The sequence below is a fragment of the Mesorhizobium sp. WSM4848 genome, assembly GCF_055811375.1.
Genome location: NZ_JBVVPX010000011.1, coordinates 1 through 57,671, shown reverse-complemented (window position 1 = coordinate 57,671; position 57,671 = coordinate 1). Strand labels below are relative to the sequence as shown.

Annotated in this window: 47 protein-coding genes and 2 pseudogenes (1 of these 49 running past the window's edge); 20 read left to right on the top strand and 29 right to left on the bottom strand. The window is 63.6% G+C overall.

The window, feature by feature from the left end:
- The 7 genes from kduD to uxaC all read right to left on the bottom strand — a co-directional run.
- Positions 1-635: the 5' portion of a 2-dehydro-3-deoxy-D-gluconate 5-dehydrogenase KduD gene (gene kduD, locus AC0L16_RS12865; protein ID WP_473621149.1), read on the bottom strand. 133 nt of this gene lie to the left of the window's left edge; 635 of the gene's 768 nt are visible here — the first part of the coding sequence; its start codon is at positions 633-635; its stop codon lies off the left edge, out of view.
- Positions 632-1,489, bottom strand: a complete 858-nt coding sequence (gene kduI / locus AC0L16_RS12860; RefSeq protein ID WP_473621148.1) for a 5-dehydro-4-deoxy-D-glucuronate isomerase — start codon at positions 1,487-1,489, stop codon at positions 632-634. Before kduI ends, kduD begins: the two co-directional genes overlap by 4 nt.
- 27 nt (positions 1,490-1,516) lie before the next feature.
- Positions 1,517-2,293 (bottom strand): FadR/GntR family transcriptional regulator, encoded by a 777-nt coding sequence (locus AC0L16_RS12855; protein ID WP_473621146.1) that lies wholly within the window; start codon positions 2,291-2,293, stop codon positions 1,517-1,519.
- Between the two features lie 9 nt (positions 2,294-2,302).
- Positions 2,303-3,583, bottom strand: a complete 1,281-nt coding sequence (locus tag AC0L16_RS12850) for a TRAP transporter large permease (RefSeq protein ID WP_473621144.1) — start codon at positions 3,581-3,583, stop codon at positions 2,303-2,305.
- A gap of 4 nt (positions 3,584-3,587) precedes the next feature.
- Positions 3,588-4,115, bottom strand: coding sequence for a TRAP transporter small permease (locus AC0L16_RS12845; RefSeq protein WP_473621286.1), 528 nt, complete (start codon positions 4,113-4,115; stop codon positions 3,588-3,590).
- Positions 4,116-4,218: 103 nt separating this feature from the next.
- The gene (locus AC0L16_RS12840; protein ID WP_473621143.1) at positions 4,219-5,196 is read right to left on the bottom strand and encodes a TRAP transporter substrate-binding protein; all 978 of its coding nucleotides are present in this window, start codon (positions 5,194-5,196) and stop codon (positions 4,219-4,221) included.
- A gap of 37 nt (positions 5,197-5,233) precedes the next feature.
- Complete coding sequence (gene uxaC, locus AC0L16_RS12835) at positions 5,234-6,643, bottom strand: glucuronate isomerase (protein WP_473621142.1); 1,410 nt, start codon at positions 6,641-6,643, stop codon at positions 5,234-5,236.
- A gap of 176 nt (positions 6,644-6,819) precedes the next feature.
- On the opposite strand from uxaC, the gene AC0L16_RS12830 reads away from it, so the two are divergent.
- Positions 6,820-8,298, top strand: coding sequence for a mannitol dehydrogenase family protein (locus tag AC0L16_RS12830; RefSeq protein WP_473621141.1), 1,479 nt, complete (start codon positions 6,820-6,822; stop codon positions 8,296-8,298).
- Positions 8,299-8,619: 321 nt separating this feature from the next.
- Here the strand turns inward: AC0L16_RS12830 and AC0L16_RS12825 are convergent, their stop codons facing one another.
- The 8 genes from AC0L16_RS12825 to AC0L16_RS12790 all read right to left on the bottom strand — a co-directional run bounded on the left by AC0L16_RS12825 (position 8,620) and on the right by AC0L16_RS12790 (position 17,430).
- A complete protein-coding gene (locus AC0L16_RS12825) occupies positions 8,620-9,027 on the bottom strand; it encodes a F0F1 ATP synthase subunit epsilon (protein ID WP_473621139.1) in 408 nt (135 codons plus the stop codon).
- 98 nt (positions 9,028-9,125) lie between these two features.
- Complete coding sequence (atpD, locus tag AC0L16_RS12820; protein WP_473621138.1) at positions 9,126-10,697, bottom strand: F0F1 ATP synthase subunit beta; 1,572 nt, start codon at positions 10,695-10,697, stop codon at positions 9,126-9,128.
- Positions 10,698-10,769: 72 nt separating this feature from the next.
- The gene (locus AC0L16_RS12815) at positions 10,770-11,654 is read right to left on the bottom strand and encodes a F0F1 ATP synthase subunit gamma (protein WP_473621136.1); all 885 of its coding nucleotides are present in this window, start codon (positions 11,652-11,654) and stop codon (positions 10,770-10,772) included.
- Positions 11,655-11,687: 33 nt separating this feature from the next.
- On the bottom strand, positions 11,688-13,217 hold the full coding sequence (gene atpA, locus AC0L16_RS12810) for a F0F1 ATP synthase subunit alpha (protein ID WP_473621134.1): 1,530 nt from the start codon (positions 13,215-13,217) through the stop codon (positions 11,688-11,690).
- Positions 13,217-13,777: a F0F1 ATP synthase subunit delta gene (locus tag AC0L16_RS12805; RefSeq protein WP_077380756.1), complete on the bottom strand. Its 561-nt coding sequence runs from the start codon at positions 13,775-13,777 to the stop codon at positions 13,217-13,219. Before AC0L16_RS12805 ends, atpA begins: the two co-directional genes overlap by 1 nt.
- 246 nt (positions 13,778-14,023) lie before the next feature.
- Complete coding sequence (locus AC0L16_RS12800) at positions 14,024-14,419, bottom strand: AGROH133_08824 family phage infection protein (RefSeq protein WP_236374632.1); 396 nt, start codon at positions 14,417-14,419, stop codon at positions 14,024-14,026.
- Between the two features lie 95 nt (positions 14,420-14,514).
- Positions 14,515-15,210 carry an aspartate/glutamate racemase family protein gene (locus tag AC0L16_RS12795; RefSeq protein ID WP_473621133.1) on the bottom strand — a complete coding sequence of 232 codons (696 nt, stop codon included), beginning with the start codon at positions 15,208-15,210 and terminating at the stop codon, positions 14,515-14,517.
- A gap of 36 nt (positions 15,211-15,246) precedes the next feature.
- Entirely contained in the window at positions 15,247-17,430 is a 2,184-nt protein-coding gene (locus AC0L16_RS12790; RefSeq protein WP_473621132.1) for a primosomal protein N', read from the bottom strand.
- Positions 17,431-17,521: 91 nt separating this feature from the next.
- Here AC0L16_RS12790 and fsa point away from each other — a divergent pair, with 91 nt between their 5' ends.
- A complete protein-coding gene (fsa, locus tag AC0L16_RS12785) occupies positions 17,522-18,175 on the top strand; it encodes a fructose-6-phosphate aldolase (protein ID WP_123150477.1) in 654 nt (217 codons plus the stop codon).
- Positions 18,176-18,264: 89 nt separating this feature from the next.
- On the opposite strand, the gene lptE is transcribed toward fsa, so the two are convergent.
- Together lptE and leuS are read right to left on the bottom strand one after the other, a co-directional pair.
- The gene (lptE, locus tag AC0L16_RS12780; protein ID WP_473621131.1) at positions 18,265-18,852 is read right to left on the bottom strand and encodes an LPS assembly lipoprotein LptE; all 588 of its coding nucleotides are present in this window, start codon (positions 18,850-18,852) and stop codon (positions 18,265-18,267) included.
- Positions 18,839-21,463: a leucine--tRNA ligase gene (gene leuS, locus AC0L16_RS12775; RefSeq protein ID WP_473621130.1), complete on the bottom strand. Its 2,625-nt coding sequence runs from the start codon at positions 21,461-21,463 to the stop codon at positions 18,839-18,841. Before leuS ends, lptE begins: the two co-directional genes overlap by 14 nt.
- A 146-nt stretch (positions 21,464-21,609) precedes the next feature.
- Here leuS and AC0L16_RS12770 point away from each other — a divergent pair, with 146 nt between their 5' ends.
- The 4 genes from AC0L16_RS12770 to AC0L16_RS12755 all read left to right on the top strand — a co-directional run bounded on the left by AC0L16_RS12770 (position 21,610) and on the right by AC0L16_RS12755 (position 24,206).
- Positions 21,610-22,272 (top strand): YggS family pyridoxal phosphate-dependent enzyme, encoded by a 663-nt coding sequence (locus AC0L16_RS12770; RefSeq protein WP_473621129.1) that lies wholly within the window; start codon positions 21,610-21,612, stop codon positions 22,270-22,272.
- 92 nt (positions 22,273-22,364) lie between these two features.
- Positions 22,365-22,619, top strand: coding sequence for a type II toxin-antitoxin system Phd/YefM family antitoxin (locus AC0L16_RS12765; RefSeq protein ID WP_473621128.1), 255 nt, complete (start codon positions 22,365-22,367; stop codon positions 22,617-22,619).
- Entirely contained in the window at positions 22,619-23,020 is a 402-nt protein-coding gene (locus AC0L16_RS12760; RefSeq protein ID WP_473621127.1) for a PIN domain-containing protein, read from the top strand. Before AC0L16_RS12765 ends, AC0L16_RS12760 begins: the two co-directional genes overlap by 1 nt.
- A gap of 136 nt (positions 23,021-23,156) precedes the next feature.
- The gene (locus tag AC0L16_RS12755; protein ID WP_473621126.1) at positions 23,157-24,206 is read left to right on the top strand and encodes an aldo/keto reductase; all 1,050 of its coding nucleotides are present in this window, start codon (positions 23,157-23,159) and stop codon (positions 24,204-24,206) included.
- Positions 24,207-24,275: 69 nt separating this feature from the next.
- Here the strand turns inward: AC0L16_RS12755 and AC0L16_RS12750 are convergent, their stop codons facing one another.
- Positions 24,276-25,184, bottom strand: a complete 909-nt coding sequence (locus AC0L16_RS12750) for a LysR family transcriptional regulator (protein WP_473621125.1) — start codon at positions 25,182-25,184, stop codon at positions 24,276-24,278.
- 137 nt (positions 25,185-25,321) lie between these two features.
- Here AC0L16_RS12750 and AC0L16_RS12745 point away from each other — a divergent pair.
- Both AC0L16_RS12745 and AC0L16_RS12740 read left to right on the top strand, forming a co-directional pair.
- Positions 25,322-26,501: pseudogene (locus AC0L16_RS12745) on the top strand (MFS transporter).
- A gap of 38 nt (positions 26,502-26,539) precedes the next feature.
- Entirely contained in the window at positions 26,540-27,574 is a 1,035-nt protein-coding gene (locus tag AC0L16_RS12740) for an aldo/keto reductase (protein ID WP_473621123.1), read from the top strand.
- Positions 27,575-27,702: 128 nt separating this feature from the next.
- Here AC0L16_RS12740 and AC0L16_RS12735 read toward each other — a convergent pair whose 3' ends face one another.
- Positions 27,703-27,975, bottom strand: coding sequence for an usg protein (locus AC0L16_RS12735; protein ID WP_077380769.1), 273 nt, complete (start codon positions 27,973-27,975; stop codon positions 27,703-27,705).
- 275 nt (positions 27,976-28,250) lie between these two features.
- Between AC0L16_RS12735 and acs the strand changes: the two genes are divergently transcribed.
- Together acs and AC0L16_RS12725 are read left to right on the top strand one after the other, a co-directional pair.
- Positions 28,251-30,206 (top strand): acetate--CoA ligase, encoded by a 1,956-nt coding sequence (gene acs / locus AC0L16_RS12730; RefSeq protein WP_473621122.1) that lies wholly within the window; start codon positions 28,251-28,253, stop codon positions 30,204-30,206.
- On the top strand, positions 30,206-30,952 hold the full coding sequence (locus AC0L16_RS12725; RefSeq protein ID WP_473621121.1) for an MOSC domain-containing protein: 747 nt from the start codon (positions 30,206-30,208) through the stop codon (positions 30,950-30,952). The genes acs and AC0L16_RS12725 overlap by 1 nt, the downstream gene beginning before the upstream one ends.
- A gap of 147 nt (positions 30,953-31,099) precedes the next feature.
- Here AC0L16_RS12725 and AC0L16_RS12720 read toward each other — a convergent pair whose 3' ends face one another.
- From AC0L16_RS12720 to AC0L16_RS12710, 3 genes are all read right to left on the bottom strand, one after another.
- Positions 31,100-32,371, bottom strand: a complete 1,272-nt coding sequence (locus AC0L16_RS12720) for a class I SAM-dependent methyltransferase (protein WP_473621119.1) — start codon at positions 32,369-32,371, stop codon at positions 31,100-31,102.
- Between the two features lie 431 nt (positions 32,372-32,802).
- Entirely contained in the window at positions 32,803-34,164 is a 1,362-nt protein-coding gene (locus tag AC0L16_RS12715; protein WP_473621118.1) for a pilus assembly protein TadG-related protein, read from the bottom strand.
- 326 nt (positions 34,165-34,490) lie between these two features.
- Positions 34,491-35,360 carry a transglutaminase-like domain-containing protein gene (locus AC0L16_RS12710; protein WP_473621117.1) on the bottom strand — a complete coding sequence of 290 codons (870 nt, stop codon included), beginning with the start codon at positions 35,358-35,360 and terminating at the stop codon, positions 34,491-34,493.
- A gap of 172 nt (positions 35,361-35,532) precedes the next feature.
- On the opposite strand from AC0L16_RS12710, the gene AC0L16_RS12705 reads away from it, so the two are divergent.
- Positions 35,533-36,198, top strand: a complete 666-nt coding sequence (locus tag AC0L16_RS12705; protein WP_473621115.1) for an HAD-IA family hydrolase — start codon at positions 35,533-35,535, stop codon at positions 36,196-36,198.
- A 7-nt stretch (positions 36,199-36,205) separates the two neighbouring features.
- Here the strand turns inward: AC0L16_RS12705 and AC0L16_RS12700 are convergent, their stop codons facing one another.
- Complete coding sequence (locus tag AC0L16_RS12700; RefSeq protein ID WP_473621113.1) at positions 36,206-36,445, bottom strand: DUF1674 domain-containing protein; 240 nt, start codon at positions 36,443-36,445, stop codon at positions 36,206-36,208.
- Positions 36,446-36,553: 108 nt separating this feature from the next.
- Here AC0L16_RS12700 and htpX point away from each other — a divergent pair, with 108 nt between their 5' ends.
- From htpX to purH, 4 genes are all read left to right on the top strand, one after another.
- On the top strand, positions 36,554-37,561 hold the full coding sequence (gene htpX, locus AC0L16_RS12695; protein ID WP_473621112.1) for a zinc metalloprotease HtpX: 1,008 nt from the start codon (positions 36,554-36,556) through the stop codon (positions 37,559-37,561).
- Complete coding sequence (locus AC0L16_RS12690; RefSeq protein ID WP_473621111.1) at positions 37,552-38,952, top strand: RsmB/NOP family class I SAM-dependent RNA methyltransferase; 1,401 nt, start codon at positions 37,552-37,554, stop codon at positions 38,950-38,952. The genes htpX and AC0L16_RS12690 overlap by 10 nt, the downstream gene beginning before the upstream one ends.
- Before the next feature lie 133 nt (positions 38,953-39,085).
- Complete coding sequence (locus AC0L16_RS12685; protein WP_473621110.1) at positions 39,086-40,810, top strand: heparinase II/III family protein; 1,725 nt, start codon at positions 39,086-39,088, stop codon at positions 40,808-40,810.
- A gap of 90 nt (positions 40,811-40,900) precedes the next feature.
- On the top strand, positions 40,901-42,517 hold the full coding sequence (purH, locus tag AC0L16_RS12680; RefSeq protein WP_473621109.1) for a bifunctional phosphoribosylaminoimidazolecarboxamide formyltransferase/IMP cyclohydrolase: 1,617 nt from the start codon (positions 40,901-40,903) through the stop codon (positions 42,515-42,517).
- 205 nt (positions 42,518-42,722) lie between these two features.
- On the opposite strand, the gene AC0L16_RS12675 is transcribed toward purH, so the two are convergent.
- Positions 42,723-44,165 (bottom strand): MFS transporter, encoded by a 1,443-nt coding sequence (locus AC0L16_RS12675; RefSeq protein ID WP_473621107.1) that lies wholly within the window; start codon positions 44,163-44,165, stop codon positions 42,723-42,725.
- 89 nt (positions 44,166-44,254) lie between these two features.
- Complete coding sequence (locus AC0L16_RS12670; RefSeq protein WP_473621106.1) at positions 44,255-49,063, bottom strand: NAD-glutamate dehydrogenase; 4,809 nt, start codon at positions 49,061-49,063, stop codon at positions 44,255-44,257.
- Positions 49,064-49,198: 135 nt separating this feature from the next.
- Here AC0L16_RS12670 and AC0L16_RS12665 point away from each other — a divergent pair.
- Positions 49,199-49,321: pseudogene (locus AC0L16_RS12665) on the top strand (peroxidase-related enzyme); the annotation flags it as partial.
- Between the two features lie 135 nt (positions 49,322-49,456).
- On the top strand, positions 49,457-49,780 hold the full coding sequence (locus AC0L16_RS12660; RefSeq protein WP_473621104.1) for a YciI family protein: 324 nt from the start codon (positions 49,457-49,459) through the stop codon (positions 49,778-49,780).
- 9 nt (positions 49,781-49,789) lie between these two features.
- Here AC0L16_RS12660 and AC0L16_RS12655 read toward each other — a convergent pair whose 3' ends face one another.
- Positions 49,790-50,404 (bottom strand): LysE family translocator, encoded by a 615-nt coding sequence (locus AC0L16_RS12655; protein ID WP_473621103.1) that lies wholly within the window; start codon positions 50,402-50,404, stop codon positions 49,790-49,792.
- A 309-nt stretch (positions 50,405-50,713) separates the two neighbouring features.
- The gene (typA, locus tag AC0L16_RS12650; RefSeq protein WP_473621102.1) at positions 50,714-52,543 is read right to left on the bottom strand and encodes a translational GTPase TypA; all 1,830 of its coding nucleotides are present in this window, start codon (positions 52,541-52,543) and stop codon (positions 50,714-50,716) included.
- A 199-nt stretch (positions 52,544-52,742) separates the two neighbouring features.
- Here typA and AC0L16_RS12645 point away from each other — a divergent pair, with 199 nt between their 5' ends.
- Complete coding sequence (locus tag AC0L16_RS12645) at positions 52,743-53,024, top strand: hypothetical protein (RefSeq protein ID WP_473621100.1); 282 nt, start codon at positions 52,743-52,745, stop codon at positions 53,022-53,024.
- A 45-nt stretch (positions 53,025-53,069) separates the two neighbouring features.
- Here AC0L16_RS12645 and AC0L16_RS12640 read toward each other — a convergent pair whose 3' ends face one another.
- Both AC0L16_RS12640 and AC0L16_RS12635 read right to left on the bottom strand, forming a co-directional pair.
- Positions 53,070-54,638, bottom strand: a complete 1,569-nt coding sequence (locus AC0L16_RS12640) for an alkaline phosphatase D family protein (protein ID WP_473621099.1) — start codon at positions 54,636-54,638, stop codon at positions 53,070-53,072.
- Between the two features lie 278 nt (positions 54,639-54,916).
- Positions 54,917-56,200, bottom strand: coding sequence for an MFS transporter (locus AC0L16_RS12635; RefSeq protein ID WP_473621098.1), 1,284 nt, complete (start codon positions 56,198-56,200; stop codon positions 54,917-54,919).
- 82 nt (positions 56,201-56,282) lie between these two features.
- Here AC0L16_RS12635 and AC0L16_RS12630 point away from each other — a divergent pair, with 82 nt between their 5' ends.
- Positions 56,283-56,882 (top strand): TetR/AcrR family transcriptional regulator, encoded by a 600-nt coding sequence (locus AC0L16_RS12630; protein ID WP_473621096.1) that lies wholly within the window; start codon positions 56,283-56,285, stop codon positions 56,880-56,882.
- A 45-nt stretch (positions 56,883-56,927) separates the two neighbouring features.
- A complete protein-coding gene (locus tag AC0L16_RS12625; protein WP_473621095.1) occupies positions 56,928-57,521 on the top strand; it encodes a hypothetical protein in 594 nt (197 codons plus the stop codon).
- Positions 57,522-57,671 lie beyond the last annotated feature (150 nt).

The window sequence follows — 57,671 nt, the reverse complement described above, 5'->3', positions numbered from 1 at the left end:
AGAATGGACGTGCTGCGGTCTGGGTCGGCACGAAGCGCCTCGGTGTTGTTGGTTTCGATGTAACCGGGCGCAATGCTGTTGACGTTGATGCCTTTCGATGCCCATTCGCAGGCGAGTAACCGGGTGATGCCGAGCACACCGTGTTTCGAGGCGGTATAGGAGGCGACGCGGATGCCGCCCTGAAAACTCAGCACCGAAGCGATGTTGACGATCTTCCCGCGCCGTCGGGGATCGGCAAGCACGCGCCGGGCAAAGCTCTGGCTGAGAAAAAACACCGTCTTCAGGTTGACGTCCATGACGTCGTTCCAATCGGCTTGCCCCAAATCGACGGCGTCGGCACGCCGGATGATCCCGGCATTGTTGACCAGCCCGTCGAGCGGCCCGGTTTCGTCCCAGACGCGATCGAGCATCGCCTGGGCGGCGGCGTGGTCGGCAAGATCGCAGCGCACCGCCTCGAAGCCGCCGCCCGCAGCAGCGATCTTTTGCGCGGTCTCATCCATTGCAGAGCGGCCGACGCCGACCACCGCGCCACCGGCGCGCGCGATCGACAGGGCGATGCCTTGGCCAATGCCGGTGTTGGCGCCGGTGACGAGAATGCGCTTGCCAGCCAGGCTGAAAGCCGAGAGGTCGTTCATCGCAGCTCTTCCATCGCTACCGGGTCGACATCCGTATAGTCGACATTGTCGCCGGCCATCGCCCAGATGAAGGCGTAGTTGGAGGTGCCGGCGCCCGAATGGATCGACCATCCCGGCGACAGCACCGCTTCCTCGTTGCGCATGACGAGATGGCGTGTCTCGTCCGGCTCGCCCATGAAATGAAACACCCGCGCCGTCTCCGGCAGGTCGAAATAGAGATAGGCCTCCATGCGCCGGTCATGCACATGGCACGGCATGGTGTTCCAGACCGAACCTGGGGCGAGCTGGGTCATGCCGACGACGAGTTGGCAGGTCTTCACACCCTCGGCATGGATAAACTGGAAGATCGAGCGCTCGTTGCAGGTCGCCTGACTGCCGAGGTCGAGGCGCTTGGCATCGCCGATGCGGATCAGCTGGCTGGGATGGCTCTGATGCGCCGGCGCGCTGAGCAGATAGAACTTGGCCGGCTCGGCTGGATTGACTGAGGCGAATGACACCTCATTGGCGCCCATGCCGAGATACAACATGTCGCGGGGCTGCAGCTCGTAGGACTGGCCGCCGGCTTTCACGATCCCGGCGCCGCCGATGTTGACCGCGATCATTTCGCGGCGATCGAGAAAGTTCTTTGTTCCGGTCGGCTTGATCGCCTGCAGCGAAAGCGGTGTCCCGGCAGGCATGGCGCCGCCGACGATCATCCGGTCGTAATGCGTATAGGTCAGGCCGATGCGGCCCAACTGGAACAGGCCTTCGATCAGAAAATTGTGGCGGAGCTCGTCCGTCCCCATCGCCGCGGCGGTGACAGGGTCGATGGCGAAGCGCGAGGTGAAGTCGGTGTGATTGTCACTGTGATTCATTGCTGTCCCATTGGGCTGCCTCATTGGTCATTCGGTTGCCGCGGCCTTGACCGAACCGGCATAAAAAATCTGACGTGCATGCAGGCGCTCGCGATAGCGCTGCTGGCTGGCGCTGAGATGCGCGCGCATCGCTTCGCGCGCCGACTCGGCATCGCCTGATGTAATGGCGTTGAGGATCACCAGATGCTCGTCTTGCAGGCCGCGCTGATAGGCGTCGGATTGGGCGAGTTCGGTCGACCACGGCGATGTCACGTCGCAAGGAATGGCGCGCCGGCCAAGCACGTCGAGCATCTCGACATAAAACGGATTGTTGGTGGCGCTGGCGATCGCCCGGTGGAAGGCAAGGTCGGCCGGACCTGTCGGCTCGCTGTTCAACAGCAGCCGCTCGAACTCGAAGAACGCCTCCTGGATCGCTGCTTCCTGCGCGGCATTGCGACGGATAGCCGCCAGCCCGGCGGATTCGATCTCGATCGCCAGGCGCACCTCCAGCACGTTGAGCGCGATCGAATCCTTGCTGCCGATGTCCGCGGCCAGCGTGCCGAACATCGTCGAGATATGCTCGGTGACGAAGACCCCGGCGCCCTGGCGCGGCTCGACCAGACCGTCGGCGGCAAGCTTGGCCAGCGCTTCGCGGATGACGGTGCGGCTGACCCCGAAGGTTTCGGTCAGCCGACCCTCGGTCGGCAGCTTTTGGCCTGGCTGGATCTCGCCCGCCTGCAACTGCTTGCGGATCGCCGCGACCACGGTCTCCGACAGCTTGGGCTTGCGTTCGACCTTCAGGCTGAATGCCATATCCGATGCCATTGCCAACCCCTATTTGAAGACGCTCGGCAACCATAGCGAGATGGCCGGAATGTAAGTGACGAGCCCCAGCACCACGAGGCCGGCCCCATAGAACGGCCAGATCGAGCGCATCGCTTCCCAGACGGATATCTTGCCCACTGCGCACGCCACGAACTGCACTGCGCCCACCGGCGGCGTGTTCAGCCCGATGCCGAAATTGAGGATCATGATGACGCCGAAATGCACAGGATCGACGCCGTAGGCCTGCGCCACGGGCAGGAAGATCGGCGTGCAGATGATGATCGTCGGCCCCATATCCATGAAGGTGCCGAGGAACAGCATCAAGAGGTTGAGCAGGAGCAGCACGACCAGCGGATCCTCCGAGATCGCGTTCATCGAGGCTATCAGCGCTGCCGGCACTTTCAGAAAGGCCATCAACCACGAGAACGCCGCTGCCATGCCGATGATGAGCAGCACCATGGCCGTGGTGCGCACGGCGCCATGGGTGGCATGAACGAAACCTTCCCAGGTCATCTGCCGATAAACCAGGACAGTCACGAGCAATGCATAGATCACGGCGATGCAGGAACTCTCGGTGGCCGTGAAAACGCCCGATCGCACGCCGCCGAAGATGATCGCTATCAGCAGCAGGCCAGGCACCGCGACAGCGAAGAGGTGAGCGACGGCGGCGAAGCCCGGAAACGGCTCGGTCGGATAACCGCGAGAGCGCGCCACGAAGTAGGCGGTGATCATCAGTGCCAGCGCCAACAGCAGGCCCGGAATGACGCCGGCGGTGAACAGGTCGGCGATGGAAATCTTTCCGCCTGCCGAGATCGAGTAGATGATCATGTTGTGCGACGGCGGCAGCAGCAGCGCGATCAGCGCCGCCATCGAGGTGACGTTGACGGCGTAGTCTGCTCCATAGCCGCGCGCCTTCATCTGCGGGATCATCAAGCCGCCGACCGCCGCTGCCTCCGCCACCGCGGAGCCGGAAATGCCGCCGAACAACGTAGCGGTGGCGATGTTGACCTGCCCGAGGCCGCCGCGCATGTGGCCGACGAGCGAGCCGGCGAAGGCAACGATCTTGCTGGCGATGCCGCCGCGCACCATCAGGTCGCCGGCGTAGATGAAAAACGGAATGGCCAGCAGCGAAAAGACGCTCATGCCGGAGTTCAGGCGCTGGAACACGATGAGCGGGGGCAGGCCGATATAGAGAACAGTGGCAAAGCTTGCGACGCCGAGGCAGAAAGCGATTGGCGTGCCGATAAGCATCAGGACGGTGAAGACGCCGAAGAGTATCCAGAGTTCCATGGCGTCAGACCTTCACGTTGGCTGTGTCGAGTTCGGCTGCGACTTCCGCCGGCGGCAATTCGTCGAGCGCATCGTCGATCGGCGTACCGGAGAGACGAAGTACGATGCGCTCCAGCGTGAACAGCACGATGAGCGCGCCTCCCGCGACAAGCGGGACGTAGTCCCAGCCCCCCGATATGCCAAGCGACGGCAAGGTGGCGCCCCAGGTCAATGCGACCAGCTGGCTGCCATACCAGATCATGCCGATGCCGAAGGCGAGCGCAACGAGATCCGAGATCATCCTCAGCCAACGCTTGCCGCCTTTCGGCAGCACGTAGAGCAGGACGTCGAAGCCGAGGTGATAGTTCTCGCGCACCCCGACGGCAGCGCCGAGGAAAATGAACCAGCTCATCAGCATCACCGAGCCCTGCTCGGTCCAGCTCGGCGAGCGGTTGAGAACATAGCGGCCGAACACCTGCCAGGCGACGAAAGCGGTCATCAGCACCAGCCCGATGCCGGCGATCCACAGCGCCGCCGTGCTGACGCGCGACATCACCCGCGCGATGCCGGACAGGGAGGGTCTCTGTTCTTGGCTCGAGCTCACCGGTTCTCTCCGCAAAAGGATGGCGGCGCGGACAGTCCGCGCCGCCGCTTGATCACTGCGCGGCTTTGATCGCCTCGACCATCGCCTTCAGCTTGTCGTCCTTGACGTGCTTTTCGTAGACCGGGCCCATCGCATCGATGAAGGGCTGCTTGTCCGGCGTCGTGATCTGCGAACCGGCCGCCTCGACCTTGGCACGCGATTCCTTGACCTTGGCGGCCCACAGCTCACGCTGCTTGGCGACGCTTTCCTTGGCGGCCGCCTTGAAGATCGCCTGGTCTTCCGGCGTCAGCTTGTCCCAGCTCGACTTCGCCATGACGAAGGCTTCCGGCACCATCGTGTGCTCGTCGAGCGAATAGAACTTGGCGACTTCCGCATGCTTGGCGGTGTCGTAGCTCGGAAAATTGTTCTCCGCGCCGTCGATGACCCCGGTCTCGATCGCCGAATACACCTCGCCATACGGCATCGGCGTCGCGTTGGCGCCGAGTGCGGCCACCATGTCGACGAAGATGTCGGACTGGATGACGCGGAATTTCATACCGGCCATATCGGCTACAGAGTTGATCGGCTTCTTCGAATTGTAGAAGGAGCGCGCACCGCCGTCATAGAAGGCGAGCAGCACCAGCCCGACCTGTTCGAACGTCGCCGCGATCTGGTCGCCGACCGGTCCGTCCATGACCTTGTGCATATGGTCTTCCGAGCGGAAGATGTAGGGCAGCGAGGGCACGGTGGTTTCGGGAATGAGTCCGTTGAACGGCGCCATCGAGACGCGGTTCAGGTCGATCACGCCGGAACGCACCTGCTCGATCGTGTCCTTTTCCTCGCCGAGCTGCGCGGAATGATAGACATCGACCGAATAGCGGCTGGCTGTGCGCTCCTTCACAAGCTCGCCAAAATATTTGACCGCCGCGACCGTCGGATAGCCGTCCGGGTGCGTGTCGGACGAGCGCAGAACCGTCTGGGCGCTTGCCGTTCCGGCCATCAGTGCGGCGGCCAGTAGCGTAGCTCCCGCCAGTCTAGAAAAATGCAGCATTGGTTTCCTCCCGTTTGAACGATGGCGGCAAGCGCCGTTAGAGCCGGTACGCCTTTTTTGCGAGCGTATAGGCAAGTTCCTGCGCCAGCTCGTGCGCCTCGTCCTCGCGGAGCCGGTGCTCGGCGACGAGACGCGCAAGAAAGGCGCAATCGACCCGACGCGCCACATCGTGGCGAGCCGGGATGGATGGAAAGGCGCGGGTGTCGTCATTGAAGCCGACGGTGTTGTAGAAGCCTGCCGTCTCGGTGGTCATCTCGCGGAACCGGCGCATGCCCTCCGGGCTGTCGTGGAACCACCAGGCCGGCCCGATCTTCAGTGCCGGGTAGACGCCGGCGAGCGGTGCCAGTTCGCGCGCATAGCTGGTCTCGTCGAGCGTGAAGAGGATGATGGTAAGGTCGCGCTCCAGGCCGACGCAATCGAGCAGCGGTTTCAGCGCCGTCACATAGTCGGTTCTGGTCGGGATATCGAAACCCTTGTCTCTGCCGAATTTCTGGAAGACGGCAGGCGAATGATTGCGCCAGGAGCCGGGATGGATCTGCAGGACCAGCCCGTCGTCGCGGCTCATCTTGGCCATTTCGGTCAGCATCTGGGCGCGAAACAGTTTTCGCTCACGCTCGTCGTCCGAGCCTCGGCGGATGCGGTTGAACAGGTCCTGCGCGGCGGCATCCGACAGATTGGCGGTCTCCGCTGTCGGATGGCCGTGATCCGACGCGGTCGCGCCGAAACTTTTGAAGAAGGCCCTTCTCTGGCGATGCGCATCGAGATAGCCGGCCCAGGTGCCGGTGTCGCAGCCGGTGATGTCGCCGAGCCGATCGAGATTGGCAGAAAAGCCTTCGAAATCGGGATCGACGACGGCGTCCGGCCGATAGGCGGTGACGACGCGGCCCTCCCAGCCGCTGTCGCGGATCATCTGGTGCCATCTGAGATCGTCGAGCGCGCCTTCGGTCGTCGCGATGACCTCGATGTTGAAGCGCTCGAACAGCGCTCGCGGGCGAAAATTCTCCCACTGCAGCAAGGTCGAGATCGTGTCGTAATGGCGGTCGGCGGTTGCGGCCGTCAGCGGCTCTTCGATGCCGAACAGATGGGCAAGCACATGATCGAACCACAGCTGCGTCGGCGTGCCGCGGAACAGATAATAGTGCTCGGCGAAGCACCGCCAGATCGTCCTGCCGTCGGTCTCCACCGGTGAGCCGTCGAGCGTCGGCACACCAAGGTCCTCGAGCCGGACGCCCTGGCTGCACAGCATGCGGAAGATGTAATGGTCCGGCACAACAAGCAATTGCGCCGGATCGGGAAATGCCTCGTTGACCGCATACCAGCGCGGATCGGTGTGGCCGTGCGGACTGACGATCGGCAGATCCTTGACAGCTGCGTAGAGATCGCGGGCGAGCGACAGCGGACGCCCCTCCGACGGAAACAGCAGATCCGGATCGGTCAATGCGGCCACGTCGTTCCTCCCAACCCGGCCATCGGTAGGATCGGAAGGAAATAATGTCAACATACAAAAAATAGACTGTTGTATGATGACTTTAACGCGGCGTCAGCCCATTGTGCGGGAACGAAACGGATGTTACGCCGCATGCCGGCCACGCCCGGCACGAGCTCGATCAGACCCATCGCACGATGACAGACAGACGCCTTTCCAACAGCACGCGGCAGGCATTGCCGGCCTCGGTCGCATTCCCCGGATACCACCGCAGCCGCGTCGTGCCCGGTATCGTCCATCTCGGCGTCGGCGCATTCCACCGCGCCCATCAGGCAGCCTATGTCGACGACTGCCTGGCGGCGGGAGTGACGGATTGGGGCATTGTCGGCGTCTCGCTGCGCAGCGCCGACACACGCGATGCGCTGGTGCCGCAGGACGGGCTCTATACGCTGGCGGTCAGGAGCAGCGACAGTGAAAGCCTGCGCGTCGTCGGCTCGATCCTGTCGATGCTGGTGGCCCCGGAAGATCCGGGCGCGGTGCTGGCCGCGCTGACTGATCCGCGCACGGCCATCGTCACGCTGACGATCACCGAAAAAGCCTATCTCAGGGTGGCGGGTGGCGGACTGGACACAGCCCATCCCGACATCGTCCACGATTTGGCCAACCCGCAAATACCCCGAACGGCGCATGGTTTTCTGGCCGAATCGCTTGCGCGCCGGCGCGCCGCCGGTATCCAGCCATTCACCGTGCTGTGCTGCGACAATCTCCCTGCCAATGGCGCCACGCTGCGCCGGCTGCTGGTCGAGTTCGCCGCCTTGCGCGGCACCGATCTCGCCCGCCACATCGCCGACGAGGTGGCATTCCCGTCGAGCATGGTCGATCGCATCGTGCCGGCGACCACCGATGCCGACCGGGCACGGATATCGGGCCAGCTCGGCGTCGACGACGCCTGGCCTGTCATGACCGAGCCGTTCTGCCAATGGGTGGTCGAAGACGATTTTCCGGCGGGCAGGCCGGCCTGGGAAAGGTTCGGCGTCACCATGGTCGGTGACGTCGGGCCGTTCGAGGACATGAAGCTGCGCCTGCTCAACGGCTCGCATTCGGCGATCGCCTATCTTGGCCTGCTCAGCGGCTATGAGACGGTCGACCGCGCCTTCGCCGATCCGGCCATCCGGCAATTCGTCGACGGATTGTGGGCCGAGGCGATCACAACACTGCCGAAAGACGCCGGGCTCGACACGACCGACTACACGGCCCAGCTCGCCAAGCGTTATTCGAACACCGCGCTTGCCCATCGGACGGCGCAGATCGCCAATGATGGCAGCCAGAAACTACCGCAGCGCATCATTGCCTCGGCAATGGAGCGGATGAGTGCCGGTGCCCCGCCCGCCTATTTGATGCTGGTGGTGGCCGCCTGGATCGCCGCCTGCGAGACGCGCGGCAAATCCTTGCCGGAAAGCCACTTCACCGACCCGCTCGACTTGGCGCTGAGCGCACTCGACACTCGGCATCTATCGGCTGGCGAAGCGGTAGTGGCAGTGTTCGACCTTGCCGGCTTCGCCAAGGGCGGTGCTGAGCGCCTGACGCTGATCGACCTCGCGGCCGCCCATCTCGAACGCCTGCGCCAGGGCGGTGTGGCTGCTGCTTTCACAGCGCTGGGCATTGCGAGCGAATGACTGTTGGGCGGACCTGAACTGATCCGGATCAGGGCGTGCGATGCAGAACTTTGACGTCGGCGGGACAGCGCCCCCCTCTGTCCTGCCGGACATCTCCCCCACAAGGGGGAGATTGGCAACTTCGCCGCTGGCGCTCGTTCAGCGACGTTGGGGATTGGCGAAAGCTGTAGTGACAGCCTAATCTCCCCCACAAGGGGAAGATGTCCGGCAGGACAGAGGGGGGCGCGAAGGATCGCTGCAGAACACTCATTCTGCGCGACCAATCGCATGTATCCCAAGAGCTGCTCTCCGCCTTGGCATGGCTAAGGGATGGCCTGTCCTCTATGCCGGCAAAATCGCGCCTTCGAGTGTGGTGAGCTGGCTAAGGAACTGCTCGGCCTTGCTGCGGGTCTCGTCGTCCTTGGCGTCGGCGACGTCTTCCCTGGCTTCCTGGATGCGGCGGGCGAGGTCGGCGCGGTCGATGTCGCCGACGGCTACCGCCGATTCTGCGAGCAGCGTGCAGCCCGCCGGAACAATATCGGCAAAGCCGCCGAACACCACGTAGCGCTCTGCCTTGCCTTCCGCGGTCTTCACCGTGACGACGCCGGGCTTGATCGTGGTCATGACCGGCGCGTGATGGGCCATGACGGTCATTTCGCCTTCGGCGCCCGGAATGACGACGGATTCGACTTGCTCGGAGACCAGCAGGCGTTCCGGCGAGACCAGTTCGAATTGGAAAGCTTCAGCCATGATCAATTTAGCGAATAGCGAGTAGTGAGTAGCGAATAGAAAAAAACGCTCGGCTCACATCCCCCCTATTCGCTACTCCCTATTCGCTATTCGCTTGATTATGCCGCTTCAGCCGCCAGGCGCTGTGCCTTCTCGACCGCTTCTTCGATGCCGCCGACCATGTAGAAGGCGGCTTCCGGAAGATGGTCGTAGTCGCCGTTGCAGAGACCCTTGAAGCCCTTGATGGTGTCGGCGAGGTCGACCAGCTTGCCCGGCGAACCCGTGAACACTTCGGCGACGAAGAACGGCTGCGACAGGAAGCGCTCGATCTTGCGGGCGCGGGCCACCGTCTGCTTGTCCTCTTCCGACAGTTCGTCCATGCCCAGGATGGCGATGATGTCCTGCAGCGACTTGTAGCGCTGGAGGATCGACTGCACCTGGCGCGCGACCTGGTAGTGCTCCTCGCCGACCACGATGGGGTCGAGCATGCGCGAGGTCGAATCCAGCGGATCGACAGCCGGGTAGATGCCCTTCTCCGAGATCGCACGGTTGAGCACGGTCGTCGCGTCGAGGTGGGCGAACGAGGTCGCCGGCGCCGGGTCGGTCAGATCGTCGGCTGGCACGTAGATCGCCTGCACTGAGGTGATCGAACCCTTGGTCGTCGTGGTGATGCGCTCCTGCAGCGCACCCATGTCGGTGGCCAGCGTCGGCTGGTAGCCCACGGCCGAAGGAATACGGCCGAGCAGCGCCGACACTTCCGAACCCGCCTGCGTGAAGCGGAAAATGTTGTCGACAAAGAACAGCACGTCCTGGCCCTGGTCGCGGAAATATTCGGCAACCGTCAGCCCGGTCAGGCCGACGCGGGCGCGCGCGCCCGGCGGCTCGTTCATCTGGCCAAAGACAAGTGCAGCCTTGGAGCCTTCGCCGCCGCCCTTCTTGTTGACGCCGGACTCGATGAACTCGTGATAGAGATCGTTGCCCTCGCGCGTGCGTTCGCCGACGCCGGCAAACACCGAGAAGCCGCCATGCGCCTTGGCGACGTTGTTGATCAGTTCCTGGATCAGCACCGTCTTGCCGACGCCGGCGCCGCCGAACAGGCCGATCTTGCCGCCACGGGCGTAGGGTGCCAGCAGGTCGAGAACCTTGATGCCGGTAACCAGGATCTGCGCTTCCGTCGACTGCTCGACATAGGACGGCGCCGGTTGGTGGATCGCGCGCATCTCGATGCCGTCGACCGGACCTTCCTCGTCGACCGGCTCGCCGATGACGTTGATGATGCGGCCGAGCATGCCCGGGCCGACCGGCACGGTGATCGGCGCGCCGGTGTCATAGACATCCTGGCCGCGGACCAGACCTTCGGTCGAATCCATGGCGATGCAGCGCACGGTGTTCTCGCCAAGATGCTGGGCGACCTCGAGCACCAGGCGGTTGCCGACATTGACCGTCTCCAGCGCGTTCAGGATCGCCGGCAGATGTTCGCCGAACTGCACGTCGACAACGGCGCCGATGACCTGGCGGACCTTGCCGGCAAGGCCGGTTTTCTTGATGGAAACGCTCGGCGCCTTGGATGCGGCGGCCTTGGCGGGCGCGACCGCCTTCGTGGCCGGTGCGGCCTTCGCTGCTGCTGCCGGTGCCGCTGCCTTCGCGGCGGCCTTCGGAGCCGCCGTCTTGGGGGTCGCTGCTTTCGCCATCGTCTTTACCCTTCTCGTCCTTTGTTTCTCACGCGATCCGCTTGAAGGCCGGTGACCTTCATCGGAGCGCGCCTAGAGCGCCTCGGCGCCCGAAATGATTTCGATCAATTCCTTGGTGATCTGCGCCTGCCGCTGGCGATTGTAGGTGATCGACAGTTTGTTGATCATGTCGCCGGCATTGCGCGTCGCATTGTCCATGGCGCTCATCTTGGCGCCCATCTCGCCGGCGGCGTTTTCGAGCAGAGCGCGAAAAACTTGGACGGAAATGTTGCGCGGGATGAGGTCGGAAAGGATTTCGCCCGGCTCCGGCTCATATTCATAGACGGCGTTGCCGCCATTCGTCGTCTCGGCGCCGGCCGATGGCACGCCTGCCGGGATGATCTGCTGCGTTGTCGGGATCTGGCTGATCACCGATTTGAACTGCGAATAAAACAGCGTGCAGATGTCGAAGCCGCCCTCGTTGAAGAGCTGGATGACCTTCTTGGCAATGCCATCGGCATTGACGAAGCCCAGCGTCTTCACCTCGCGCAAGTCGACGCGCTCGAGGATCAGCGCCGCGTAGTCGCGACGCAGGATGTCGAACCCCTTCTTGCCGACGCAGATGATCTTGACCTGCTTGCCGTCGGCCAAAAGCTTGCGGATGTGATCGCGGGCAAGGCGTGCGATCTGCGAATTGAAACCGCCGCATAGACCACGCTCGGCGGTGCAGACGACGAGCAGATGCACATCGTCCTTGCCGGTGCCGGTCATCAGCGCCGGAGCCTCGCCACCACCGCCGATCGCCTGGGTGATGTTGGCCAGCACCGCGCCCATGCGCTCCGAATAAGGGCGCGCGGCTTCCGCCGCCTCCTGCGCGCGGCGCAGCTTCGCCGCGGCGACCATCTGCATCGCCTTGGTGATCTTCTGCGTCGCCTTGACCGAGGCGATACGGTTACGAAGGTCTTTTAGTGAAGGCATGCTTCAAACCTGATCCCGTCCGTCCGGCCTCGTTCAAGCAAAGGTCTTGGCGAAGGTGTCGATCTCCGCCTTCAGCTTGGCGCGCAGATCGTCCGACAGTGCCTTCTCCTTGCGGATGCCGTCGAGCACCGCCTTGCCGGCCGAGCGCATGTGGCTGAGCAAACCATGCTCGAATTTGCTGACCTGGTCGATTACCAGCTTGTCGAGATAGCCGTTGACGCCGGCGAAGATCACCGCGACCTGTTCTTCGACCTTGAGCGGCGAGAATTGCGGCTGCTTCAGGAGTTCGGTCAGGCGCGCACCGCGGTTGAGCAGGCGCTGCGTGGCGGCGTCGAGATCGGAGCCGAACTGGGCGAAGGCCGCCATTTCGCGATACTGCGCGAGCTCGCCCTTGATCGAGCCGGCGACCTGCTTCATCGCCTTGATCTGCGCGGAGGAGCCGACGCGCGACACCGACAGGCCAACGTTGACCGCCGGGCGGACGCCCTGGAAGAACAGATTGGTTTCCAGGAAGATCTGGCCGTCGGTGATAGAGATGACGTTGGTCGGGATGTAGGCCGACACGTCGTTGGCCTGGGTCTCGATGATCGGCAGCGCAGTCAGCGAACCACCGCCATTTTCGTCATTGAGCTTGGCGGCCCGCTCCAGAAGGCGCGAGTGCAGGTAGAACACGTCGCCCGGATAGGCTTCACGGCCAGGCGGGCGGCGCAGCAACAGCGACATCTGGCGATAGGCGACCGCCTGCTTCGACAGATCGTCATAGGAGATCAGCGCGTGCATGCCGTTGTCGCGGAAATATTCGCCCATGGTGCACGCGGTGAACGGCGCCAGGTACTGCATCGGCGCCGGGTCGGACGCGGTGGCGGCGACGATGATCGAGTAGTCGAGCGCGCCGCGCTCTTCGAGAACTTTCACGAACTGCGCGACGGTCGAGCGCTTCTGGCCGATGGCGACGTAGACGCAGTAGAGCTTTTCCTTCTCCGGGCCGTGCTCGTGCACCGATTTCTGGTTGAGCATCGTGTCGAGGATGATCGCGGTCTTGCCGGTCTGGCGGTCGCCGATGACCAGCTCGCGCTGGCCGCGGCCGACCGGGATCAGCGCGTCGATGGCCTTGAGGCCGGTCGACATCGGCTCGTTCACCGATTTGCGCGGAATGATGCCGGGCGCCTTGACGTCGACGCGCTTGCGCTCGGTCGCCTGGATCGGGCCCTTGCCGTCGATCGGGTTGCCGAGCGCATCGACGACGCGGCCGAGCAGGCCCATGCCGACCGGCGTGTCGACGATGGCGCCGGTGCGCTTGACGATATCGCCTTCCTTGATGTCGCGGTCGGCGCCGAAGATGACGACGCCGACATTGTCAGCTTCGAGATTGAGCGCCATGCCGCGGATGCCGCCGGGGAACTCGACCATCTCGCCGGCCTGGACATTGTCGAGGCCATAGACGCGGGCGATGCCGTCACCGACGGACAGAACCTGGCCGACTTCGGAGACCTCGGCCTCCTTGCCGAAATTCTTGATCTGATCTTTCAGAATTGCGGAAATTTCCGCGGCGCGGATGTCCATCAGCCGACCTCTTTCAGTGCAAGCTTGAGCGAATTGAGTTTGGTTTTGAGCGACGTATCGATCTGGCGCGAGCCTATCTTGACCACCAGCCCGCCGAGCAGCGACGGATCGACGGTCACGGTGATCGCGACATCCTTGCCGGCAACGCTTTTCAGCGCCGCCTTCAGCTCGGTTTGCTGGGCGTCGGTCAGCGCATGCGCCGAGGTCACTTCAGCGGCGGTCTCGCCACGATGCTCGGCGGCGATCTGGCGGAATGCCTTGATCATGCCGGGGATGGCGAAAAGCCGGCGGTTCTGGGCGACGACGCGCAGGAAATTGCCGGTGAGGCCGGTGATCCCTGCCTTGTCGGCGATCGCCGCAATGGCCTTGGCCTGGTCCTCGCTGGAGAACACCGGGCTATTGATCAGGCGGGTCAGATCCGCACTGCCTTCGAGCATCGCCGCGAAACTGTTGAGGTCGGCCTCGACCTGGGCGACCGAATTCGCCTGGAGCGCGAGCTCGAACAGCGAACCCGCATAGCGCTCTGCGACACCTGAGATTGGCGATGACGATTGGGCCACGGACCGTCTTTTCTCTTGTCTGACAGGCCGCAGATTATTGGCGCGAGCGAAAACTCTGGCTAAATCTTTGACCTTACTGCATTTTTCCAAGCACGGAGACGCGCCTTCCGCTATCCCCGGCCGAAAGTCGATTGCCGTCTAGCACAGGCATTTTAAGACCGCAATGCGTCGCCCCGCATGGTTTTCAGGCACTATTGTCGCATCCGGCGGCGCGGTTCGCCCGCCGGTCCCGAATTAGCCTTTGATTCAAGGCACAAAGCCGAAGGCGAAGGCAAGCGGCAGCGCCGCCAGCACCAGTTCCACCACGATGGAAGCCCAGTTGAAAGGCGTGTTGGCGCCATCCGACATCATCGACAGCAGGCGGCCGAAGGCGGTGAACAGCCAGGAAAAGCCAAGCGCCATGTAGAGCAGCGGTTGCGCCAGCAGAATGCAGCAGAGGCCGACGCCGAGATAAAAGCCCGACATCCTGCCGCGCCCTTCGGCGATCGCCGCCGCCTTCTCAGGCTTGGCCTGCAGCCTGAGAATCCGGAAGCCCAGCCTTGGCGCCAGGAACAGCAGCAGGCCCAGCAGCAAGGTGACGACTGCGCTCGACCACGCCAGCCATTCGCCCTGGCTCATCGGCCACGGAAACGCAAATTCCATACTGTCCCCTCGCAAATGGCTGTTTCGAAATTTCGGGCATTCTAGCGAAGCAAGAGACATGCGCCAGATGGCGTCGGTGAATTGCGCAAAGCGCATCAGCCCAGCGCGAATTCGACCGCCGACTCGGCATGGATGCGCGTCGTGTCGAAGACCGGAATGTCGAAGTTCGGCTGGCCGATCAGCATGGTGATCTCGGTACAGCCCATGATGATGCCATCGATGTTTTCGTCGCGCCGCAGGCGAGCGATTTCATCAATGTAGGCCGCCTTTGATTCGGTGCTGACGATGCCTTGACAGAGTTCGTCGTAGATCACGCGATGAACCATGTCCTGCCCGGCTTGCTCCGGCACCACCGGTTGAAGTCCGTATTTGTCGGTGAGCCGGCCTTTGTAGAAATCCTGTTCCATGGTGAAGCGCGTCGCCAGCAGCGCCGGGCGCTTGACGCCAGCGCGCTGGACTACAACGGCCGTTGAATCGGCAATGTGGATAAGCGGTATCGACACCGCTACCTCCACCTGATCGGCTAGCTTGTGCATGGTGTTGGTGCAGATCAGCAGCCCCTCCGCACCGGCTGCTTCCAGCTTACGCGCCGCCTCGACCAGCAGAACGGCCGCCCCCTGCCAGTCGCCGACGTGCTGCCGTTCGGCGATCTCGGCAAAGTCGAACGACCACAGCAGCAGTTTCGCCGAATGCAGCCCACCCAGCCGCTCGCGCACGATCTCGTTGAGCAGGCGGTAGTAGATCGCCGTTGATTCCCAACTCATGCCGCCGATGAGGCCAAGGGTTTTCATCTCTTCACAGCTCCGGTCCAAATTGCACGGTCGGCCTCACAAAAAGCTCTGCGGGTCGATGTCGACCTGCACGCGCACCGAGCCCCGTAGCTTCGGTCCGTCGGCCAGCATGGCGCGAATGAACCCCTGCATGTCGGCGCGCCGCTCGGCCTGGATCAGCAGGCGAAAGCGATGGCGGCCGCCGATCAGTGACAGCGGCGCCTCGGCCGGACCGAGCACGAACAGGTCGCTGGCCTGAGGTGCGGCGCGCCGCAAACCCCGCGCATGGCCCTCCGCTTCCGCTCGTGTCGCCGCACTGATGATGACGCCGGCGAGCCGGCCGAAAGGCGGCAGCCCCGCCCGCTCGCGCTCGGCGATCTCGCGCTCGTAAAAAGCCTCGGCGTCGCCGGAGACGATCGCCCGCATCACCGGGTGGTCAGGCTGGAAGGTCTGCAGCAGGCCAAGGCTCTTCTTGCCGGTGCGGCCGGCGCGGCCGGTCACCTGGCTGAGCAGCTGGAAGGTGCGCTCGGCGGCGCGCGGATCGCCATTGGCAAGGCCGAGGTCGGCGTCGACCACGCCGACCAGCGTCATGTCAGGGAAATTGTGACCCTTGGCGACGAGTTGCGTGCCGATGACGATGTCGGCCTCGCCCTTGGCGATGGCTTCAAGCTCCAGCCTCAGCCGCCGCACGCCGCCCATCAGGTCGGACGACAGGACGATGGTTCGGGCGTCGGGGAAATGCGCGACGACCTCTTCGGCGATGCGCTCGACGCCCGGCCCGCAGGCGACCAGATGATCGAGCGTGCCGCATTCCGGGCAGGCCTCGGGCCGCCGCTCATTGTGCCCGCAATGGTGGCAGACGAGCTGGCCGCGAAAGCGGTGCTCGACCAGCCAGGCCGAGCAGACCGGGCAGCCAAAGCGATGGCCGCAGACCCGGCACAGCGTCAGCGGAGCATAGCCGCGCCGATTGAGGAACAGCAGCGACTGTTCCTTTTTCTCCAATGTCTGGCGCATGTGGCCAAGCAGCACCGGCGACAGGAAGCCGCCGCGTGTCGGCGGGGCGCGGCGCATGTCGATCGTCTTCAAGTCGGGAAGCGCCGCCTCGGCAAAGCGCGCCGAAAGCACCGCCCTGCTGTAGCGGCCTTGGCTCGCATTGACCCGACTTTCGACCGACGGTGTCGCCGAGGCGAGCACGACCGGAAAGCCGCCGATATGGCCGCGCACCACCGCCATGTCGCGCGCATTGTAGAAGACGCGGTCCTCCTGCTTGTAAGCTGGGTCATGCTCCTCGTCGACGACGATCAGCCCGAGTTCCCTGAACGGCAGAAACAGCGCCGAACGCGCGCCGGCAACGACGCGCACGCCACCTTCCGCCACCTGTCGCCAGACACGTTCGCGCATCCTTGGCGGCAGGTCCGAGTGCCATTCCGCCGGCTTGGCGCCGAACCGCTCCTGAAAGCGCTCGAGGAAGGCGTGGGTCAGCGCGATCTCCGGCAGCAGGATCAGCACCTGCTTGCCACGGTCGAGCGCCGCCGCCACCGCTTCGAAATAAACCTCCGTCTTGCCGGATCCGGTCACGCCGTCGAGCAGCGTGACGCCGAATGCGCCGGCCGCGACATTGGTGCGCAGCATCTCGGCCGCATCGCTCTGGTCCGGCATCAGCGAGGGCTGGGCGTAATCCGGATCGGGTGCTGCGACCACCGGTCGCGGTGGGATCATGACCGTCTCGAACACGCCTTGCGCCTTCAGCCCGTCGATGACGGTCGACGACACGCCAGCCGCATGCGCCAGTCCGGACCGCGTCCAGGCGAGCCCGCCTTCGGCTGTTTCCAGGACGCGCATTCTCGCACCCGTCATCCGGTCGGGTTTGGCGAAGGTGCGTTGCAACCCTTCGATCCACGGTTCCGGGTCGAAGGCTTCCGGCGCCCGCAGCAGCATGCGCGTCACCATGCCGGGCGGCGACAGCGTGTATTGCGCGATCCAGTCGACGAAGCGGCGCATAGCGCGGTCGATGGGCGGGCAGTCGAAGACCTGCTCGATGGGGCGCAGTTTTTTGGCATCGACCTTCTCGACAACGCCGTCCCAGACGATGCCGGCAACCTGGCGCGGTCCGAGCGGCACGCGCACGATCGAGCCCGGCACCACGCGCATGCCGGCGGGCACGGCATAGGTGTAGGGCCGCTCGGCGGGCATCGGCACCAGCACCGGTGCGGCCGCGACAAAGGGCGAATCTTCGATCATGAGGCGTGACCTTGCCCCGACTTTCGTCTAGATCAAAGTCCGACCCCAGAGGTGCATGACATGCACATGAAAAAATCTTCAGGAGACCGTCATGAAATTTTTTGTCGACACCGCCGATGTCAAGGAAATCCGTGAACTGAACGATCTAGGGCTGCTCGACGGCGTTACCACCAATCCTTCGCTGATCCTCAAATCCGGCGGCAAGATCGCCGACGTCACCAGAGAGATCTGCGAGATCGTCAAGGGCCCGGTCTCGGCCGAAGTCGTCGCCACCGAATACAAGGACATGATGGCCGAGGCCAAGATCTTGGCCAGGATCGCCGATAATGTCTGCATCAAGGTGCCGCTGACGCTCGACGGCCTGAGGGCCTGCAAGGACATCCGCTCGGACGGCCGCATGGTCAATGTCACGCTGTGCTTCTCGGCCACCCAGGCGCTGCTCGCCGCCAAGGCCGGCGCCTCCTTCATCTCGCCCTTCGTCGGCCGCATCGACGACAGCGGCTGGGATGGCATGGAACTGATCTCGGACATCCGCACCATCTACGACAATTATGATTTCCAGACCGAGATCCTGACCGCCTCGGTGCGCACGGTGAACCACGTCAAGCAGGCCGCACTGATCGGCGCCGACGTCATCACCGCGCCGCCGGCGACGCTGAAGGCGCTGGTCAAGCACCCGCTGACCGACAAGGGCCTGGAGCAGTTCCTCGCCGACTGGGCCAAGACCGGCCAGAAAATCGGCTGAAATCAAGACGCCATGTTCCCGTAAAAAAGGCCGAGCAATCGGCCTTTTTTTACGCCAGCGGTCAGGCCTCGGCGGTAGGCGGAAAGGCTCTAACCCGCCACCGCCTTGCTGTGCTTGACCAGATCCTGGGCGATCGACAGGCGCAGCAGGTCCGCCAGTTCGCGCGCCGCGCGGTTCTCGGCGTCGATTTGCGCCCGGTAGGAGGCAAATTCCTGACGGGGCCGGTCGAAGGACGACGCTATCGAGCGCCTGCCGGTCGCGATCGTCGCGCCGGTCTTGGCGTCAGTCAGCACATAGTTCGCGGTGAGCGTCACCGTGCCCGCGGTTGGCTCGTCGTCATCGGTCGAGACCTGCACGGTTGCAGCGGATTCAACAAGTTCGGTAACGCCGAGATCGAGCGAATAGGCGGGCGACGCCGGCTCGCCCGCACCCTGGCCGAGCGCGAAAATCAGATTGTTGCGGACCTGCTGGGCGTAGCGCGTGTTGACCGCCTTGACCGAGATGGACCCAAGTTCGGCGGCAGCGCCAACTTGCGAACCGGCCGACAGCGGCGCGCTCGAATAGAGCGGGCGTACCGTGCAGGCCGAAACCAGCGCAACCGAAGCGACCAGGCCATAGAGCGCGGCACGGCGCAGTAAATGCGTCACTTCTGTCTTCCTCGGATCAGGCAACGACATTGACGATCCTCTGCGGGACGATGATCACCTTGCGCGGCGCTTTGCCTTCGAGCGCTTTCTGCACGAAGTCGAGAGCCAGAACCGCCTTTTCGACGGCACCTTGGTCCGCGTCGCGGGCAATTGTCAAATCGCCGCGCTTCTTGCCGTTGACCTGGACCGGCAGCACGATCTCGCTGTCGACGACAAGTGACGGCTCATAGACTGGCCAGGGCCGTTCGGCGACCAGATCGGTGCCGCCGAGCGTCTGCCAGCATTCCTCGGCCAGATGCGGCATCACTGGCGCAATCAGATGCACGAGGATATCGACGGCTTGCCGGCAGGCGGCCTTGAGCGCCGGATCGGCCTTGCCTTCGGCCGCCTCGTTGAGCGGCGTGGTAAGCGCATTGGCGAGTTCGTAGATGCGGGCGATGGCGCGGTTGAAGGCGAGCTTTTCGATATCCTCGCCGACCGATTTCAACGCCTTGTGCGCGGCCTTGGAAACAGTCCCTGCCTCGCCCTGCTTCGCCGCTGCCGGCTGGATTCCGGCGAGCGATTCGGCAGCCGTCGATACCAGGCGCCAGATGCGCTGGATGAAGCGGTGCGCGCCGGCAGCACCCTCGTCGGTCCATTCGACGTCACGCTCGGGTGGCGAGTCCGACAGCATGAACCAGCGCGCGGTATCGGCGCCGTAGCCGTCGGTGATCTCTTCCGGGCTCACCGTGTTCTTCTTCGACTTCGACATTTTTTCGAGCGGGCCGATCACCGCCTCTTCGCCGGTCGCGATTTCGAGGGCGCGGCGCTTGCCGTCGACGTCCTCCAGCCGAACCTCGCTGGGCGCAAGCCAGCGGCCGTTCGAGCCACTGCCGACCCGATAGGTCTCGTGCACTACCATGCCTTGCGTGAACAGGCCCCTGAACGGCTCGGCGAGATCGACATGGCCGGTCTCGCGCATGGCGCGGGTGAAGAAGCGCGAATAGAGCAGGTGCAAAATGGCGTGCTCGACGCCGCCAATATACTGGTCGACCGGCAGCCATTCGGTAGCCGCCTTGGGGTCGGTTGGGTCGTTCGCCCAGGGCGCGGTGAAGCGCGCGAAATACCACGACGAATCGACGAACGTGTCCATCGTATCGGTTTCGCGGCGTGCATCCTTGCCGCATTGCGGGCATTTGACATGCCGCCATGTCGGATGGCGATCGAGCGGATTGCCCGGCCGGTCGAACTCGATGTCGTCCGGCAGCCTGACCGGCAGGTCCGCCTTCGGCACCGGCACCACGCCGCAATCCTCGCAGTGGATCATCGGGATCGGACAGCCCCAGTAGCGCTGGCGCGAAATGCCCCAGTCGCGCAGGCGGAAGTTGACCTTGCGCCCGGCCATCGGCCGATTGCCGATGGTCTTTTGTTCCAGCAGCTTCGCCACCTCATCGAACGCCTGATCAGGCTTCATGCCGTCGAGGAAGCGCGAATTGATCATCACGCCATCGCCGACATAGGCCTCGTCGATGATCTGGAAGTTTCCCTGACTCTCGCCTTCCGGCATCACCACCGGAATGACCGGCAGGCCATATCTGTTAGCGAAGTCGAGGTCGCGCTGGTCACCGGACGGGCAGCCGAAGATGGCGCCGGTGCCGTACTCCATCAGCACGAAATTGGCGACATAGACAGGCAGCGTCCAGTTCGCATCGAATGGATGGACGACACGGGTGCCGGTATCGAAGCCCTTCTTCTCGGCCGTCTCCAGCGCGGCCACCGACGTGCCCATGTGATGGACTTCGTCGATGAACTTTGCCAGCGCTGGATTGTGCTCGGCGGCCTTTTTGGCCAGCGGATGGTCGGCGGCGACCGCCATGAAGGAGGCGCCGAAGATGGTGTCGGGCCGCGTCGTGTAGACCTCCAGCTCATCTTCGCCATCGACTGGAGCGGCCAGCGGCCAGCGGATCAGCAGGCCTTCCGAGCGGCCGATCCAGTTCGCCTGCATCAGCTTCACTTTTTCCGGCCACTCGTCGAGGCCTTCGAGCGAGTCCAGCAGATCCTGCGCATAGTCGGTGATCTTGAAGAACCACTGCGTCAGCTCGCGCTGTTCGACCAGCGCGCCCGAGCGCCAGCCGCGTCCGTCGATGACCTGCTCGTTGGCAAGCACCGTCATGTCCTCCGGATCCCAGTTGACTTTGGAGGATTTGCGCGTCACCAGCCCCTTCTCGACGAAATCGAGGAACAGCATCTGCTGGCGGTGGTAATAGTCGACATCGCAGGTGGCGAATTCGCGTGCCCAGTCGAGCGACAGGCCCATGACCTTGAGCTGCTCGCGCATGGCGGCGATGTTCTGATGGGTCCAGTCCTTGGGATGGACCTTGTTCTGCATCGCCGCGTTCTCGGCCGGCATGCCGAAGGCGTCCCAGCCCATCGGGTGCAGCACGTTGAAACCCTTGGCCCGCTTGTAGCGCGCCACCACGTCGCCCATCGTGTAGTTGCGGGTATGGCCGATATGGATGCGCCCCGACGGATAGGGGAACATCTCGAGCACGTAGTATTTCGGGCGCGGGTCGTCGTTGTCAGCCTCGAACAGCTTCCTGGCGTCCCAGGCCATCTGCCATTTGGGCTCTGATGCACGCGGATTGTATCGTTCGGTTGCCATCGGGTGTTTTTCACTTAAAAAGCATGCGCGACCAGCCGGACATGCCCGGCGGCTCAGGAAATGTCGTCGCGGTGTTCACCATGGATTGCCGGACCCGTCAACTGCGACGCTCCGGCCAGGACAAAAACCAGAGTCAGGATATAGACATGGCGAGCGCCGTCGAACAGTTTTTCTCGGTCGAGGCGAAGATCGCCGCCGCCGAGCGCGAGGCAGGGCGGCAAGCCGGCGCGGTGACGCTGGTCGCGGTCTCGAAGACTTTTAGCGCCAGCGATATCCGCCCGGTCATCGAGGCCGGGCAGCGCGTCTTCGGCGAGAACCGCGTCCAGGAAGCACAAGCCAAATGGCCGGCGCTGAAGCAAGCTTTCCCCGACATCGAGTTGCATCTGATCGGGCCGCTGCAATCGAACAAGGCGAAGGAAGCTGTCGCGCTGTTCGATGTCATCGAGACGGTCGATCGCGAGAAGATCGCAGCCGAACTCGCCAAGGAAATCGCCAGACAAGGCCGGTCGCCAAAACTCTACGTTGAGGTCAACACCGGCTCGGAACCGCAAAAGGCCGGCATCGAGCCGCGCGAAGCCGTACCCTTTGTTACGCGCTGCCGCGAGGTCCATGGCCTCGCAATCGAAGGCCTGATGTGCATCCCGCCGGCCGACGAGAATCCCGGTCCGCACTTCGCGCTGGTTGAGAAGCTTGCGCTTGCGGCCGGGCTCGAAAAGCTCTCGATGGGCATGTCCGGCGACTACGAAACCGCGATCGCCTTCGGCGCGACAAGTGTCAGGGTGGGATCGGCAATCTTCGGCAGCCGTTAGCGGACATTTCGTTTAGCGGTAGTTTAGCAATCAGCCTTGAGAGTCGGGCGCGTCAGGCCTATACCTAGCCAAGCTAGCTAGGAGCAACCCCCATGGACTGGCATCTTCAGGATGCGAAAAACAACTTTTCCAAAGTGGTTCAGCGCGCGCGAAGCGAGGGACCGCAGACGGTGACCCTGCGTGGCGAGCGCGCGGCAGTGGTGCTTTCTGCCGAAGACTATGACCGCTTGTCGGGAAAAAAGAAGTCACTGGCAGAATATCTCCTGACCGGTCCGGTCTGGGATGATGATTTCGCCGAGGAGGTCAACCGTCGCTCGGATACGATGATCCGCGACATCGACCTCTGATGTACCTGCTCGACACGAACATCGTTTCGGATGTGGAGCGACGCTTGCCCAAGCCTACCGCGTGGCTGGCTTCAGTGGATCCGGCATCGGTCAATCTCAGTGTCATCACGCTCGGCGAGATCGAACGCGGCATCGTCAAGCTGCGCAGGATCGATCCCGCACGGGCAACGCGCCTCGACCTGTGGCTGCGAGAGCTTCGGCGCGACAATGCCGACCGCATCCTTGCGGTTACTGAAGACGTCGCGCTGTCGTGGGGTCGCATCTCGGCTGGCCGCACACTGGGCAGCGCCGACACGCTCATCGCCGCCACAGCTTTTGTCCACGACCTCATTCTGGTTACGCGCAACGTCGCCGATTTCGACGATACCGGGGTGACGGTCCTCAATCCTTGGACAATCTGACCTGTTCCCCAGTACGCCGGATCGTCGCGTCGCGGAACTTGGTCCAGAATCACCAGGCCGTTACGCCAACTAGTAGAAACGAAACGTATCGTTCCTATATCGACCGGGTCATTCCAAAACTTTCCGGAGCCGCACCATGCGTTACAATCAACTTGGAAACACGGGGATGTTCGTCTCCGAACTCTGCCTCGGCACCATGACCTTCGGCGCCGCCGACCAAAACAACCAATGGGGCCTGATCGCCAGCCTCGACCAGGATGGCGTCGACAGGACCGTCCAGCGCTCGCTCGCCGCCGGCATCAATTTCTTCGACACGGCCGATGTCTATTCCATCGGCGCATCGGAACGGCTTCTCGGCCAGTCGCTGCGGAATCTCGGCATCAAGCGGCAGGACGTGATCATCGCCACCAAGGTCCATAGCGCCATGGGCGACGGCCCGAACCAGCGCGGCTCGTCGCGCGGCCACATCATGGATTCGGTCGAGGGCAGTCTCGAACGGCTGCAACTGGACCATATCGATCTCTATCAGTTGCACGGCACCGACGCGGTGACACCGATCGACGAGACACTCAGGGCGCTCGACGATCTGGTTGCCAGCGGCAAGGTCCGCTATGTCGGCGTCTCGAACTGGGCGGCCTGGCGCATCGCCAAGGCATTGGGCATCGCCGAACGCAAGGGCTTTGCCCGTTTCGAGACGGTCCAGTCCTACTATTCGATCGCCGGCCGCGATCTGGAGCGCGAGATCGTGCCGTTGCTCAACGAGGAGAAGCTTGGGCTGATGGTCTGGTCGCCGATGGCTGGCGGGCTGCTTTCCGGCAAGTACGGACCCGGCGCGCCCGGCAATGGCGAGGGCCGCCGCGCCAGCTTCAATTTCCCGCCGGTCAATGAAGACCGTGCCTGGGCGGTGGTCGCCGCCATGCGCGAGATCGCCGGCAAGCACGGCGTCAGCGTCGCCACGGTAGCGCTGGGCTATGTGTTGGCAAAACCCTTCGTGATGAGCGTGATCATCGGCGCCAGCCGCATGGAGCAGCTCGAACAGAACCTTGCCGCCACCGAGTTGAAGCTCGACAGCGACGATCTTGCCCGTCTCGACGAAGTCAGCGCGCTGCCATCCGAATATCCGGGCTGGATGATCGAGCGCCAGGCGGCTGGCCGGCGCCCGGCCCCCTTTGCGCCGAAAAACTAATTCAATCTCATCTTCGATTTCGGGAGCCGGCGGGCTCTCGATTTTTTTTGGCTCCGATCTTCCTTAGGCTTAGCTCAGCCGGACCGTCTCGACGAGAAAGTCGAGAAAGGCCCGCACTCGCGCCGGCAAATGTTTGCCCTGGCCGACGTAAACAGCGTGGGTAAGCTCCTCGTCGCCGGGGTTGAAGTCCTCCAGAAGCGGGACCAGCCGGCCGGCGGCGATGTCGGGCTCGACATGCCAGCGCGCCAGCCGGGCGATGCCAGTGCCCGAAAGCGCCATCAGCCGCATCGCCTCGCCGTCGCTGACCAGCGCGTTTCCGGTGATCGGGACGATGAAGGCCTCTCCGGCCGCACCGACGAAGGGCCAGCCGTCGACGTGGCGCACGAAGCAGAAGCCCATCCGGTTGTGGTGATCGAGATCGGCCGGCATTTGGAGCGCGCCATGCGTCCTGATGTACGATGGCGAGGCGACGACGACCAGCCGGCTCTGCCCGAGCTTGCGCGCCACCAAACGTGATTCGCCGAGCGGCCCGGCGCGGATGGCGACATCGGCGCGCTCCTCCATCAGGTCGATGACATTGTCGGTCAAAACCAGATCGATGGCGATTTCCGGATAGCGTTCGAGAAAGCGCGGCAAGAGCGGGATCAGCCGGTGCTGCCCGAACGGCACGTAGCTGTTGACCCTTAGCCGGCCGCGCGGCGCAGCACCGGCCGCCGCCTCGCGCTCGGCTGCCGCGATGTCGGCCAGGATGCGCACGCCGCTGTCGAAGAAGGCCGCGCCCTCCGGTGTCAGTTGCAGCTTGCGCGTCGAACGGCTGATCAGCCGCGCGCCAAGCCGCGCCTCAAGCCGCGCAATCAGCTTGCTCACCGCCGATGGCGTCATCCGCAGCATTCGCGCCGCAGCCGAAAAACTGCCCGCTTCGACGACACGGACAAACACTTCGATCTCGCCGGAGCGGTTGATGTCAGGCCTCGCCATTCGTGAATCTATTTCACAGACAATGTGCCCGACGCAAGGCTGGTTCACAGCACATGGCAACACGATCTTCCGGGTCGGGGCGTGGGACGACACGGCGTCCCGTCGTCAAAACTGCTGTCATCGAAGTGGGAACCGCGATGCCTCTTGCTCTTTATGCTCTCGCCGCCGGTGCGTTCGGCATCGGTGTCACCGAATTCGTCATCATGGGCCTGCTGCTCGACGTCAGCACCAATCTCGGCGTCTCGATCTCGGCCGCCGGCCAGCTGATCTCCGGCTATGCGCTGGGCGTCGTCATCGGCGCGCCGCTGCTGACGATCGTCACCGGCCGCTGGCCGCGCAAGACCGTGCTTCTGGCGCTGATGGCGATCTTCACGCTGGGCAACCTCGCCTGCGCGCTGGCCCCCGACTACTGGACGCTGATGGCTGCCCGCGTGCTCGCCGCCTTCGCCCACGGCACCTTCTTCGGCGTTGGTTCGGTGGTTGCGACCGGGCTGGTGGCTCCCAACAGGAAGGCCTCCGCGATCGCCCTGATGTTCACCGGCCTGACCATCGCCAACATCCTCGGCGTGCCCTTCGGCACCTGGCTCGGCCAGGCCTTCGGCTGGCGTGCGACCTTCTGGGCGGTAACCCTGGTCGGCATCGTCGCCTTCGCCATCATTCTCCTGCTGGTGCCGCGCAGCCCGGCAGCGCTGGAAAAGAGCGACCTGCGCAGCGATCTCGTCGTGCTCGGCCGCGCGCCGGTTCTGCTTGGCTTCGCCACCACCGTGCTTGGCTATGCCGGCGTCTTCGCCGTCTTCACCTATATCGCCCCCTTGCTGACCGAGATCACCGGTTTTTCGGAAGCAGCGGTGTCGCCGATCCTGCTTGTTTTCGGCGGCGGCCTCATCGCCGGCAATCTCGCCGGCGGCAAGTTCGCCGACCGCTGGCTGGTGCCTTCTGTCCTCGGCAGTCTCGTTGTGCTGGCGCTGGTGCTCGGCACGATGACCTTCGCCCTGCACAACCAGGCGATGGCCGTGATCTATGTCGGCCTGCTCGGCACCGCCGCCTTCGCCACTGTAGCGCCGCTGCAGATGTGGGTGCTGGAAAAGGCTGAAGGCGCCGGCCAGAGCCTCGCCTCGTCCTTCAACATCGCCGCCTTCAACCTCGGCAACGCCGCCGGCGCCTGGCTCGGCGGCATGGTCATCGCCCATGGCCCCGTGCCTTGGCGCCGTCACCTGGGTCGCCGCCCTGCTGCCGCTCTCGGCGCTCGCCGTTGCGGCGTTGGCGCTGCGCCTCGATCGCCCGACGCTTGGAGAACCGGCATCTGCCCGCTCGTAGCAACCCGACGAACCCCTTGGACATCACAGGAGAAAAAGATGGATTATCGACGTCTTGGCGCCTCGGGCCTGAAGGTCCCGGCGCTCTCGTTCGGCGCTGGAACCTTCGGCGGTTCGGGGCCGCTGTTCGGCGCATGGGGCAACAGCGATGCGACAGAAGCGCGGCGGCTGGTCGACATCTGCCTGGAGGCCGGCGTCAACCTGTTCGACACCGCCGACGTCTATTCGAACGGCGCCTCCGAGGAAGTGCTCGGCGCGGCGATCAAGGGCCGCCGCGATGCCGTGCTGATTTCGACCAAGACCTCGCTGCCGATGGGCGACGGACCCAATGATGCCGGCTCCTCCCGTTCGCGCCTCATCAATTCGGTCGAGGACGCGCTCAAGCGGCTCGGCACCGATTACATCGACCTGCTGCAGCTGCATGCTTTCGACGCCGCAACGCCGATCGAGGAGGTGCTGTTGACGCTGGACAGTCTCGTGCGCGCCGGCAAGCTGCGCTATGTCGGCGTCTCCAACTTTTCCGGCTGGCAAGTGATGAAATCGCTTGGCCTGGCGGACAAGCACGGCTACCCGCGCTACGTCGCCCATCAGGTCTATTACTCGCTGGTCGGGCGCGACTATGAATGGGAGTTGATGCCGCTCGGCCTCGACCAGGGCGTTGGCGCGCTGGTGTGGAGCCCGCTCGGCTGGGGCCGCCTGACCGGCAAGATCCGCCGCGGCGAGCCACTGCCGGAAAAAAGCCGGCTGCACGACACCGCAAGCTTCGGGCCGCCGGTCGAAGACGAGTTGCTCTACAGGGTTGTCGATGCGCTCGAAGCCGTGGCCAGGGAAACCGGCAAGACCGTGCCGCAGATCGCCATCAACTGGTTGCTGCAGCGGCCGACCGTCGCCTCTGTCATCATCGGCGCGCGCACCGAGGAACAGCTGCGCCAGAACCTCGGTGCAGTCGGTTGGTCATTGACATCAGACCAGATCAAGAAGCTCGACGCGGCAAGCGCAGTGACCGCAGCCTATCCGTATTTCCCCTATCGCCGGCAGGAGGGTTTTGCCCGGCTCAGCCCGCCCGCGGTTTAATTGCGCGCGGGCCGACAGGCCGCGGGACAGCGCCCCCCTCTGTCCTGCCGGACATCTCCCCGACAGAGGGGGGCGCCGTAAAGCGCCGCCCTCAGCAGACACTGCCAGCTAACGTCCTGCGCCGTTGCCTAATGCAGCACGAACTCGCCGTCGAGCTTCCGCCACTCATTGGGCGCGATCAGCTTCTGGTGGGTATAGCTCACCGAATGCAGTGGACCATCGAGCTTGGCCTGCCAGAACTCGATGAACCGGATCAGCACCGGAAATTTCGGGGCGATATCGTAGTCCTGCCAGATAAAACTCTGCAGCAGATGCGGGTGATCGGGAAAGTGATAAAGAATCTTGGCCGTGGTCAAGCCGTAGCCCTTGAGCATCAGGTCCATCTCGGAATGGTCACGCATCGCGGTCCCCTGGTTGATTCTCCTTTCCTCCCAGTTTGAAATTGTGCGCGCAATTTGCTTAATCGTCTACGACGCAAAAACATGTGGTTAGCAGCGATCGTAGTCGAGTGCTGATAGCGGCGAGAACGACGTCTGCGGCATCCCGCCGCGCGAATCCAACGTCTAATGTTGCCGTCACCGCAGAACTGTTAATAATGCGCGCGAATTCGCGGCCGCTGCGCCACGATGCTGCTCGGCGAGCAAGCTGGCAGTTGGTCTTGGGAGGGAATGGAAAAATGTCCGAGATTCATGTCCATCGCGTCCAGCCGGCGTGGAAGAAGAATGCGCTGATCGATAATGACACTTATTTGAAATGGTACGCCGACAGCGTGAAGAACCCGGACAAGTTCTGGGGCAAGCACGGCAAGCGCATCGACTGGTTCAAGCCCTACAGCAAGGTCAAGAACACCTCCTTCAACGGCAAGGTCTCGATCAAATGGTTCGAGGACGGCGAGACCAATGTTTCCTGGAACTGCATCGACCGGCATCTGAAGAAGCGCGGCGATCAGATTGCCATCATCTGGGAAGGCGACAATCCCTACGACGACAGGAAGATCACCTATAGCGAGCTTTACGAGCATGTCTGCCGGCTTGCCAATGTGATGAAGAAGCACGGCGTCAAGAAGGGCGACCGCGTTACCATCTACATGCCGATGATCCCTGAAACGGCCTACGCGATGCTTGCCTGCACACGCATCGGCGCCATCCATTCGGTGGTCTTTGGCGGCTTCTCGCCGGATGCATTGGCCGGCCGCATCGTCGACTGCGAATCGACTTTCGTCATCACCACCGATGAAGGCCTGCGCGGCGGCAAGCCGATTCCGTTGAAAGACAACACCGACAAGGCGATCGACATCGCCGCGAAGAATTTCGTGATGGTCAACAAGGTCGTCGTCGTGCGCCGCACCGGCGGCAAGGTTGGCTGGGCTCCGGGGCGCGACGTCTGGTACCACGACGAGATCGCTTCGGTGAAGGCGGAGTGCAAGCCGGAGAAGATGAAGGCCGAGGACCCTTTGTTCATCCTCTACACATCAGGCTCGACCGGCAAGCCGAAGGGCGTGCTGCACACCACGGCCGGCTATCTCGTCTATGTCTCGATGACCCACCAATATGTCTTCGACTACCATGACGGCGATATCTACTGGTGCACCGCCGATGTCGGCTGGGTCACCGGCCACAGCTATATCGTCTACGGGCCGCTCGCCAACGGCGCCACCACGCTGATGTTCGAAGGCGTGCCGAACTATCCCTCGCAATCCCGCTTCTGGGAGGTCATCGACAAGCACAAGGTCAACATTTTCTACACCGCGCCGACGGCTTTGCGCGCCCTGATGGGCGCCGGCGACGCCCATGTCACCAAAACCTCGCGCAAATCGCTGCGCGTGCTCGGTACGGTCGGCGAGCCGATCAATCCGGAAGCCTGGGAGTGGTATTTCAACGTCGTCGGCAACGGCAAGGTGCCGATCGTCGACACGTGGTGGCAGACCGAGACCGGCGGCATCCTGATCACGCCGCTGCCCGGCGCCACCCCGCTCAAGGCGGGTTCCGCGACGCAGCCGTTCTTCGGCGTCAAGCCGCAACTGGTCGACGGCGACGGCAAGGTGCTGGAAGGCGTTGCCAGCGGCAACCTCTGCATCGCCGATTCGTGGCCGGGCCAGATGCGCACTGTCTATGGCGATCACGAGCGCTTCGTGCAGACCTATTTTTCCACTTATAAGGGCAAGTATTTTACCGGCGACGGCTGCCGCCGCGACGCCGACGGCTATTACTGGATCACCGGTCGCGTCGACGACGTCATCAACGTCTCCGGCCACCGCATGGGCACGGCCGAGGTCGAATCCGCGCTGGTCTCGCACGAGAAAGTCTCCGAAGCCGCAGTCGTCGGCTATCCGCACGACATCAAGGGCCAGGGCATCTACTGCTACGTCACATTGATGGCTGGCGAAAAGCCGAACGAGGCGTTGCGCAAGGAACTTGTCGCCCACGTCCGCAAGGACATCGGCGCCATCGCCACGCCCGACAAGATCCAATTCGCTCCGGGCCTGCCGAAAACTCGCTCTGGCAAGATTATGCGTCGCATTCTGCGCAAGATCGCCGAGGACGATTTTGCCGCACTCGGCGATACCTCGACGCTGGCCGACCCGGCGGTCGTCGACGACCTCATCGCCAACCGGCAGAACAAGCGGGCCTGATGCAGGCTTTGACGCAGATCGGCACTGTCAGCGAGCTCTGGCGCTATCCGGCGAGTTCGCTCGCCGGCGAACGCCGGGATGTGATCTCCGTCGGCCCTGAAACCATCGACGGCGACCGCCTGTTCGGCCTTGTCGACGCCTCTGACGGTGAGATCGCGCGGCCTGACCGCGAGGCGAAATGGCACAAGGTGCCGCTCATTCGGGCCCGGTTGTCGCAAGCCCGCCAACTCGAGATTGCTACACCGCAGGGTGATTGGCTGCCAGCGCCCGGAGTCGAATGTGACGGGGCCGTTTCCGCCTTTCTCGGCTTCGCGGCCTCGATCCGGCCGTTTCGCCAGAAAGATGCGCCGGACTACGCCGGCCTTCTGACCGCCGAGCGTTACCGCAAGGCGCCCATCCACCTCTTGACCACCGCTTCGCTGGCGCGCCTGAAGGCGTTGCATCCGGAAGGCGTCGCCGACCCGCGCCGCTTCCGCCCCAACATCGTCGTCGACGTGGCGGCGATCGAGGGATCATTCCCGGAGACGGAATGGATCGGACGCAAGCTGGCGATCGGCGATCTGCTGCTGACCATTTCCGAACCATGCCGGCGCTGCGGCTTCACCATCATCGCCCAGGACGGCTTCGACCACGATGCGGCGATCCTGCGCAATCTGGTCCGCCACAACGCGCACAATTTCGGCGTCTATTGCACGGTTGACCGGCCAGCGCGAGTTGAGATCGGTGCAACCATGCGGTTCCTGTAGCTCCTCGTCCAAGAGGTTTGGCAAAGGCCTTCGTGTCTTCGTCATCCTGGGCGAAGCAAGGAGCGAAGCGATGCCGCGCAGACCCGAGCATGACGAAGGCGTGGGTGGCGACGCCCTCCAATCCGTCTTCCAGGATCGGCCGCAACCTTATCCCCGATAAAGGTCCGCCCGCGTCGGCGGCAGGCCGCTCGGGCCTCGCGCGCGCTTGGTGACGACGGTCTGGAATATCTGCGCCGAGGCGCGTTCGAAAGTGATCGAACAGCCGGTGAGATAAAGCAGCCAGAGGCGCGCCTTGGCTTCACCGACCTCGGCGATCGCCTCGTCGAAGCGTGCGTGGAGGCGCTCGGCCCACAGACGGCAGGTGCGGGCGTAGTGCTCACGCAAATTCTCGACATCGTAGACGAGAAAGCCGTGCGCTTCGAGATTGCCGAGCGTCATGCCGATCGTGTCGAGCTCACCGCCGGGAAAGATGTATTTGATCAGCGCCTTGAATTCCGGGCCTTTGCGCAAGGTCTTCTTGATGCTGCCCTTGTCGCGCCGGGTGATGGCGTGGTGCAGATAGATGCCGCCCGGCTTGAGCAGGCGACGAATGGTCGAGAAATAGGCGGCGTGGTTGGCCAGCCCGAGATGCTCGAACATGCCGATCGACGAGATCTTGTCGAAGGAGCCGGACAGCTCGGCATAGGACTTTATCTCGATGGTGATGCGATCCTCCAGTCCCTCCGCACGGATGCGCTCGCGGGCGAGCTGGGTCTGGGCTTCCGACAGCGAGACGCCATGGCCGACGACGCCGTAATTTTTCGCGGCATGGATGAGCATGGCTCCCCAGCCGCAGCCGATGTCGAGCAGCTTTTCGCCGGGCTTCAGCCGGAGCTTGCGGCAGATATGGTCGAGTTTGTCTTTCTGCGCCTGGTCGATGCCATTGGCGAAGTCGGTGAAATAGCCGCAGCTATAGACCATGCGTTCGTCGAGGAAGAGCCGGTAGAAGGCGTTCGAAATGTCGTAGTGGTGCTGGATTGCTTGCCTGTTCGACCCGCTGACGAAGGGGTTGCGCCCGGAAAGGTTGGTCCGCGCCGTCATCTGCTTTCGCGAAAACAGCACGGCCGGCAGGTCGCGCAGGACCGCGAGCTTGGGCAACGACTTGAGCTTCGTCCTGAGCTTGCCCTGCGCAGGCAGAGCGTAGAAATCGAACAGCGACCCGTCTTCCACGTCGATGGTCTTGGAAATCCACATTTCGATCAGCGTCGAGAGGTTGGGCCGGCGCATCACCTGCCAGACGATGTCCTGGTCGTTGATGGTGACCACGGGGCCGGTGGCGGGGCCGATCCGCTCGCCGTTCCACAGCTTGACCGCGAAACCCGGCTTCAACGTCTCGATAACCGTTCGAATGATCCGTGCGGCTCTGTCGGCTGCCTCCATCCCCGTCCCTCCTGTTCATCCCCTGGCGGGTCCGACAGCGACATTGCCTGTCCGATCGGATAGCCGCAAGCAGTTAGCGGCAAACGCGCACCGCATTCGCGATGGCGGCTTGCCATTTGCAGATCGACACCCCATCATGAGGGCGTGTTCAACAAATCGAAAGGAGGTGATCCGATGTCGAGTGATTTCGTTTTCCAGAACGTGGCCTCAGCGGATTGCACTTTCGGGAAGCAGTCTTCCCGTTAAGGCGCGAGATGCGCGGCTGGCGACGCCTGGAGCGCGGCGCGTCCTTTGGACGCGCAAAGGACGCTCCAGCATTTTAAGTCACGTCGCTGCCATGAGCCGCGCCATGGACGGAAACACGGAAGGCCGCCGGCTTCGAAAGAAGCGGCGGCCTTTTCCTTGTCCGGATGCTGTCTGCTCAATGCCCTCTATTTGGTCAATGCCAGGATTTCGATGTTGCGCGCTATGTCCTGGAAAGCCTGGTTGAGTTCCGCCCCGTTGGCGGCCTGATAGAAGTGCTTGATCTTGGCGGTATCCGGGCTCGCGCAATTCTGCAGTGTCGCCTGGGCATTCTCCTCGTTGAGATCGAAACCGATGGTGAAGATTTCGATGCCCTTGTCGCGCATGGCGGTGCAGAGCGTCTTGGCTGCCGTGCGGGTCGGTTCCTTGCCGGCATCATTGTAGACCTCACCAACAGTGCTGGCATCGAAATAGGACAGGTTGAACTCGCCGTCGGTCATCAGGATCGCGATTTTGGCGACCTTTTTCGGATCTGCCTTGGCTGGCCGCTGCGACGCGTTCATCACACTGCCCCAGTTTTCCGAAAGCATGTACCAGATCCACTGCACGCCGATATGGCCCGCGGTGCCGCCCGATGCGACAAAGCTCTTGATGACGTTCTTGAGCGCCGCGGCGTCCGCCGTCAGCGGCTTCAACGCGGCGACCGGGCAGGCAGCCGTGCCGGTCGGCCAGGCGAAGAACGACAACAGGTAATCGCGATTGACCATGCTGATGTCGGGACCCACATCCGAATATTGATAGGTGCCCTTGCGCTCGGTGGCGCAATTGTCCGGACGCGTTAAGCCGGAGACATACTGTATAGCGCCATTGCCGGGCGCCTGCTTGCGCTGGCTGGTCGAGGCTTCGACGTAGACGCTGCTGCCGGCAAGCGCGCCGGCATTCACCGAATTGGCGTAGGGCACGATGGAGACTCGCACTCGGGGGTTGGCGGGGTCCTGACCGCCCAGGAAGCTGTCGACCGCGTTCGCTGCGGCCGTCCTCAGGTCGATTATTTTCTGGCCGGCCATTGAACCTGTGACGTCGAGCATCATCGCCACTTCGATCGTCTTGTCCGAATAGATTGCCGTCGTCGATGCGGCAATGCGCTTCATGTCGCCCATGCCGAAGATTGGAAAATAGAGGCCAAGATCGACATGGATCTCCGCCTGAACCGTCTTGGCGATTTTGTCGACGGTCAATTTGTCGAGGACGATCCGATCCGTCTGCAGGATGCCCGCTCGGCTGTTGGCATCGAGAAACGCCTTCACCGACGTGTTGGCGTCGGCCTCCGTGATGACGCCGGTGGTCAGGTCGCGTGCCGTCGAGGTCACCGCCGCATCGACGACGCCCTGCAAGCTCGACTTGGCGTTGTAGAGCTGGGAAACATTGACGGCAAAGCCGACGCCAAGCGCCAGCACCGACGCGACCATGCCGAACAGAACCGCCAAATTTCCGCTGCGATCTCCGGCAAACCCGCCGATCGCGTGAACAAGACCCCCAAAACGCCGCATGCTTTCGCCTCCATTCGCCACGACTCGAGCCGTGTGAAGGCCGCATTGCAGGATTCCGGCCGGACGGCGTCGTCATCGCAGCAAAAGCCGGCAGCTCATCGTCAAGCCATTGTTTTGCTTGGTTTCGAATTGCGGCAAGGTAAACATCCGGTAAACGACAGGCCGCTGCGGCAGTTTCGTTTACGAAGCGCTTACCATGATCCCGACGTCTGCCGTGACGCACAAGAGCCTATCCCGCTTCGGCACAGAGGTTCTGTGCCGAAGCGGATCAGGCGCATCATATCCGTTGACCGTAACAGCCGGACGCGCCGTTCGCGCTTGCGCTCCTATGCCAGCATCTGCGCGCTGGCGGTCCTGTCGACGCCGCGATGGGGCGGGTTGAACAGATTGCTTTCCTGCTCGTAGGTCCAGACCTTGAACATGCTGAGCCGGTGCGGCCCGAAACTGTGCAGCAGCGGCACGTCGGTCGCGTCGCGGCCGCGCGCGATGACGACGCGGCCGATCCTCGGCATGTTGTGGCGCGGGTCGAACGTGTACCACTTGCCGTCGAGGAACACTTCCAGCCATGCCGAAAAATCCATCGGTGCCGGATCGACCGGTACGCCGATGTCGCCGAGATAACCGTTCACGTAGCGGGCTGGGATGTTCATGCAACGGCAGAGCGTGATCGCCAGATGAGCGAAGTCGCGGCAGACGCCGACGCGCTCATCATGCGCCTGCGCCGCCGTGCGCGTCGGACGCGCATAGCCGTAGCCGAACGACAAACGGTTGTGGACATAGTCGACAATCGCCTGCACCCGGGCCCAGCCGGATGGAACAGGCCCGAAAAGCTGCCAGGCCAGATCGCTGAGATGATCGGTTTCGCAATAGCGACTGCCGAGCAGATAACAGAGCACATCATCGGGCAACTCCGTCACCGGCACTTCCCTGGCCAGCGTGTTGACCTCGTCGGTCTCGCCGCTGTCCTCGACGACGGCGTCGTAAAGAATGCGAAAGCCTCCGCCAGGCGCGGTGAAGCGGCGGCAAGCGTTGCCATAAAGATCGTGATAGAGCCTGGTTGGCACGGAAGGCGAGGTCAGCACGCGCGTCTGCCGTTTGATGTCGGCCTGGCGCTGCTTGTGGATCTCGAGCAGCGAAATCACCGGGGTGGATTCAGCACAGTCGATGGCGATTTCGTAGCCGAGCCGAATCAGCATCGCGGTTCCCCTCTTCTGGGTGTCGTGGAAGACGGTTTTGTTAACGCGAGATGGCCGGTCGTGGTTCCCTGGTCTGTCGAAAAAGGCGATCTCGCGCCTTCCCATGCCGCCGATGCGACGTTACGGTCGATCGACAAGCTTTGGTTCCTTCCGAAACAACTTGGGATAGCAGATGTTCGCAGGCAGAAAATTCGCAGCCTTGCTGTTCGACATGGACGGCACGGTGGTCAATTCGATTGCAGCGGCAGAAAGGGTCTGGGCAGATTGGGCACGCCGGCAAGATCTCGACGTTGCCGCATTCCTGCCAACGATCCACGGTGTGCGGGCGATCGAGACCATCGCTCGGCTGGCGCTTCCAGGCGTCGACCCGATGCGTGAAGCCGATGCGCTTCTGCAGGCCGAGGTGGCCGATATCGACGGCATCCTTCCGATCGCCGGCGCCGCGGCGTTTCTGGCGTCGCTGCCACCCGAGCGCTGGGCAATCGTCACTTCGGCGCCGCGCGAGCTGGCTCTGCTGCGCATCGCGGCCGCCGGCATCCCGCTTCCCGCCACCCTTGTCGCGGCCGAGGACGTTTCCCGCGGCAAGCCGGCGCCGGATTGCTTCCGGCTGGCGGCCGAGCGCCTGGGCGTCGACGCGCGCGACTGCCTCGTTTTCGAAGATGCGCCCGCCGGCATAGCGGCGGCCGAGGCCGCAGGAGCCACCGTCGTGGTCATCAGCGTCACGCACCAGCATCCGTTGCAAACGCCGCATGCTGCGATCGCCGGTTATGACGGGATCGGCGTCACCGTCGACGACCGCGGCTGGATTGTCCTCGCAGCGGAGCGGGCTGCGGCTTAGGGTGCCCTTAGAAATCGCTGGTCAGGCCCTTCACTTCCCAATCGCCATAGCGGCCGGGTTCCCTGCCGCCACGGCCGCCGATTTCCCGGGGCATCGCGGCTTCCAGCCGGCGATAGTGTTCGTGCCGTGCTTCGGCTTCCGCCAAAGCACGGCGGGCTGCCGGTGGCAGCGTCCTTTGCGGCACGTCGTGACCGGCGCCGGCGTTTGCATTCCTGATTTCGCCCGTTTTATCGGTTTCGTCGATCATGCGATATTCCCGGCGGATTGAAACAGGGCCACACGTTTCCCATCATATAGCGATGAGCCGACAGGGATCGACCCCTTTTACGCAGCGCCGGCAGAAATGGAGCAGACGATGAACACACTTCGCACCGCCATGCTTTTGGCCGCGATGACCGCGCTGTTCATGGGCGTCGGCTATCTGATCGGCGGATCGGGCGGCATGGTGATCGCCTTTCTGATTGCCGCCGCCATGAACCTGTTCAGCTATTGGAACGCCGACAAGATGGTGCTGTCGATGAACCGCGCCGTAGAGGTCGACGAAAGGAATGCCCCGGAATATTACGCCATCGTGCAGAGCCTCGCCAGACAGGCCGGCCTGCCGATGCCGAAAACCTATCTGATCGACAACCCGCAGCCCAACGCTTTCGCCACCGGCCGCAACCCGCAGAATGCCGCGGTCGCCGCCACCACCGGACTGTTGCAGCAACTGTCGCATGAGGAGGTCGCGGCTGTCATGGCGCACGAGCTCGCCCATGTGCAGCACCGCGACACCTTGACCATGACGATCGTCGCCACGCTTGCCGGCGCGATCTCGATGCTCGGCAATTTCGCCTTCTTTTTCGGCGGCAACCGCGACAACAACAATTCCCTTGGCATTATCGGCGTGCTGGTGGCGATGATCGTGGCGCCGTTCGCCGCGATGATCGTGCAGATGGCGATCAGCCGTACCCGCGAGTACGAGGCCGACCGGCGCGGCGCCGAGATCTGTGGACAGCCGCTTTGGCTTGCCTCGGCGCTTGACAAGATCGCTCGCGGTGCCGAACGCATCCGCAACCCGGATGCCGAGCGGAACCCGGCGACCGCCCACCTCTTCATCATCAATCCACTTTCCGGCGAGCGCATGGACAGCCTGTTTTCCACCCACCCGAACACCGACAACCGCATCGCCGCCCTGCAGGCGATGGCGCAGGACATGGCCGGTGGCGCATCCGCCAACGCGCGGCAGCCTATGCCGCGGCAGGCGGACGGGCCATCAGGCCCGTGGGAGAGAGCAGCCGAGCAGCCTGAGCAGCCGCCGGCCACGCCGAAATCCAATCCCTGGGGCCGCAATCCGACCGGACCCAAGGGTCCGTGGTCGTGAGCGAAGCGAAACGCCGACACCGAATTTCAGGCGATCATGGAGACAATGCAGCGAGCCCCGGCGAGCCCGTTGCCGGCCTCGCCACGCGCAAGGCGGCTGCCCGGCTGCTCGCCGCCGTCATCGATGCCAAAACGCCGCTTGACGGGCTGACCGACCACGAGAACGGCCATCCGCAATACAAGGCGCTCGGCCTGCGCGACCGGGCGCTGGTGCGCGCCATACTGGTCACTGCGCTGCGCTTCCGCATGACCATATCCGGGTTGCTGGCCCGCCGCCTGGAAAAGCCGCTGCCGCCCAACGCCACCGCGCTTTCGCATATTCTGCATGTAGCAGCGGCGCAGATCCTGTTCCTCGATATTCCCGACAGCGCCGCCGTCGACCTTGCCGTGACCCACGCCAAGTCCGATCCGCGCACGGTGCGCTTCTCCGGTCTAGTCAATGGCGTGCTGCGCACGCTGGCGCGGTCCAAGCAGGCCGAGCTGGCTGCAGCGCTTGCCGCCACCGACGATGCGCCGAAATGGTTTTCCGACCGGCTGAAAGCCGCCTATGGCACTGAGAAAGCCAAGCAAATTCTCGCCGCCCACAGGCACGAGGCGCCGGTCGACTTCACGGTCAAGTCCGATCCTGCGCTATGGGCCGAGCGGCTCGGCGGGATCGTGCTGCCGACCGGCACTGTGCGCGTCGAGAAACTCAGCGCCTCGGTCACCGAACTGCCCGGCTTTGCAGACGGCGCCTGGTGGGTCCAGGATGCCGCCGCCAGCCTTCCGGCCCGGCTTTTCGGCGACGTCAGGGGTTTGCGCGTCGCCGATCTCTGCGCCGCCCCTGGCGGCAAGACCGCTCAGCTTATTCTCGGCGGCGCCACGGTCACCGCGATCGATTCCTCGAAGAATCGGTTGGCGCGGCTCTCGCAGAATCTCGAACGGCTCGCTTTGTCCGCAGAAATTGTCCAGGCCGATCTGCTCAAATACGAGCCGGAACAACTGTTCGACGCCGTCCTCCTCGACGCGCCCTGCTCCTCGACCGGCACGGTCCGGCGGCATCCCGACGTGCCCTGGACGAAGACGGCGGCCGACATCGAAAAACTCGCCGATCTGCAGCGAAGGCTGCTCGCCCGCGCCGTCACCCTGGTCACGCCTGGCGGCCGCATCGTCTTTTCCAACTGCTCGCTCGACCCGCTCGAAGGCGAGGCGCTTCACCGCGCCTTCCTCGCCGAGACGGCTGATATCGTCGACGATCCGATCCGCCCGGGCGAGATCGCCGGCATTGATCCGTTCATGACGCCGCAGGGCACTCTGCGCACCACGCCCGCAGATCTGGAGCTCGGCTCACCGGAACGGTCCGGTCTGGATGGCTTCTTCGCCGCCCGCATGCGCAGAGCCGGCCAACGCTGAAAATTTGAAGACTGTTTTAGCAAGAATCCTGCGGAAAACAGGCTGAATTTCAACGCCTCTGTGGAATTCGCCTTCGCATAAGTTCTTGAATCATATAAGCTTGTCTTCGGATTGGGCGCTGTGAGGAGGGCTTTTGGCGATCGCTGCCGGCAGCACGACGCGTCTATGGACGCTTGTCGCGAAGGAGTTCTGGCGCAAGACGCGCCGGCGCCTGCGTGCCGGGCCGATCCATCGCTGGCGCTACTCCGGCCGCACACCGGAACGCGTGCTGATCGCTCCGCCGGACCTGCGCCTGGCCGACCGGCAGATCGCGCTCGAGATTTATTATGGCCGCTACCCGCTGTCGGGACATCTGGTCGAGACCGGCGGCAAGTCGCCCTTCCAGATCGCCGTGGCCAATCCCGGCTGGCAAAAGGCACTGCACGGCTTTCGCTGGCTCCGCCATATGCGCGCCGCCGGCACCGAGCTTGCCGCCGCCAATGCCCGCGCGCTGGTCTCTGACTGGATAACCATCCATGGCAGCAATATTTCCGGTGTCGCCTGGGAGCCCGGCACGACGGCCAAGCGCGTCATCGCCTGGCTGCAGCATTCCTCGGTGATGCTGCAGGGTGCTGAATTTCCCTTCTACCGGGCCTTCCTGAAATCGCTGGCCATGCAGATCCGCTATCTCAGGGCGATGGCACGCGAGATGCCGGACGGCAAGGACAGGCTGCGCGCCCGCATCGCGCTTGCCTTTGCCGCTCTGTCGCTACCGGCGCCGGCATCGGCGCTGCGCGGCGCGACCCGCAACCTCGCCGAGGAGCTCGACCGTCAGATTCTGCCGGATGGCGGCCATATTTCCCGCAATCCGATGGCCGTGCTTGAAATCCTCGCCGACCTCCTGCCGCTGCGCCAGACCTATGCCAATCAGGCCGAAACGCCGCCGGCGGCGCTGATGGGCGGCATCGATCGCATGCTGCCGGCGCTGCGTTTCTTTCGCCACCAGGACGGCAGCCTCGCCCGCTTCAACGGCATGGGCGCGACCATCCACAACCGCATCGCCACCATTCTGCGCCACGACGACACCGCCGGCGCGCCGTTGCTGCACGCACCGCATTCGGGCTACGAGCGCCTCTCCATGGGCGGCGTCACCGTGATCGCCGATACCGGCCCGCCACCGCCGATCGCTGTTTCCAACGCGGCGCACGCCGGATGCCTTTCCTTCGAGCTGTCTTCCGGCCGCCGCCATTATATCGTCAACGCCGGCGTCGACACCTATGGCGCCGCCGAATTCCGGCCGCTTGCCCGCGCCACGGCCGCTCATTCGACAGCCACCATCAACGACACCTCGTCGGCGCGTTTCAGCCACTCGCTGCGTGTCAACGACCTGCTCGGCACGCCGCTGATCGGCGGCCCGCAGCATGTGCCTTGCAAGCGCACCGACCAGCAAGGCAGCCAGGGTTTTGTGGCTCGCCACGACGGCTATGTCGCGCGCTTCGGCTTGCTGCATGAGCGCAAACTGAAATTGACGACGAACGGCAATGTGCTCGCCGGCAGGGATCGCCTTCTGCGGCCGGGCAATGCTGCGATCCGCAACAACGGCCGCGATTTCGTCACCGTGCGCTTCCACATCCACCCCGACATAGGACTGCTCCAGGACGAGCACGACCGCTTGGTGCTGACCGCCGATGAAGCCGACACATGGGTGTTCACCTGCACCGAGGTGGCGCCCGAGGTCGAAGAATCCATCTATTTCGCCGGTCTTGGCGGCCCGCGCCGCAGCCGGCAGATCGTGCTGGCCTTCAAGGCATCGGAGGTTTCCGAAGTCCATTGGCAACTGACGCGGACGGCCATCGCCGGTCATTCGGCAAAAAGCTAACACTGCGATAGCCCTGCAGTTTGATTTCCGGGCCTCATGTGCTACGGCGCGCGGACACTTTCCCAACCAGCCGTGAAAGGCCGCCAGCCCATGGCCGTCGCCGCCAAGAACATTCCCGCGCCCGACCTCGTTCCCGTCCGTCGCGCGCTGCTTTCCGTCTTCGACAAGACCGGGCTCATCGATTTCGCCAGAGCGCTGGCCGCGGCCGGCGTCGATCTGGTCTCCACCGGCGGCACGGCAAAGGCGATCGCCGAGGCAGGCATGGCCGTGCGCGACGTCTCCGACCTTACCGGCTTTCCAGAGATCATGGACGGCCGCGTCAAGACGCTGCATCCGTCCGTGCACGGCGCGTTGCTTGGCGTGCGTGACGATCCCGAACACGCCGCGGCGATGCGCGATCATGGCATCGAGCCGATCGATCTCGTCGTCTCCAATCTCTACCCTTTCGAGGATGTCCGCCGCTCCGGCGCCGCTTACGCCTCGATCGTCGAGAACATCGACATAGGCGGCCCGGCGATGATCCGCGCCTCGGCCAAAAACCACGCCTATGTCGCCATCGTCACCGATCCCGAGGACTATGCCTCGGTGCTCAACGCACTGGAGATGAATTTCGGCTCGCTCTCGCTGGATTTCCGCAAGAAGCTGGCGACCAAGGCCTTCGCCCGCACCGCGACCTATGATGCGGCGATTTCCGGTTGGTTCGCCGAAGCGCTGGAGATCGAGCATCCCACCTGGCGCGCCTTCGGCGGCAGGCTCGACCAGGTGATGCGCTACGGCGAGAACCCGCACCAAAGTGCCGGCTTTTACGTCGACGGCGACAAGCGGCCGGGCGTCGCGACGGCGCGCCAGCTTCAGGGCAAGCAGCTTTCCTACAACAACATCAACGACACCGACGCCGCCTTCGAACTGGTCGGCGAGTTCGATCCGGCCCGCTCCGCCACCGTCGCCATCATCAAGCACGCCAACCCGTGCGGCGTCGCTGAGGGCGCTTCGCTGAAGGCGGCCTATGCCAAGGCGCTTGCCTGCGATCCGGTCTCGGCCTTTGGCGGCGTCGTCGCGATGAACCGCACCCTCGAGGCCGAGGCAGCCGAAGAGATCGTCAAAACCTTCACCGAGGTCATCATCGCGCCGGGCGCCTCGGACGAAGCAATCCGCATCGTCGCCGCCAAGAAGAATCTGCGCTTGCTGGTCACCGGCGGCTTGCCCGATCCGCGCGCGGCCGGCTCCACCATGAAATCCGTTTCCGGCGGGTTGCTCGTCCAGGGCCGCGACAATGCGGTGGTCGACGACCTCGACCTGAAAGTGGTGACCAGACGCGCGCCGACGCCGGCCGAAATGGCCGATCTCAAATTCGCTTTCCGCGTCGCAAAGCACGTCAAGTCGAACGCCATCGTCTATGTCAGAGACGGTGCCACCGTCGGCATCGGCGCCGGCCAGATGAGCCGCGTCGACTCCTCGCGCATCGCCGCGCGCAAGGCGCTCGACGCGGCCGAGGCAGCCGGCCTGGCCGAGCCGCTGACCAAAAATTCTGTCGTCGCCTCGGATGCCTTTTTTCCGTTCGCCGACGGGCTTTTGTCTGCGATCGAAGCCGGCGCTACCGCCGTCATCCAGCCGGGCGGCTCGATGCGCGACGACGATGTCATCGCCGCCGCCGACGCCCACGACATCGCCATGGTGTTTACCGGCGTCAGGCATTTCAGGCATTGAGCACTCCTTGCCTTCTCCCCTTGTGGGAGAAGGTGGCCGAGCGAAGCTCGGTCGGATGAGGGTGTTGGCCGGATCACTACGGCAAAGATGTAAGCGCTTCAAATCCTTGATGTTTTGACGTTGAGTTTCTTCCAGCACCCCTCATCCGTCTCGGCGCTACGCGCCGAGACACCTTCTCCCACAAGGGGAGAAGGGAAGAGCAGCCCTATGCCGGCGGGTTGTCTGCCGGATACGGCGTGCGGACCAGGATCGCCAGACCGACGCCGAGGAACAGCACGATTACAGCCATCCCAAGCCGTTGCGAACCGCTTACCCAGCCTATGGTCGACACCAGAAACGGCGCGAGGAAGCTGGTTGCCCGTCCGGCCAGTGCGTAGATGCCGAAATAGCGGCCCGATTCGGCCGCGGTGACGCTGCGCGCCATGTAGGAGCGGGACGAGGCTTGTACTGGCCCGAAGGCGAGGCCGATCAGCAACCCATAGAGAATATAGGCCTTTTCCGCCGCCGTGCCGAACAGGCCGCCCGAATCGGCGTTGGAGAACTGTAGCATCCCGAGCAGCGTGAAGCCCGGTCCGGTGGAGAGGATGCCGATAGTTGCGACAAGCAGCATCACCAGCGAAATCATCACCACGGCCTTGGAGCCAAGCGCCGTGTCGAGGCGGGCGGCGATCCAGCAACCGACGATGGCGACCACGATGAGGATGACGCCGAACAGGCCGATCTCGGTGGTCGACCAAGCGAACATCCCTGCCGCGAAAAGCCCTCCGAGCGCAAGCAGCGCATTGACGCCGTCTTGGTAGATCATGCGGGCGACCAGAAAGCGGAAGATGCCGCTGCGCTGGCGTACTTCGGCCAGTGTCGACTTCAACTCCGACAGCCCTTCGCGCACCGCTGGCCCGATCGGAATGCCCTTGACGGCATCCGGGGTGAAGAAGAACATTGGCAGGATGAACAGCAAGTACCAGCCAGCCGACAGCGGCCCGGTCGCCCGAGCGTCCTCGCCGAGTATCGGGTCGAGACCGAATATCGGGTCGAGACCGACGATCGTCTTGCCTGTTTCCGGCGAGCCGGCCATGACGGCAACGACGAAGATCAGCGCGATTGTGCCGCCGAGATAGCCGAGACCCCAAGCGATGTTCGAGATCCTTCCAATCTCGCTCTTCGGCACCAGGCGCGGCATCATCGAATCGTTGAAGACTGTCGAGAATTCCGCCGCAACCGAGGCCAGCGAAAACAAAGCCGCGATTAGGAACAGATTTGAGCCCGGCGCAGCGAGCCATAGCAGGCAGAGACTGGTGATCTTGATCGCAGCAAAGCACGCGATCCACGGCTTTCGCGGCCCAGTCTGATCTGCGATCGAGCCGAGTATGGGCGACAAAACGGCAATGACTAGTCCCGCCGCGGCGATGCTCCAACCCCAGACCGTCTGGCCAAGTAGGTGCTGGGATTCAATGTAAGCTTCAACTGCGGCTGGACCGGCTGCCTGGGCAGCTTGCATGGCAGCCGGATCCAGAACCATGCGCGAAGCGAAGTAAGGGCCGAAGATGAAGGTGGTGATGACGGTGAAGAACGGCTGCGCCGCCCAGTCGAACAGCATCCACCCCCAGATGCCGCGTTCCGGCGCTCGCTGCACTGCTACCTCGGCCATATGCCCTCCCACGAATGGCGCCCGCGGGGGCGCCGCTCCGCTCTATAGCGCAGTTCCTGCCGGCAATCCCGAGCGATGTAGGAGACTTCTCACGGCGCCGTCAGGTCGCTGATCAGCCCCGACGCCACCGACAGCCGCGACACGGTGATGTCGCCGCCCTCGGTCAGCGCCTGCAGCCGCTCGCGGATGCGCCCGACTCTCTCGCCGCCGGCCTGCAGCCATGCCGCCACCGGGTCCGTCGCCTCGGCATGGCCAGTGAGCGCCGCCACGGCGATGCCGCGCCTGGCTGCGCCGATCGTATCGGTGGCGCGGGAAAGAGCCAATTGATCGTAGTAGTCGGACGGCGCGATCGAGCGCGCCGCATCCTCGACGCGCGGAATGCGGAAGGCATCGCTGACCGCAAAAAACGCCTTCGCGGCGGCGATGATGTCGGCACTCGCCGTTCGGGCCGTCAGCGCGATGTCAGGCACGACGGCGGCCACATCGGTCAGCGCCAGATGTTCTGCCAGCCGTTCGGGCGCGCCGCCCTTGGCCAGACCATGCCGCCGCTCCTCGATCCGCTCGCGCGAGAAGGCCGGCAGCAGCGAAGTGAGCTTCGGCTCCAGTGCCTTGCGGGCGTTCTGCAATTCGGCGATCCGTTGGCCGAGCGGAGCGGTGCTGGTATCGTTCTTGAGATACCAGCCGCTGGCGACGTAAGTAAGGCGGCTAACCGCCTGATAGAGGTCGAGTTGCACCTGTCCGTCGACCTGGTTGTCGAGCGCGTCGATCTGGCGATAGAGCGCCGGCAAGCCAAAGCCGTCGCGCACCACCGCGAAGGTCCGAACCACGTCGGCCGCGCTGCGGCCGGTTGCTTCCTGCAGCCTGTTGACGAAGGATGGGCCGCCGCGATTGACCAGATCGTTGGCGACGACACGGGCGATGATTTCACGGCGCAGGCGATGGCCATGGATTTCGGCCGCGTATTTCTTCGCCATACGGTCCGGAAAATAGCCCATCAGGTCACGGTCGAAATGTGGATCGTCCGGTACGTCGCTGGCGACGATATCGGAAAACAGCACGATCTTGGCATAGGCCAAAAGCACGCCGAGCTCGGCCCTGGTCAGCGGCTCGCCACGCGCCTCGCGCTCGGCAAGGGCTGCCGGCGACGGCAGAGCTTCGACATTGCGGTCGAGCAGGCCGCGCGCCTCGAGCGCTGCCATGAAACGGCTCTGATGGGCGATGTCGGCAAGGCCGCGTTTGCGGGCAAGGGACAACGCCAGCGTCTGCTCGTAATTGTTGGACAGCACCAGCGCGCTCACCTCGTCGGTCATTTCGGCGAGAAGCTTGTTGCGGGCTGGGCGGGTCAACGCCCCCTTGCGCATCGCGGAAGCCAGCGCGATCTTGATGTTGACCTCGACGTCGGAGCAGTTGACGCCGCCCGAATTGTCGATGGCGTCGGAATTGCAGCGCCCGCCATTCAGCCCGAACTCGATACGGGCCCGCTGCGTCGCGCCGAGATTGGCGCCCTCGCCGATGACTTTGGCGCGCACTTCGAGCGCCGTCACCCGAATAGCATCGTTGGCGCGATCGCCGGCGTCCTGGTTGGTTTCCGTCGATGCCCTGAGATAGGTGCCGATGCCGCCGAACCACAAAAGGTCGACCGGTGCCTTGAGGATGGCGCTCATGATCTCGACCGGCGAGGCGGTCGTCTTGCCGAGGCCGATCGCCGCGGCCGCGGCTGGCGGCAGCGTGATCGATTTCTGGCTGCGCGAGACGATGATGCCGCCTTCGGACAGTTTCGTTTTGTCGTAGTCCTGCCAGCTCGAGCGGGCGAGGGCGAACATGCGCCGGCGCTCGGCCATCGAAGCTGCCATGTCGGGAGCGGGATCGATGAAGATGTCGCGATGGTCGAAAGCGGCGATCAGCCGGGTCTGCTCGGACAATAGCATGCCGTTGCCGAACACGTCGCCCGACATGTCGCCGACGCCGACAACGGTGAAGGGCGTGGTCTGGATGTCGCGGTTCATCTCGCGGAAATGCCGCTTGACCGCTTCCCAGGCGCCCTTGGCGGTGATGCCCATCTTCTTGTGATCGTAGCCGGCCGAGCCGCCGCTGGCGAAGGCGTCGTCGAGCCAGAAGCCATGCTTCTCGCTGATGGCGTTGGCTGTGTCGGAGAAGGTCGCCGTGCCCTTGTCGGCGGCGACGACGAAATAGGGGTCGTCCTGGTCGCGCCGCATGACCCCAGCTGGCGGAATGACGCCGTCGAGGCCGATATTGTCGGTAATCGACAACAGGCTGGAGACGTAATTCTTGTAGGCGGACGCGCCGGCTTCGAAGATGGCGTCGCGACCGGCACCCATCGGCAGCTTCTTCGGATAGAAACCGCCCTTGGCGCCAACCGGCACGATCACCGCGTTCTTGACCTGCTGCGCCTTGACCAGGCCGAGCACCTCGGTGCGGTAGTCCTGGGCGCGGTCCGACCAGCGCAGGCCGCCGCGAGCGACCGGGCCGAAGCGCAGATGCACGCCCTCGACCTCGGAACCGTAGACGAAGATCTCCCGCCACGGCCGCGGCGCCGGCAGGCCGTCGACCGCTTGCGAGTCGAGCTTGATCGCCAGCGACTGGCCCTTCTCCTTCAGATCGGGAACGAAATGATTGGTGCGCAGCGAGGCTTCGATCAGGTTGAGGTAGCGACGGATAATGGTGTCGTCGTCAATGTTGGGAACCTCTTCCAGCGCATCCCTGATCTTGGCCTTGAGGTGCCTGGCCGCGACCGCCCCTTCCGTCTCCGCCGTCGGTCCGAGGCGGGCGACGAACAGTTCATGCAGGCCACGCGCGATCTCCGGATAGCGATTGAGCGCGGCGGCTATGAAATCCTGGCTCTGCGGGATCCCGGCCTGCTGCAGATAGCGGCCATAGGCGCGCAGGATGGTGACTTCGCCCGACCACAGGCCGGCGGTCTGGGCAAGGCCGTTGTAGCCGTCATTGTCGATGTCGCCGCGCCAGACGGAAAGGAACGCGTCCTCGAACAGCGCGCCGCGGTCGCCAAGGTCGATTGGCTTGCCGTAGCTGTTTTCGAGCTCCATGTCGTGGATGAAGACCATGCCCGGCTGATCACTATTGATCATGCCGGAAGCCTCATCGCCGACCTCGAAGGTGCGCTCGCTGATAACGCGGAAACCGATATTCTCCAGCACCGGCACCCGTCGCGACAGCGCCACCGGGCTGCCATGGTGATAGATCTTCAGCGCCGCCTGATGCGGTTCCTGGTTGGCATGGCGATAGTAGTCGATGGCGATCGGATTGGCCGCACTGATCCTGGCGATGCGACCGGCATCGGCCAACGCCTCCGCCGGCGAGAAGCTGTCGCGATAACCTCCCGAGAAGCGCGAGGCGATCGCCGTGAGCGCCGCGTCGGCGCCGCTCTCTTCGGCGGTCTCGCGCAGAATATCGTCCCAGGTCCGCACGATGGCGCGGATCGCTGCCTCGATCGTCGTCTGGTCGACCTTCGGCGTCTTGCCGCCGGAACGGCCGATGATGAAATGGACGCGCGCCAGTCCGCCTTCCGGAAAGGCGGGGTAGTAGGCCGACAGCCGGCCTTGGAACACCGTCTTCAGATAGGTGCCGATCTTCTCGCGCACGACGCTGTCGTAGCGGTCGCGCGGCACGAAGATGAGGATCGAGACGAAGCGGTCGAACTGATCGGCGCGCACCAGCGCTCTGACGCGCGGCCGCTCGATCAGCCCCAAAATGGCTTCGGCGTGCTTGCGCAGGATCGGCACCGGAACCTGGAACAACTCGTCGCGCGGATAGCTCTCCAGCACGTTGATCAGTGCCTTGCCGGAGTGATCTTCAGGGTTGAAACCGGATTTGGCGATGATCGTTTCGGCTTTCGACCTGAGATAAGGGATCTTCATCACCGAGCGCGTGTAGGCGGTCGAGGTGAACAGGCCGACGATGCGCAACTCGCCGGCAAGAACGCCCTTGGCGGTGTAGGTCTTGACGCCGATGTAATCGAGATAGATGCGGCGATGGACGGTCGATTTGGCGTTGGCCTTGGTGACGATCAGCGGTTCCGGCCCGTGCAGGAAGGCGCGGATTTCCGGCGTCGTCGACACCGCTTCGGTGCCGCGCCGCAGCACCAGCACGTCCGGGTCGGAGAGGATGCCGAGGCCGGGCTTTTCGGTGCGCTCCAGGGTGCCGCTCTTCTCGCCGCCGGTGTATTTGAACTCGCGCATGCCAAGGAAGGTGAAGTTGTCGTCGCGCAGCCATTCGAGGAAGGCGATAGCCTCGGCGACGTGGGCCTTGTCGAGCGGCACCGGAGCGTAGCGGAACTCGGAGATCGCCTGGTCGAGGCGGGCCAGCATCGGCTTCCAGTCGGTGACAGCGGCGCGCACCTGGCCTAATATTTTTTTCAGCCGCTCGGCCAATGCGTCGGCCTGATCGGCCGAAAGACGGGCGATATGGACGTGGATGACGCTCAGCCGCTCATGACTGTGATCGGCCTTGGCAAAGCCGCCATCGCCGAGGATTTCGTCGACGCCGCTCTTACCGTGCCTGACGACGATGACCGGGTGGGTGACCAGCAGCGGTTCGCCGGCGCTCTCGGTGATCTCGCCGAGGACGGAATCGAACAGGAACGGCATGTTGTCATTGACGACAGTGATCACCGTCATCGGCCTGCCCTGGCGGACGACACCGGAATCGACGTCTATAGCGACGAGGCAATCGCCCTTCTTGTGCCGGGCGACGGCGCGTCCGGCGAGATCGGCGGCGCGTTCGAGGGCAGTGATCTCATAGGCGGCGACATCTTCGGCCGGCGCTCGGGCCAGCAGATAGTCGGCAAGCCTGCCGGGCTTCTCGCTGCCCTTGGCCGGGCTTATCTTTTTCAACTGGCTTGCAGATTTCAGGCCGGCCATGTCGCTAGTCCCTCCCGTCATATGTTTTGCAACTATGGTAGCAGATGGCCGATATTTGGCGACAAAGGTTTGACCGCTTGCGACGAAATGTCGGGATTCGCCGGTGGGTCACCGAAAATGAGGAGAAAATCCGCCATGAAAGACAAAATCATCGCACTTGACCTCGCGCCTGCGGAACTGAGCGAAGCGACGAAAGCCTATTTCGCCAAATGCGAGGAGAAGCTCGGCCTCGTTCCCAACGTGCTTTTGGCCTGCGCTTAGCCAACCGGACCTCACATTAGTGATTCGCATTCTCGTTGCGTCTTTGCCGGTTTGGTCCGATGATTACCGCTGCGGCGTGACCGCATGTCGGTTCGACGCCCGCCGATCAACAGAAGATCAACGGAGGAGAACATGGCGAAATTTCTCTATGTCTATCACGGCTCCGGCAAGATGCCGACCGACGAGGCCGAACGGCAAGCAGCGATGGATGCCTGGAACGGCTGGTACGGCAAGCTTGGCTCGGCGGTGGTCGACGGCGGCAATCCGGTCGGCATGTCGAAGACCGTGCTGCCCGGCGGTAGGGTCGAGAACAATGGCGGCAGCAATCCGACCGCCGGTTACACAATCGTTGAAGCAGACGATATCGACGATGCCGTCGACAAGGCCAAGGATTGTCCTATCCTGAAGGACCCGGGTTTCAGCGTCGAGATCGCGCCGATCATCGAAATGGGTTGACGCACCGGCTCAGGATCGAGCCGCGATCGCCGCCGCGGCACCGGCCATGGTGGTGGCACTGACGCGGTTGGCGATCTTCATCGCCCGCTTGCTCTTCAAGAGTTTTCGCGCCTGCGCTGCCGCCAGCACCCAGGCCAGATCGATGGCGACCAGAACCACGGCCATGGTCAGCGTCAGCTCGATCCAGCCGACGACCGTCACTGAGGCGAGATCGATGATGGTCGGCAGCAGCGCCATGTAGAACATCATGATCTTGGGATTGCCGAGCGTCACCGCCATGCCGGCAAAGAACAGTTTGACGGCCGACTCCTCGCGCGGCATCTCGCCCCCGCGCGCCTCGACCGGGGCCGTCCACATCTTCCAGGCGAGGTAGGCGAGATAAGCGACGCCGAGCCATTTCAGCACGACGAAGGCGAGATGGAAGGTCTGCGCGACCATCGCCAGCCCGAACACCGCCAGCGACAGCCAGATGGCCTCGCCGATCCACATGGCGAGCAGGAACGGGAACACGTCGCGAAAGCCCTTCGCGATGACCCGCGCCACCAGAGCGGCAATCGAAGGGCCGGGCGAGCCCGCGGCGACAAAAAGGGCGGCGGCGAAAATGAGGAGAGAGGTGAGGTGCATGTGAGTGCCTTCGAGCGTCAGAAAGCTAAGGATATCCGATCGGCGGCAATTTGGCATCCCTGCAGCTTGCAGAGAACTTTGCCCTCTGAAGAGGCGCCGGCGCTGCCCCTCATCTGGCTGCCGCCATCTTCTCCCCGTGAATGGGGAGAAGGGCGCCGTCATCGACGGTTCCGCCAATTACCAGCGTTGCAAAAAATGAACGCCGAGGGTGCGGTCAGCGGTCTTCTCCCCGTTCACGGGGAGAAGGTGCCGGCAGGCGGATGAGGGGCAGCGCCGACCTCCTTCAATGAGGCAAAATCGACATCGCGCTTACGCCGCGCCGACCACCTTGGCCGACTTCTCAAAACGCTTGCGCTCGTTCGGGTGGAGATAGAGTTTGCGCAGACGGATGGTTTTCGGCGTCACTTCGACCAGCTCGTCGTCCTGGATCCAGGCCAGCGCGCGTTCCAGCGTCATGCGGATCGGCGGCGTCAGCTTCACCGCCTCATCCTTGCCGGCGGCGCGGATGTTGGTCAGCTTCTTGCCTTTCAGCACGTTCACTTCGAGGTCGTTGTCGCGTGAATGGATGCCGATGATCATGCCCTGATAGACCTTGACGCCCGGATCGATGACCATCGGACCGCGATCTTCCAGGTTCCACATGGCATAAGCCACCGATTCACCCTGTTCGTTGGAGATCAGCACGCCATTGGTGCGGCCCGGCAGCTCGCCCTTATAGGGTTCGTAGGCATGGAACAGCCGGTTCATCACTGCTGTGCCGCGCGTGTCGGTCAGCAGTTCCGACTGGTAGCCGATCAGGCCGCGCGTCGGCGCGTGGAAGACGATGCGCTGGCGGTTGCCGCCTGACGGGCGCAACTCGACCATCTCGGCCTTGCGCTCCGACATCTTCTGTACGACGACGCCGGCATGCTCCTCGTCGACGTCGATGACGACTTCCTCGACCGGCTCGAGCAACTCGCCGTTCTCGCCGTTCTGCATGACGACGCGCGGCCGCGACACGGCGATCTCGAACCCTTCGCGGCGCATCGTCTCGATCAGCACGGCAAGCTGCAATTCGCCGCGGCCGGAGACAAAAAACGAATCCTTGTCCGGCGATTCTTCGATTTTCAGCGCGACATTGCCTTCGGCCTCGCGCAACAGGCGGTCGCGGATGACGCGGCTGGTCACCTTGTCGCCCTCGGTGCCGGCCAGCGGGCTATCGTTGACGAGGAAGGACATCGTCACGGTCGGCGGATCGATCGGCTGCGCATGCAGCGGCTCGGTCACCGACGGGTCGCAGAACGTGTCGGCGACGGTGCCCTTCGACAGGCCGGCAATGGCGACGATGTCGCCCGCCTGCGCTTCATCGATCGGCTGGCGCTCGAGCCCGCGGAAAGCCAGGATCTTGGAGATGCGGCCGGTTTCGACCTGGGTGCCGTCATGATGCAGCACCTTGACCGCCTGGTTGGATTTCAGCGTGCCGGATTCGATGCGGCCGGTGATGATGCGACCAAGGAACGGATTGGCTTCCAGGATGGTGCCGATCATGCGGAACGGGCCGGGGTGGACGGTCGGCGCCGGCACGTGCTTGATGACGAGGTCGAACAGCGGCGCCAAACCCTGGTCCTTCGGACCTTCGGGGTTTTCCGAGACCCAGCCGTCGCGGCCCGAACCGTAAAGGATCGGGAAGTCGAGCTGCTCGTCGGTGGCGTCGAGCGCTGCAAACAGGTCGAACACTTCGTTGACCACCTCGACGTGGCGGGCGTCCGGCCGGTCGATCTTGTTGATGACGACGATCGGCTTCAATCCGACCTTGAGCGCCTTGCCGACGACGAATTTTGTCTGTGGCATCGGCCCTTCGGCTGCGTCGACCAGCACGATGGCCGAATCCACCATCGACAGGATGCGCTCGACTTCACCGCCGAAATCGGCGTGGCCGGGAGTGTCGACGATGTTGATGCGTGTGTCCTTCCAGTCGACCGAGGTCGCCTTGGCCAGGATGGTGATGCCGCGTTCCTTTTCGAGGTCGTTCGAATCCATGGCGCGTTCGGCGACGCGCTGGTTGTCGCGAAACGAGCCGGACTGCTTCAGGAGCTGGTCGACGAGGGTGGTTTTTCCATGGTCGACGTGCGCGATGATCGCGATATTACGAATTTTCATGTTGTGGTCTCGGGAGCGTGCAGGCAGCAGGCCAAAAGGCGCTGCCTCTTTCGGTTGGGCGGCTCATACAGGGTTTTTCGCAATTGCGAAAGAGGAGGCGCGCCACCAAATACATGGTCACCAAATCTTAAGCGTCTTGGTGTGAAATGGAATTATTAACCAAAGCGGAACCTTTCGCGGTCGGGACAGTTCAAATTTCATGAGCAATACGGGCACCAGATACCGGCCAATCTTCGCATGGGCGGCCCTGGCCGTTCTCCTTGCGGCGGGCGCGGCACAGTCGGCCGCGACCCTCAAGGAAGCGCCCCCTGCCCTGCCTTCCGATACGCGTTCGGCGGAGCAGTTGTTTGCCGATGCGCCGGATGGCGTCGACCCGGTGGTGACCGGGCCAGTCAGCGCCGCCTTCAAGCAAAGGCAGAAGGTCGCCGATTGCGACAACGCTGTTTGGCCCAATATTCCGACCGTTTGCTATCCTGACTGACGACCGCTCCTTACCATCCCCCTGTGGGGAGGGTAAACAGTCCCCTCACGCCGAATGCACCGGATCGAGCGTGACCTTGTAGAGTTCATTGTCGTCGCGATCCATCAGCCGCACCGTCAGCTGTTCAGTGGCGCCGTCGATGTCGACGAGGCCGAAGAACTGCAGGCCGGCCGAGGGTGGCAGGTTCTGCCCCTGCTCGGCGGTTGGCGCCTTGATGAATTTCAGCTCCGGGCCGAAGGTCATGTCGAAATCATTGGGTCCATACGTGCCGGCGTGGAGCGGACCAGAAACAAATTCCCAGAACGGATTGAAGTCCTGGAACTGCGCCTTGTCAGGATTGTAGTAATGCGCCGCCGTGTAGTGGACGTCGGCGGTCAGCCAGACGGTGTTGGTGATGCCGGCATTCTTTATGTAGCGAAGCAGGTCGGCAATTTCCAGCTCACGGCCCTTGGCCGGGCCATTGTCGCCATTGCTGACGGCCTCGGCGCCGGCCTTTTTGGTGGCGTCGTTCCAGACGACGAGACCGAGCGGCATGTCGGCGGCGATGATTTTCCAGGTCGCGTTGGAGTTTGCCAGTTCGCGCTTCAGCCATTTCATCTGCTGTTCGCCGAGGATGCGCGATTGCGGCGTCACCGAATCCTGCATGCCGGGGCCATTGGCGCCGCGATAGGAACGCATGTCGAGGAAGAACACTTCGAGCAGCGGCCCGTAGGCGATCTTGCGATAGACGCGGCCCGGTTCCGACGGCTCGTAGCGGATCGTCGTCATCTCGTGGAAGGCGCGGGCTGCGCGGGCCGCCAGCACATGGATGTTTTTTTCCGAGTAGCGGTCGTCGGCGCCCAGGTCCTTCGAATCCGACCAGTTGTTGACCACCTCGTGGTCGTCCCACTGGTAGAAGGTCGGGCAGATGGCGTTGAGCCCCAGCACATGTCTGTCCATCAAATTGTACTTCCACTGGCCGCGGTACTCGTCCAGCGTCTCGGCAACCTTGCGCTTTTCGTCGATGAGGACCTTGTTCTTCCACTTGCCGCCGCCGGGAAGGTCGACCTCGTCCTTCATCGCCCCGTCAGCATAGATGGTATCGCCGGAATGCAGGAAGAAATCGGGCGTATGCTTGCCGATCGTGGCATAGGTCTTCATGCCGGTGTCGTCGATGCCCCAGCCCTGGCCGGCGGTATCGCCCGACCAGGCGAACCGAATGTCGCGCTTCGAGGCCGGCGCCGTGCGGAAGCGGCCGACGATCGGCTCGGAGACGGCGTTGATGTCGGCGAGATCGGTCGCGATCATGCGGTAGAAGATGTCCTGGTCGGAGGCGAGGTCGGTGAGCAGCCGCTTTACCGTGTAATCGCTGGCCGGCGACGTATCGAGCGGCGCAAGGCGCAAAGGGTTGGCGAAATTTTCCGTCGACGAGACTTCGAACATGACACGCGAAGGGCGGTCTGTGCGGGTCCACACCACGCCGCTGGTTGCGTCGACATCGCCCGACTGGATGCCATGGGTGAAGGCGGGCCGCTGATTGGCGCGGGAATAATAGGGAAGCGCGAGGCCCGATACGCCGACGAGGCCGGCGGCGCTCGCCGACGTGACAAAAGCACGGCGTGAAATCTTGTTCATGGCTGTCTCCTGGATGGCTTTGAACGTCGCCGCCAAGGTCCAGGGTCAATGTTTCAGGCACATCTCGAAACCATGAAGGTTTTACTACAGTGAACAGGTGATCTCCCCCCTTGAGGGGGAGATGTCGCCGAAGGCGACAGAGGGGGTCGTCTCGCGTCGAGCGCCGGCGTCACTTCTCGTAGCGGAAGGCGTTGACGCTTCACGCGAGGCGACCCCCTCTGGCCGCTTCGCGGCCATCTCCCCCTCAAGAGGGGAGATTAGCGCTCAGCCGTCACAGCTCAAGCCGCCTGCGGTTCCCGCTCGAAGGCCGGACGGCTGGTGTTGATCAGCAGCGAGATGCAAGCTGCGGCTATTGCCGTCATGCCGGCGATGAGGAAGGCAGTTTCGTAATTGCCCTGCAATTCACGCATGGTGCCGCCGAAGAAAGCGGCCGCCGCCGCACCCACCTGATGGCCGGCGACGATCCAGCCGAAGACGATCGGCCCGCTGCGGTCGCCGAACGCCTCGTTCGACAGCCTGAGCGTCGGCGGCACGGTGGCGATCCAGTCCAATCCGTAAAGCACGGCGAAGATGATCAGACTGGTCGACGAAAAGCCGGAATAAGGCAGATAGATCAGCGAGAGGCCGCGGATCGCGTAATAGACGCCGAGCAGCTTGCGCGGGTCGAAACGGTCGGTGAGCCAGCCCGACAGCGTCGTGCCGATCAGGTCGAAGATGCCCATCAGCGACAGCAGGCCGGCGGCTTGCACCTGGCCGATGCCCATGTCGCCACAAAACGCGATCAGGTGCGTGCCGACCAGTCCGTTGGTGGTAAAACCGCAGATGAAGAAAGTGGCGAACAGATACCAGAACACGCGGGTGCCGGCGGCACGACGCAGCGTGCTGAGCGTGTGCATGAGAAAATTGCCCTGCGAGGCCGGCGGAACCGGCGGCACGTCGTCGGCCTCAGCGCCGTAGCGCACCATGCCGATCGAGGACGGACGCTCCGGCACCAGCAGCCAGACCAGCGGCACCAGACAGGCGGTGGCGACCGCAATGGCGATGGCGACAGGCTTCCAGCCGCCCGACTGGGCGAGCGCGGCGAGCAGCGGCAGGAACACCAGCAGGCCGGTGGCGGCGGAGGCCGACATCAGCCCCATCACCAGGCCGCGATTGGTCTTGAACCAGCGATTGACGATGGTGGCGCCAAGCACCGTGGCGACCGCACCGGAACCGACGCCGGAGAATACGCCCCAGGTGAGAAGCAGGTGCCAGGGCTCAGTCATCGACAGGCTGATCGCCGTCGAGCCCGACATCAGCACCAGCGACGCCAGCAGCGTGCGGCGCAGCCCGATCCGTTCCATCAGGGCCGCGGCAAACGGCCCGGTCAAACCGTAGAGGAAGATGCCGATGGCCGCGGCGAGCGAGACGACATCGCGCCGCCAGCCGAAACTCTCCTCCAGCGGCAGCATCATGACAGCCGGCGCCGACCGCAGGCCCGCCGCGATCAGCAGGCAGAGGAAAATGACGGCGACCACGACGAAAGCATAGCGCTGGCCAAACGGACGGGACTGAGCTATCATGTTACTGACCGGTACGTTGCAATTGCGCCCGAGGTATACGTACCGATCGGTAACATGTCAAGCAGGTAACGGCTTATCCTAGATGAGAAGCATTGAACCAACGATCAAAGCGGACGAACCGCCGCGCGCGGGCGAAAAAATCCTTCGCGTTGCCCGCGACCTGTTCTACCGGCAAGGCATCAGGGCGATCGGCGTCGATGAGATCGTGCGGCGCGCCGGCGTCACCAAGCCCAGCCTCTATCGCAGCTTTCCGTCCAAGGACGAATTGGCCGCCTCCTATCTCCGGCAATACGACCTCGAGTTCTGGGCCCGCTTCGACGAGGCGGTGGCTGCCCATCCCGGCGATCCGCGCGCGCAGATCGCCGCCTTCCTGACCCGCATCGGCAAGCGCACGCAAAAGCCAGACTATCGCGGCTGCGGCATGACCAATGCGGCCGTCGAATATCCCGAGCACGGCCACCCGGCCCGCGTCGTGAGCGAGGCCAACAAGCAGGAATTGCGACGACGCCTGCGCGCCATGGCGGCGGCAATGGGTGCCGGCGACGCCGATACGCTGGGCGACGGGCTGCTGCTCCTGATCGAGGGCGCCTACATCAGCGGCCAGCTGTTCGGTGCCGGCGGACCAGCGAAGTCTGTTGCCCGCAACGCCGACCTGCTGATCGAAGCGAGCTTGAAGAAATAGCGTTTGGCGATACCGTGCGGCAGCCCCGAAACGGAGTTGTTCGCGATGCGTGCTCTTTTGCTGATCCCGCTTGCCCTCGCCGGCCTCTGCCAGCCTGCCCGGGCCGGCGACATTTCCAGCGCCTACACCGATCTCGACTGGAAGAAGGACTGCGTGACCTACGCGCAGGCGGAAGAAGGCGACGGCGACTGGGCCAGTCTTGTTTGCTCGGGCTATCGCGGCTACCCGGTGCTGATCGCCTACGACGATGCGCGGGAATCGCTGTTTTATGGTTTTCCGCCCAGCGACATGACCGCGGTCTGGGAAAGTTTTGTCGCCTTCAACTCGGCGGCATCCAAACTCGAGTGGCGCATCGAGACGAACGGCGATCGCGCCATCCCGTTTGCGGTCATCCATCGGCGCTCGATCAGCAATCCCGAGGCAGAGAACAACCCGACCGACGTGCTGATCGTCGCCAAGATCGCCCAGCCGGAGACCTATGAGGGTTGCACCGTCGGCCTGGTGCTGGCCACCGGCAACCCAGGCGCCAACGACCAGGCCCGCAAGCTTGCCGACGAGAGGGCGAGGACCTTTGCCTGCGGCAAGGACAAACGCGTGGTTATCGGCGACGTACCCGCTTTCGGCCGCGTCGATAACTGACTTCGTCATCCCTGGGCGGAGCGACGCGAAGCGGAGCGCAGACCCTGGGATCCATTCCGTGACATTAATCTAACCCGTCTTCGCCGATTCGGCTGTGGATAAGACGAAATTGAAGATTTTCTGGTTTGGTAGGTCGTTGAATGTATTGGT

What these genes read in the sequence shown, in the direction of transcription:
- kduI (WP_473621148.1), bottom strand. Translation starts at nt 1,489, where the DNA reads ATGAATCACAGTGACAATCACACCGACTTCACCTCGCGCTTCGCCATC.
- AC0L16_RS12855 (WP_473621146.1), bottom strand. Translation starts at nt 2,293, where the DNA reads ATGGCATCGGATATGGCATTCAGCCTGAAGGTCGAACGCAAGCCCAAG.
- AC0L16_RS12850 (WP_473621144.1), bottom strand. Translation starts at nt 3,583, where the DNA reads ATGGAACTCTGGATACTCTTCGGCGTCTTCACCGTCCTGATGCTTATC.
- AC0L16_RS12845 (WP_473621286.1), bottom strand. Translation starts at nt 4,115, where the DNA reads ATGTCGCGCGTCAGCACGGCGGCGCTGTGGATCGCCGGCATCGGGCTG.
- AC0L16_RS12840 (WP_473621143.1), bottom strand. Translation starts at nt 5,196, where the DNA reads ATGCTGCATTTTTCTAGACTGGCGGGAGCTACGCTACTGGCCGCCGCA.
- AC0L16_RS12830 (WP_473621141.1), top strand. Translation starts at nt 6,820, where the DNA reads ATGACAGACAGACGCCTTTCCAACAGCACGCGGCAGGCATTGCCGGCC.
- AC0L16_RS12825 (WP_473621139.1), bottom strand. Translation starts at nt 9,027, where the DNA reads ATGGCTGAAGCTTTCCAATTCGAACTGGTCTCGCCGGAACGCCTGCTG.
- atpD (WP_473621138.1), bottom strand. Translation starts at nt 10,697, where the DNA reads ATGGCGAAAGCAGCGACCCCCAAGACGGCGGCTCCGAAGGCCGCCGCG.
- AC0L16_RS12815 (WP_473621136.1), bottom strand. Translation starts at nt 11,654, where the DNA reads ATGCCTTCACTAAAAGACCTTCGTAACCGTATCGCCTCGGTCAAGGCG.
- atpA (WP_473621134.1), bottom strand. Translation starts at nt 13,217, where the DNA reads ATGGACATCCGCGCCGCGGAAATTTCCGCAATTCTGAAAGATCAGATC.
- AC0L16_RS12800 (WP_236374632.1), bottom strand. Translation starts at nt 14,419, where the DNA reads ATGGAATTTGCGTTTCCGTGGCCGATGAGCCAGGGCGAATGGCTGGCG.
- AC0L16_RS12795 (WP_473621133.1), bottom strand. Translation starts at nt 15,210, where the DNA reads ATGAAAACCCTTGGCCTCATCGGCGGCATGAGTTGGGAATCAACGGCG.
- AC0L16_RS12790 (WP_473621132.1), bottom strand. Translation starts at nt 17,430, where the DNA reads ATGATCGAAGATTCGCCCTTTGTCGCGGCCGCACCGGTGCTGGTGCCG.
- fsa (WP_123150477.1), top strand. Translation starts at nt 17,522, where the DNA reads ATGAAATTTTTTGTCGACACCGCCGATGTCAAGGAAATCCGTGAACTG.
- lptE (WP_473621131.1), bottom strand. Translation starts at nt 18,852, where the DNA reads ATGTCGTTGCCTGATCCGAGGAAGACAGAAGTGACGCATTTACTGCGC.
- leuS (WP_473621130.1), bottom strand. Translation starts at nt 21,463, where the DNA reads ATGGCAACCGAACGATACAATCCGCGTGCATCAGAGCCCAAATGGCAG.
- AC0L16_RS12770 (WP_473621129.1), top strand. Translation starts at nt 21,610, where the DNA reads ATGGCGAGCGCCGTCGAACAGTTTTTCTCGGTCGAGGCGAAGATCGCC.
- AC0L16_RS12765 (WP_473621128.1), top strand. Translation starts at nt 22,365, where the DNA reads ATGGACTGGCATCTTCAGGATGCGAAAAACAACTTTTCCAAAGTGGTT.
- AC0L16_RS12760 (WP_473621127.1), top strand. Translation starts at nt 22,619, where the DNA reads ATGTACCTGCTCGACACGAACATCGTTTCGGATGTGGAGCGACGCTTG.
- AC0L16_RS12755 (WP_473621126.1), top strand. Translation starts at nt 23,157, where the DNA reads ATGCGTTACAATCAACTTGGAAACACGGGGATGTTCGTCTCCGAACTC.
- AC0L16_RS12750 (WP_473621125.1), bottom strand. Translation starts at nt 25,184, where the DNA reads ATGGCGAGGCCTGACATCAACCGCTCCGGCGAGATCGAAGTGTTTGTC.
- AC0L16_RS12740 (WP_473621123.1), top strand. Translation starts at nt 26,540, where the DNA reads ATGGATTATCGACGTCTTGGCGCCTCGGGCCTGAAGGTCCCGGCGCTC.
- AC0L16_RS12735 (WP_077380769.1), bottom strand. Translation starts at nt 27,975, where the DNA reads ATGCGTGACCATTCCGAGATGGACCTGATGCTCAAGGGCTACGGCTTG.
- acs (WP_473621122.1), top strand. Translation starts at nt 28,251, where the DNA reads ATGTCCGAGATTCATGTCCATCGCGTCCAGCCGGCGTGGAAGAAGAAT.
- AC0L16_RS12725 (WP_473621121.1), top strand. Translation starts at nt 30,206, where the DNA reads ATGCAGGCTTTGACGCAGATCGGCACTGTCAGCGAGCTCTGGCGCTAT.
- AC0L16_RS12720 (WP_473621119.1), bottom strand. Translation starts at nt 32,371, where the DNA reads ATGGAGGCAGCCGACAGAGCCGCACGGATCATTCGAACGGTTATCGAG.
- AC0L16_RS12715 (WP_473621118.1), bottom strand. Translation starts at nt 34,164, where the DNA reads ATGCGGCGTTTTGGGGGTCTTGTTCACGCGATCGGCGGGTTTGCCGGA.
- AC0L16_RS12710 (WP_473621117.1), bottom strand. Translation starts at nt 35,360, where the DNA reads ATGCTGATTCGGCTCGGCTACGAAATCGCCATCGACTGTGCTGAATCC.
- AC0L16_RS12705 (WP_473621115.1), top strand. Translation starts at nt 35,533, where the DNA reads ATGTTCGCAGGCAGAAAATTCGCAGCCTTGCTGTTCGACATGGACGGC.
- AC0L16_RS12700 (WP_473621113.1), bottom strand. Translation starts at nt 36,445, where the DNA reads ATGATCGACGAAACCGATAAAACGGGCGAAATCAGGAATGCAAACGCC.
- htpX (WP_473621112.1), top strand. Translation starts at nt 36,554, where the DNA reads ATGAACACACTTCGCACCGCCATGCTTTTGGCCGCGATGACCGCGCTG.
- purH (WP_473621109.1), top strand. Translation starts at nt 40,901, where the DNA reads ATGGCCGTCGCCGCCAAGAACATTCCCGCGCCCGACCTCGTTCCCGTC.
- AC0L16_RS12675 (WP_473621107.1), bottom strand. Translation starts at nt 44,165, where the DNA reads ATGGCCGAGGTAGCAGTGCAGCGAGCGCCGGAACGCGGCATCTGGGGG.
- AC0L16_RS12670 (WP_473621106.1), bottom strand. Translation starts at nt 49,063, where the DNA reads ATGGCCGGCCTGAAATCTGCAAGCCAGTTGAAAAAGATAAGCCCGGCC.
- AC0L16_RS12660 (WP_473621104.1), top strand. Translation starts at nt 49,457, where the DNA reads ATGGCGAAATTTCTCTATGTCTATCACGGCTCCGGCAAGATGCCGACC.
- AC0L16_RS12655 (WP_473621103.1), bottom strand. Translation starts at nt 50,404, where the DNA reads ATGCACCTCACCTCTCTCCTCATTTTCGCCGCCGCCCTTTTTGTCGCC.
- typA (WP_473621102.1), bottom strand. Translation starts at nt 52,543, where the DNA reads ATGAAAATTCGTAATATCGCGATCATCGCGCACGTCGACCATGGAAAA.
- AC0L16_RS12645 (WP_473621100.1), top strand. Translation starts at nt 52,743, where the DNA reads ATGAGCAATACGGGCACCAGATACCGGCCAATCTTCGCATGGGCGGCC.
- AC0L16_RS12640 (WP_473621099.1), bottom strand. Translation starts at nt 54,638, where the DNA reads ATGAACAAGATTTCACGCCGTGCTTTTGTCACGTCGGCGAGCGCCGCC.
- AC0L16_RS12635 (WP_473621098.1), bottom strand. Translation starts at nt 56,200, where the DNA reads ATGATAGCTCAGTCCCGTCCGTTTGGCCAGCGCTATGCTTTCGTCGTG.
- AC0L16_RS12630 (WP_473621096.1), top strand. Translation starts at nt 56,283, where the DNA reads ATGAGAAGCATTGAACCAACGATCAAAGCGGACGAACCGCCGCGCGCG.
- AC0L16_RS12625 (WP_473621095.1), top strand. Translation starts at nt 56,928, where the DNA reads ATGCGTGCTCTTTTGCTGATCCCGCTTGCCCTCGCCGGCCTCTGCCAG.